The sequence below is a fragment of the Arthrobacter sp. KUASC02 genome, from assembly GCF_059739395.1.
Genome location: NZ_AP046053.1, coordinates 2,159,316 through 2,216,327, shown reverse-complemented (window position 1 = coordinate 2,216,327; position 57,012 = coordinate 2,159,316). Strand labels below are relative to the sequence as shown.

General features: G+C 65.7%; 50 protein-coding genes, 2 tRNA genes and 1 riboswitch (2 of these 53 running past the window's edge). Of the genes, 7 read left to right on the top strand and 45 right to left on the bottom strand.

Features of this window, described 5'->3' with window-relative positions; translation table 11 throughout:
• The 9 genes from AC6JAC_RS10160 to AC6JAC_RS10120 form a co-directional block, all read right to left on the bottom strand.
• Positions 1-185, bottom strand: the 5' end (the start) of a protein-coding gene (locus tag AC6JAC_RS10160) for a VOC family protein (protein ID WP_028269035.1). 643 nt of this gene lie to the left of the window's left edge; the window shows 185 of its 828 coding nt (coding positions 1-185); it begins with the start codon at positions 183-185; its stop codon lies off the left edge, out of view.
• A 126-nt stretch (positions 186-311) separates the two neighbouring features.
• A complete protein-coding gene (locus AC6JAC_RS10155) occupies positions 312-1,778 on the bottom strand; it encodes a DUF2252 domain-containing protein (protein WP_497964532.1) in 1,467 nt (488 codons plus the stop codon).
• A 209-nt stretch (positions 1,779-1,987) separates the two neighbouring features.
• Positions 1,988-2,962 (bottom strand): class 1b ribonucleoside-diphosphate reductase subunit beta, encoded by a 975-nt coding sequence (gene nrdF / locus AC6JAC_RS10150; protein WP_028269034.1) that lies wholly within the window; start codon positions 2,960-2,962, stop codon positions 1,988-1,990.
• Between the two features lie 90 nt (positions 2,963-3,052).
• Entirely contained in the window at positions 3,053-5,209 is a 2,157-nt protein-coding gene (gene nrdE, locus AC6JAC_RS10145) for a class 1b ribonucleoside-diphosphate reductase subunit alpha (protein ID WP_197024877.1), read from the bottom strand.
• Positions 5,210-5,211: 2 nt separating this feature from the next.
• A complete protein-coding gene (nrdI, locus tag AC6JAC_RS10140) occupies positions 5,212-5,640 on the bottom strand; it encodes a class Ib ribonucleoside-diphosphate reductase assembly flavoprotein NrdI (protein WP_051628681.1) in 429 nt (142 codons plus the stop codon).
• Positions 5,641-5,755: 115 nt separating this feature from the next.
• Positions 5,756-6,001: a glutaredoxin-like protein NrdH gene (gene nrdH / locus AC6JAC_RS10135; protein WP_011692201.1), complete on the bottom strand. Its 246-nt coding sequence runs from the start codon at positions 5,999-6,001 to the stop codon at positions 5,756-5,758.
• A 405-nt stretch (positions 6,002-6,406) separates the two neighbouring features.
• Positions 6,407-7,816, bottom strand: coding sequence for a class I SAM-dependent methyltransferase (locus AC6JAC_RS10130; RefSeq protein ID WP_028269031.1), 1,410 nt, complete (start codon positions 7,814-7,816; stop codon positions 6,407-6,409).
• The gene (locus tag AC6JAC_RS10125) at positions 7,813-8,544 is read right to left on the bottom strand and encodes a DUF1365 domain-containing protein (RefSeq protein WP_028269030.1); all 732 of its coding nucleotides are present in this window, start codon (positions 8,542-8,544) and stop codon (positions 7,813-7,815) included. Before AC6JAC_RS10125 ends, AC6JAC_RS10130 begins: the two co-directional genes overlap by 4 nt.
• A complete protein-coding gene (locus tag AC6JAC_RS10120; protein ID WP_043437312.1) occupies positions 8,544-9,923 on the bottom strand; it encodes an NAD(P)/FAD-dependent oxidoreductase in 1,380 nt (459 codons plus the stop codon). Before AC6JAC_RS10120 ends, AC6JAC_RS10125 begins: the two co-directional genes overlap by 1 nt.
• A gap of 209 nt (positions 9,924-10,132) precedes the next feature.
• On the opposite strand from AC6JAC_RS10120, the gene AC6JAC_RS10115 reads away from it, so the two are divergent.
• Entirely contained in the window at positions 10,133-11,047 is a 915-nt protein-coding gene (locus tag AC6JAC_RS10115; RefSeq protein WP_028269029.1) for a LysR family transcriptional regulator, read from the top strand.
• Here AC6JAC_RS10115 and AC6JAC_RS10110 read toward each other — a convergent pair.
• On the bottom strand, positions 11,044-12,483 hold the full coding sequence (locus tag AC6JAC_RS10110; RefSeq protein ID WP_051628654.1) for an aldehyde dehydrogenase family protein: 1,440 nt from the start codon (positions 12,481-12,483) through the stop codon (positions 11,044-11,046). The genes AC6JAC_RS10115 and AC6JAC_RS10110 overlap by 4 nt on opposite strands.
• 110 nt (positions 12,484-12,593) lie before the next feature.
• Here AC6JAC_RS10110 and AC6JAC_RS10105 point away from each other — a divergent pair, with 110 nt between their 5' ends.
• Positions 12,594-13,100 (top strand): DUF2004 domain-containing protein, encoded by a 507-nt coding sequence (locus AC6JAC_RS10105; RefSeq protein WP_028269028.1) that lies wholly within the window; start codon positions 12,594-12,596, stop codon positions 13,098-13,100.
• 148 nt (positions 13,101-13,248) lie between these two features.
• On the opposite strand, the gene metE is transcribed toward AC6JAC_RS10105, so the two are convergent.
• Both metE and AC6JAC_RS10095 read right to left on the bottom strand, forming a co-directional pair.
• Positions 13,249-15,609 carry a 5-methyltetrahydropteroyltriglutamate--homocysteine S-methyltransferase gene (metE, locus tag AC6JAC_RS10100; protein WP_347896130.1) on the bottom strand — a complete coding sequence of 787 codons (2,361 nt, stop codon included), beginning with the start codon at positions 15,607-15,609 and terminating at the stop codon, positions 13,249-13,251.
• Positions 15,610-15,715: 106 nt separating this feature from the next.
• Complete coding sequence (locus AC6JAC_RS10095; protein ID WP_028269026.1) at positions 15,716-16,687, bottom strand: methylenetetrahydrofolate reductase; 972 nt, start codon at positions 16,685-16,687, stop codon at positions 15,716-15,718.
• Between the two features lie 419 nt (positions 16,688-17,106).
• On the opposite strand from AC6JAC_RS10095, the gene AC6JAC_RS10090 reads away from it, so the two are divergent.
• On the top strand, positions 17,107-17,766 hold the full coding sequence (locus AC6JAC_RS10090; protein ID WP_497964527.1) for an SRPBCC family protein: 660 nt from the start codon (positions 17,107-17,109) through the stop codon (positions 17,764-17,766).
• A gap of 3 nt (positions 17,767-17,769) precedes the next feature.
• Here the strand turns inward: AC6JAC_RS10090 and AC6JAC_RS10085 are convergent, their stop codons facing one another.
• Genes AC6JAC_RS10085 through AC6JAC_RS10060 form a run of 6 tightly spaced genes read right to left on the bottom strand, consistent with a single transcriptional unit; the run spans position 17,770 to position 23,096 of the window.
• Positions 17,770-18,579, bottom strand: coding sequence for a hypothetical protein (locus AC6JAC_RS10085; RefSeq protein WP_497964525.1), 810 nt, complete (start codon positions 18,577-18,579; stop codon positions 17,770-17,772).
• Positions 18,576-19,586, bottom strand: a complete 1,011-nt coding sequence (locus AC6JAC_RS10080; RefSeq protein ID WP_497964523.1) for a vWA domain-containing protein — start codon at positions 19,584-19,586, stop codon at positions 18,576-18,578. Before AC6JAC_RS10080 ends, AC6JAC_RS10085 begins: the two co-directional genes overlap by 4 nt.
• Positions 19,583-20,596 (bottom strand): vWA domain-containing protein, encoded by a 1,014-nt coding sequence (locus AC6JAC_RS10075; RefSeq protein ID WP_028269023.1) that lies wholly within the window; start codon positions 20,594-20,596, stop codon positions 19,583-19,585. The genes AC6JAC_RS10080 and AC6JAC_RS10075 overlap by 4 nt, the downstream gene beginning before the upstream one ends.
• Positions 20,587-21,156 (bottom strand): hypothetical protein, encoded by a 570-nt coding sequence (locus tag AC6JAC_RS10070; protein ID WP_028269022.1) that lies wholly within the window; start codon positions 21,154-21,156, stop codon positions 20,587-20,589. The genes AC6JAC_RS10075 and AC6JAC_RS10070 overlap by 10 nt, the downstream gene beginning before the upstream one ends.
• The gene (locus AC6JAC_RS10065) at positions 21,146-22,081 is read right to left on the bottom strand and encodes a DUF58 domain-containing protein (RefSeq protein ID WP_028269021.1); all 936 of its coding nucleotides are present in this window, start codon (positions 22,079-22,081) and stop codon (positions 21,146-21,148) included. Before AC6JAC_RS10065 ends, AC6JAC_RS10070 begins: the two co-directional genes overlap by 11 nt.
• A 10-nt stretch (positions 22,082-22,091) precedes the next feature.
• Positions 22,092-23,096, bottom strand: coding sequence for an AAA family ATPase (locus AC6JAC_RS10060; protein WP_497964520.1), 1,005 nt, complete (start codon positions 23,094-23,096; stop codon positions 22,092-22,094).
• 162 nt (positions 23,097-23,258) lie between these two features.
• On the opposite strand from AC6JAC_RS10060, the gene AC6JAC_RS10055 reads away from it, so the two are divergent.
• Complete coding sequence (locus AC6JAC_RS10055; RefSeq protein ID WP_231510972.1) at positions 23,259-23,462, top strand: hypothetical protein; 204 nt, start codon at positions 23,259-23,261, stop codon at positions 23,460-23,462.
• Between the two features lie 8 nt (positions 23,463-23,470).
• On the opposite strand, the gene AC6JAC_RS10050 is transcribed toward AC6JAC_RS10055, so the two are convergent.
• The 20 genes from AC6JAC_RS10050 to AC6JAC_RS09955 all read right to left on the bottom strand — a co-directional run bounded on the left by AC6JAC_RS10050 (position 23,471) and on the right by AC6JAC_RS09955 (position 44,620).
• Complete coding sequence (locus AC6JAC_RS10050) at positions 23,471-24,361, bottom strand: carbohydrate ABC transporter permease (protein WP_028269018.1); 891 nt, start codon at positions 24,359-24,361, stop codon at positions 23,471-23,473.
• Positions 24,358-25,239, bottom strand: coding sequence for a carbohydrate ABC transporter permease (locus AC6JAC_RS10045; protein ID WP_028269017.1), 882 nt, complete (start codon positions 25,237-25,239; stop codon positions 24,358-24,360). The genes AC6JAC_RS10050 and AC6JAC_RS10045 overlap by 4 nt, the downstream gene beginning before the upstream one ends.
• Before the next feature lie 3 nt (positions 25,240-25,242).
• Entirely contained in the window at positions 25,243-26,598 is a 1,356-nt protein-coding gene (locus AC6JAC_RS10040; RefSeq protein WP_028269016.1) for an extracellular solute-binding protein, read from the bottom strand.
• 114 nt (positions 26,599-26,712) lie between these two features.
• On the bottom strand, positions 26,713-27,915 hold the full coding sequence (locus AC6JAC_RS10035) for an ROK family transcriptional regulator (protein ID WP_043437307.1): 1,203 nt from the start codon (positions 27,913-27,915) through the stop codon (positions 26,713-26,715).
• A gap of 212 nt (positions 27,916-28,127) precedes the next feature.
• Positions 28,128-29,264, bottom strand: coding sequence for a class I SAM-dependent methyltransferase (locus tag AC6JAC_RS10030; RefSeq protein WP_043437401.1), 1,137 nt, complete (start codon positions 29,262-29,264; stop codon positions 28,128-28,130).
• Positions 29,265-29,382: 118 nt separating this feature from the next.
• Positions 29,383-30,495, bottom strand: a complete 1,113-nt coding sequence (locus tag AC6JAC_RS10025; RefSeq protein ID WP_043437304.1) for an NAD(P)-binding domain-containing protein — start codon at positions 30,493-30,495, stop codon at positions 29,383-29,385.
• A gap of 54 nt (positions 30,496-30,549) precedes the next feature.
• Positions 30,550-30,900, bottom strand: coding sequence for a zinc ribbon domain-containing protein YjdM (locus AC6JAC_RS10020; protein ID WP_028269013.1), 351 nt, complete (start codon positions 30,898-30,900; stop codon positions 30,550-30,552).
• Positions 30,901-30,971: 71 nt separating this feature from the next.
• Positions 30,972-31,044 (bottom strand) — tRNA-Ala (locus AC6JAC_RS10015).
• 210 nt (positions 31,045-31,254) lie between these two features.
• Positions 31,255-31,327: transfer RNA gene (locus tag AC6JAC_RS10010), tRNA-Ala, on the bottom strand.
• Positions 31,328-31,466: 139 nt separating this feature from the next.
• On the bottom strand, positions 31,467-31,868 hold the full coding sequence (gene rsfS, locus AC6JAC_RS10005; protein WP_011692226.1) for a ribosome silencing factor: 402 nt from the start codon (positions 31,866-31,868) through the stop codon (positions 31,467-31,469).
• 105 nt (positions 31,869-31,973) lie between these two features.
• Positions 31,974-33,263, bottom strand: coding sequence for a hypothetical protein (locus AC6JAC_RS10000; RefSeq protein ID WP_028269012.1), 1,290 nt, complete (start codon positions 33,261-33,263; stop codon positions 31,974-31,976).
• An 8-nt stretch (positions 33,264-33,271) separates the two neighbouring features.
• Positions 33,272-33,889: a nicotinate-nucleotide adenylyltransferase gene (gene nadD / locus AC6JAC_RS09995; RefSeq protein WP_028269011.1), complete on the bottom strand. Its 618-nt coding sequence runs from the start codon at positions 33,887-33,889 to the stop codon at positions 33,272-33,274.
• Between the two features lie 55 nt (positions 33,890-33,944).
• A complete protein-coding gene (locus AC6JAC_RS09990) occupies positions 33,945-34,169 on the bottom strand; it encodes a hypothetical protein (protein WP_011692229.1) in 225 nt (74 codons plus the stop codon).
• Positions 34,170-34,249: 80 nt separating this feature from the next.
• Complete coding sequence (locus tag AC6JAC_RS09985; RefSeq protein WP_028269010.1) at positions 34,250-35,599, bottom strand: glutamate-5-semialdehyde dehydrogenase; 1,350 nt, start codon at positions 35,597-35,599, stop codon at positions 34,250-34,252.
• 26 nt (positions 35,600-35,625) lie between these two features.
• The gene (proB, locus tag AC6JAC_RS09980) at positions 35,626-36,723 is read right to left on the bottom strand and encodes a glutamate 5-kinase (protein WP_051628678.1); all 1,098 of its coding nucleotides are present in this window, start codon (positions 36,721-36,723) and stop codon (positions 35,626-35,628) included.
• A 64-nt stretch (positions 36,724-36,787) separates the two neighbouring features.
• Positions 36,788-38,377, bottom strand: coding sequence for a GTPase ObgE (gene obgE, locus AC6JAC_RS09975; RefSeq protein ID WP_028269008.1), 1,590 nt, complete (start codon positions 38,375-38,377; stop codon positions 36,788-36,790).
• 116 nt (positions 38,378-38,493) lie between these two features.
• Positions 38,494-38,757 (bottom strand): 50S ribosomal protein L27, encoded by a 264-nt coding sequence (gene rpmA, locus AC6JAC_RS09970; RefSeq protein ID WP_009372867.1) that lies wholly within the window; start codon positions 38,755-38,757, stop codon positions 38,494-38,496.
• Between the two features lie 61 nt (positions 38,758-38,818).
• Complete coding sequence (rplU, locus tag AC6JAC_RS09965) at positions 38,819-39,127, bottom strand: 50S ribosomal protein L21 (RefSeq protein ID WP_011692233.1); 309 nt, start codon at positions 39,125-39,127, stop codon at positions 38,819-38,821.
• Between the two features lie 323 nt (positions 39,128-39,450).
• Positions 39,451-41,040, bottom strand: a complete 1,590-nt coding sequence (locus AC6JAC_RS09960) for a bifunctional hydroxymethylpyrimidine kinase/phosphomethylpyrimidine kinase (protein ID WP_028269007.1) — start codon at positions 41,038-41,040, stop codon at positions 39,451-39,453.
• Positions 41,023-41,120, bottom strand: a riboswitch (TPP riboswitch). It overlaps the preceding gene by 18 nt.
• Before the next feature lie 131 nt (positions 41,121-41,251).
• Positions 41,252-44,620, bottom strand: coding sequence for an Rne/Rng family ribonuclease (locus AC6JAC_RS09955; RefSeq protein WP_497964514.1), 3,369 nt, complete (start codon positions 44,618-44,620; stop codon positions 41,252-41,254).
• Positions 44,621-45,089: 469 nt separating this feature from the next.
• On the opposite strand from AC6JAC_RS09955, the gene AC6JAC_RS09950 reads away from it, so the two are divergent.
• On the top strand, positions 45,090-45,761 hold the full coding sequence (locus tag AC6JAC_RS09950) for a vitamin K epoxide reductase family protein (RefSeq protein WP_497964512.1): 672 nt from the start codon (positions 45,090-45,092) through the stop codon (positions 45,759-45,761).
• Between the two features lie 88 nt (positions 45,762-45,849).
• Here the strand turns inward: AC6JAC_RS09950 and ndk are convergent, their stop codons facing one another.
• From ndk to ileS, 4 genes are read right to left on the bottom strand one after another with little or no spacing between them, the layout of a single operon-like run.
• Positions 45,850-46,269 (bottom strand): nucleoside-diphosphate kinase, encoded by a 420-nt coding sequence (ndk, locus tag AC6JAC_RS09945; protein WP_028269004.1) that lies wholly within the window; start codon positions 46,267-46,269, stop codon positions 45,850-45,852.
• A 38-nt stretch (positions 46,270-46,307) separates the two neighbouring features.
• Positions 46,308-46,751 carry a DUF4233 domain-containing protein gene (locus AC6JAC_RS09940; protein WP_497964510.1) on the bottom strand — a complete coding sequence of 148 codons (444 nt, stop codon included), beginning with the start codon at positions 46,749-46,751 and terminating at the stop codon, positions 46,308-46,310.
• A gap of 2 nt (positions 46,752-46,753) precedes the next feature.
• Positions 46,754-48,112, bottom strand: coding sequence for a bifunctional folylpolyglutamate synthase/dihydrofolate synthase (locus AC6JAC_RS09935; protein WP_497964508.1), 1,359 nt, complete (start codon positions 48,110-48,112; stop codon positions 46,754-46,756).
• 4 nt (positions 48,113-48,116) lie between these two features.
• Positions 48,117-51,479 (bottom strand): isoleucine--tRNA ligase, encoded by a 3,363-nt coding sequence (gene ileS / locus AC6JAC_RS09930; protein ID WP_028269001.1) that lies wholly within the window; start codon positions 51,477-51,479, stop codon positions 48,117-48,119.
• A 360-nt stretch (positions 51,480-51,839) separates the two neighbouring features.
• On the opposite strand from ileS, the gene AC6JAC_RS09925 reads away from it, so the two are divergent.
• Entirely contained in the window at positions 51,840-52,868 is a 1,029-nt protein-coding gene (locus tag AC6JAC_RS09925; protein WP_497964506.1) for an endonuclease/exonuclease/phosphatase family protein, read from the top strand.
• Here the strand turns inward: AC6JAC_RS09925 and AC6JAC_RS09920 are convergent.
• The 3 genes from AC6JAC_RS09920 to AC6JAC_RS09910 form a co-directional block, all read right to left on the bottom strand.
• The gene (locus AC6JAC_RS09920; RefSeq protein ID WP_497964504.1) at positions 52,865-53,938 is read right to left on the bottom strand and encodes a glycerophosphodiester phosphodiesterase; all 1,074 of its coding nucleotides are present in this window, start codon (positions 53,936-53,938) and stop codon (positions 52,865-52,867) included. The two genes, AC6JAC_RS09925 and AC6JAC_RS09920, sit on opposite strands and share 4 nt — an antisense overlap.
• 160 nt (positions 53,939-54,098) lie before the next feature.
• On the bottom strand, positions 54,099-54,860 hold the full coding sequence (locus AC6JAC_RS09915) for an SDR family oxidoreductase (RefSeq protein WP_497964502.1): 762 nt from the start codon (positions 54,858-54,860) through the stop codon (positions 54,099-54,101).
• Between the two features lie 9 nt (positions 54,861-54,869).
• On the bottom strand, positions 54,870-55,229 hold the full coding sequence (locus AC6JAC_RS09910) for a DUF488 domain-containing protein (protein WP_497964500.1): 360 nt from the start codon (positions 55,227-55,229) through the stop codon (positions 54,870-54,872).
• A 62-nt stretch (positions 55,230-55,291) separates the two neighbouring features.
• Here AC6JAC_RS09910 and valS point away from each other — a divergent pair, with 62 nt between their 5' ends.
• Positions 55,292-57,012, top strand: the 5' portion of a protein-coding gene (valS, locus tag AC6JAC_RS09905; RefSeq protein WP_497964498.1) for a valine--tRNA ligase. It continues 901 nt past the right edge of the window; only the first 1,721 of its 2,622 coding nucleotides appear in the window; its start codon is at positions 55,292-55,294; the stop codon falls past the right edge of the window.

Sequence of the window (57,012 nt, the reverse complement as noted above, 5' to 3'; positions counted from 1 at the left end):
GCCATCCCGCCGACGTCCTGGCCGTCGAGCTTAGCTATCAAGTAGCGGCCAGGCGATCCCGGCGGCATGACATCCTCGAATGTCCAGCCGAAGAGTCCGGAGTAGAACCCGACGGCCGCCTCGACGTCGGGCTGCTCCGTATCGATCCAACTTGGGACGCCGTGGGGGTAGGTCCGATCGGTCATGTCTAGCTCCCGTCCATGGACAAAGCCTAGCGAGTCAGGGTCCGGCCGGGTAGCCTGCCCGGCGCGGATATCAGGCCACGATTTCAAGGTTCGGGTGGTCAGCCAAAGTGAAGCCCGCCGGCCCTGCTACACCCCTGTTTCAGCAGGCAGCCGTCCGGATTGAACGGCTCGCTGCAGCAGCGCGTGATCTGCTTCCGTCTTGTCTGCATATCTTTTGGCCCAATCTGAGATTGCGTGGTCAAAGACGGCACTCCTTCCCAGATAACCGAGGATGAAGGCACTCCCGGGACTTTGGGAGTGTGCTCGCGCCAGCAGGCCGCCGCACAGCCCGGCGTAGACCGCGGTTTCCTTCGCGTTCATCTCGGTCAGCGTGAAAGATCCTTTCATATCGCGGAACTGCCGGATGTAGTAATCCCGCGGCAGCCCGTCTTCCCCGGGCACGTCCTTTATCCAGCCAAGGAAGGGGTCCGACTGGGCCTGCAGGATTCGTTGGGCGCCCACCACCCGGTATCCCTGACCGCGTGCGGTCAGGTCTGTGACGACGTATTGTGGTGCCTGGTCCACACGCCCGTGGGTTTCCAGGACGGATTTGCCTGCCTCCTTGGCCTGCAGAAACAGCGGCTCTCCGGCGGGACCCTGAAACAGCAGTATCCAACTGCGCGTCCCGACGCTGCCCACGCCCACTAGCCGGCGGGCGTAGTCCACCAGACGATACTGGCTTAGCAACAATGACGTATCCGCCCGAAGGGTGCTCCGATACCGCCGGACAAGTTGCTCCATGGCTGCGAAATCCATGGTTGCCGGGTGGCGGACGATGGGCGGCTGATCGACGATCCTGGGCACGCCTCCGTCATCGCTCATGGTGAGTTTGGACAGCACTTGTTCGGACGTCCGCCGCCGGGCTCTTTGCTCTTCAGTCCTGATTCGTTTGTCCGCCAGCGTGTGCAGCGTCCCCAGGACCTCTGCATCAAGCTGAAAATAATACCGCTCAGTCGCTGTGTGGCTGTACAGGACCTTGAGCGCTTGTCGGTAATTTCGCACGCAGCCCTCGACTGCCGTGCGGCACTGCTCTTCAGTGAATGAACAGTTCCGGCCGTTCAACCAGACGCTCGCGGCCAGTCGTTTCACGTCCCATTCCCATGGCGCAGGATATGCCTCATCAAAATCATTGAGGTCAAGAATCAGGCGCCGTTCCGGGCTGGCGAAGAGCCCGAAGTTCGCCAGGTGTGCGTCGCCGCTCGCAATGAGGGTGTGGCCGGTGACGGGCGAGTCGGCGAGATCGTGGGCCATGACCGCCGCTGCCCCGCGGTAGAACGAGAATGGTGTCTCCAGCATCCGACCTACGCGCACCGGAATGAGCTCCGAGAGCCTGGTGATGTGCTGGCTTTCGAGGATTCCGATGGGGTCCCGTTCCGGGACGCCGTAAGCCGCCTGCTCTGTGCGGGGCAACGAGTTCCGCGCGTCCCGTCCAGCAACCCGGGCCAGGGCAATCGAGTCATGATGAGCCGAGCTTGGGATTTTCACGGCCGCAGGGTGCTGGTGAGCGGGAGCCGGCTGGCATCTGGCTTCTGGAATGCCACTGACTTCGACCATGTCCTGGCGAGCATGCCTGCATCATGCCACAACCCTTTTCGCCGGGACAGTGCCCTCGAAACCGTCCGGCTTTGTACCAGGCCCAATGCTTCCGCGAGCATGGTGGTTTGCCGCCCGGACGCGAGAGCGGAACGGCCCCGCACGCGTCAGCGTGCGGGGCCGTTCCAAATTCCTATATGGGAAAACAAGAGGACGCGAAGGAGAAGGACTTAGAAGTCCCAGTCCTCATCTTCGGTGTTGACGGCCTTGCCGATCACGTAGCTCGAACCCGAACCCGAGAAGAAGTCGTGGTTCTCGTCCGCGTTCGGGGACAGCGCCGAGAGGATGGCCGGATTCACGTCGGTGACGGACGCCGGGAACATGGCCTCGTAGCCCAGGTTCATCAGCGCCTTGTTGGCGTTGTAGTGCAGGAACTTCTTGACGTCCTCGGCCAGGCCGACGGAGTCGTAGAGGTCGTGTGTGTACTGGACTTCGTTCTCGTACAGCTCGAAGAGCAGCTCGAACGTGTAGTCCTTGATCTCCTGGCGCTTCTCCTCGGAGACCTTCTCCAGGCCCTTCTGGAACTTGTAGCCGATGTAGTAGCCGTGCACGGCCTCGTCGCGGATGATCAGGCGGATGAGGTCTGCCGTGTTCGTCAGCTTGGCCCGTGAGGACCAGTACATCGGCAGGTAGAAGCCCGAGTAGAACAGGAAGCTCTCCAGCAGCGTGGAAGCCACCTTTCGCTTCAGCGGATCGTCGCCCTGGTAGTAGTCCATGACGATCTGCGCCTTCTTCTGAAGGTTCGCGTTCTCGGTGGACCAGCGGAACGCCTCGTCGATCTCCTTCGTGGAGGCCAGCGTGGAGAAGATGGACGAGTAGCTCTTGGCGTGCACGGACTCCATGAAGGCAATGTTCGTGTACACGGCTTCTTCATGCGGGGTGATCGCATCCGGAATCAGCGAGACGGCGCCGACGGTGCCCTGGATGGTGTCCAGCAGGGTCAGTCCGGTGAACACGCGCATGGTGAGCTGCTGCTCGTCAGGGGTCAGTGTTGCCCAGGACTGGACGTCGTTGGACAGCGGGATCTTCTCCGGCAGCCAGAAGTTGTTGACGAGGCGGTTCCAGACATCCACGTCCTTGTCGTCCTGGATACGGTTCCAGTTAATCGCCTCGACGTGGCTAAGCAGCTTGACCTTTTCGGTCATGTCATCCCCTAAACGTTGGGTTGTTCTTGAAGTTAAGCGTACGACGGCGGGCGGGCGCCCGCCGTCGTACTGTCACGATTTAGTTGAAGATTAGAGCATGCAGCTGACGCAGCCGTCCACCTCGGTCCCTTCCAGCGCGAGCTGGCGGAGACGGATGTAGTAGATGGTCTTGATGCCCTTTTTCCAGGCGTAGATCTGCGCCTTGTTGATGTCGCGCGTCGTGGCGGTGTCCTTGAAGAACAACGTCAGGGACAGGCCCTGGTCCACGTGCTGCGTAGCAGCGGCGTAGGTGTCGATGACCTTCTCGTAGCCGATCTCGTACGCGTCCTGGTAGTACTCCAGGTTGTCGTTCGTCAGGTACGGCGCCGGATAGTACACGCGGCCCAGCTTGCCTTCCTTGCGGATCTCGATCTTGGACGCTACCGGGTGGATCGAGGAGGTGGAGTTGTTGATGTAGCTGATCGAGCCCGTCGGCGGGACGGCCTGCAGGTTCTGGTTGTAGATGCCGTGCTCCATGACGGAAGCCTTCAACTCGCGCCAGTCATCCTGCGTGGGGATGTGGATGTTCTTGAACAGCTCCGCGACCTTCTCGGTCTGCGGCACCCACTCCTGCTCCGTGTACTTGTCGAAGAACTCGCCCGAGGCATACTTGGACTTCTCGAAGCCGCCGAACGTCTGACCCGTCTGAATGGCCAGCTTATTGGAGGCGCGCACCGCGTGGTACACCACCGAGTAGAAGTAGATGTTGGTGAAGTCCAGGCCCTCTTCCGAACCGTAGTGGACCCGCTCACGTGCCAGGTAGCCGTGCAGGTTCATCTGGCCGAGGCCGATGGCGTGGCTCTGGTCGTTGCCGCGGGCGATGGACGGCACCGAGGTGATGTTGGACATGTCCGAAACAGCCGAAAGCGAGCGGATGGCCGTCTCGATGGTCAGGCCGAAGTCCGGCGAATCCATGGTCTTCGCGATGTTCAGCGAGCCCAGGTTGCAGGAGATGTCCTTGCCGGTCTGGTCGTAGGACAGGTCATCGTGGTACGTGGTGGGCTGCGAGACCTGGAGGATCTCGGAGCACAGGTTCGACATGATGATCTTGCCGTCGATCGGGTTTTCCCGGTTTACGGTGTCCTCGAACATGATGTACGGGTAACCGGATTCGAACTGGATCTCCGCGAGGGTCTGGAAGAACTCGCGCGCCTTGATCTTGGTCTTCTTGATCCGGGAATCGTCCACCATCTCGTAGTACTTCTCGGTGACCGAGACGTCGGAGAACGGCATGCCGTAGACCTTTTCGACGTCATACGGGGAGAACAGGTACATGTCCTCGTCCCGCTTGGCCAGCTCGAAGGTGATGTCCGGGATGACAACGCCGAGCGAGAGGGTCTTGATGCGGATCTTTTCGTCCGCGTTTTCCCGCTTCGTGTCCAGGAACCGGTAGATGTCCGGGTGGTGGGCGTGCAGGTACACGGCGCCGGCACCCTGGCGGGCACCGAGCTGGTTGGCGTAGGAGAAGCTGTCCTCGAGGAGCTTCATCACGGGGATGACGCCGGAGGACTGGTTCTCGATCTGCTTGATCGGCGCGCCGACTTCGCGGATGTTGGTCAGCGCGAACGCCACGCCGCCGCCGCGCTTGGACAGCTGCAGGGCGGAGTTGATGGACCGGCCGATCGACTCCATGTTGTCTTCGATGCGGAGCAGGAAGCAGGAGACCAGCTCGCCGCGCTGCTTCTTGCCGGCGTTCAGGAACGTGGGCGTGGCCGGCTGGAAGCGGCCCTCGATGATCTCGTCAACCATCTGCAGGGCAAGCTGCTCGTCGCCGCGGGCCAGGTGCAGGGCAACCATGCACACGCGGTCCTCGTAGCGCTCCAGGAAGCGCTTGCCGTCAAAGGTCTTCAGCGTGTAGGACGTGTAGAACTTGAAGGCGCCCAGGAAGGTCTCGAAGCGGAACTTCTTCTTGTACGCGCGGTTGAAGAGCTCGCGGATGAAGTTCATCGTGTACTGGTCGAGGGTCTCGCGCTCGTAGTACTGGTTCTTCACCAGGTAGTCGAGCTTCTCTTCCAGGTCGTGGAAGAACACGGTGTTGTTGTTCACGTGCTGCAGGAAGTACTGGTGTGCGGCCTCGCGGTCCGCCTCGAACTGGATTTCACCGTTCGGTCCGTACAGGTTCAGCATGGCGTTCAGCTCGTGATAGCCCAGGCCCTTGTAGGCGGCGGGCAGCGGCGGCTTCTCTGCGGTCTTCTCGACGGCGGGCATGGTTACTTCTGTGTCTGCGACAGTAGTGTCCAAAACTTGTCCAATCCTTGATTTACCAGGCGGACGTCTTCAGGCGTCCCCATGAGTTCGAAGCGGTAGAGGTGCGGTATCTGGCATTTGAAGGCGATGATGTCGCCCGCCATGCAGAAGTTGTCCCCGAAATTTGTGTTTCCTGCGCTGATCACTCCGCGGATCAGTGTCCTGTTCTGCGGGTTGTTGAGGAACCGGATGACCTGTTTTGGCACCGAGCCCTCACCGCCGGTCCCGCCGTAGGTGGGAACCACCAGCACGAAGGGCTCGGAGGCCACGAGTTCAGCTTCTCGCTGATGCAGGGGAATCCTGGCCGCATCCCGGCCGAGCTTCTCCACGAAGCGCCGGGTGTTCTCGGAGGCGGAGGAAAAGTAGATGAGGTGACTGGATGTCCGTGTCATCGGCGTCGTATTCGCAGCATCCGCTGCGAGCGGCGCATCGGCAAGTGCCGGCGCTGCCATGGGAGTCACCTCATCTACGTAAAGTTCTGTGCCGGAAGCGGCGGTGAAGCCTGGGCTAGGCCACGGATGCGGCAGCGCTCAGCGCCAGCTCTTCGATCTTGTCCGGGCGGAAGCCTGACCAGTGGTCCTGGTCCGTGACCACGACGGGGGCCTGCATGTAGCCGAGGGCCTTCAGCCGCTCAAGGGCGTCCGCGTCCTGGGAGATGTCGACGCTCTGGTAGGTGATGCCCTTCTTGTCCAGCGCGCGGTACGTTGCGTTGCACTGAACACAGGCCGGCTTCGTGTAAACCGTAACGGTCATGGTTCCTGTCCCCTTTGTTGAAGTCACTGCTTTTTGAAGTCTCTTGTCCATCGTTGCGGTAGACACTGCCCGGAACTGAAACCCCTCATCCGCGCCGGTCCTGCGTCCCGCTCAATCTGTATGTCGATACTACATGTAGTGCACGGCCCCGATGCGGACCCCAAGATGATGTATTACAAGTATGTCATTTAATGCACCGTTAATCCACAGGCAGCGTGGTCAAAAATGTCCGGAATTCAGCTGTTTTCGCGGACGAAATCCACACCCTGTGGAGTAGTTAGCCACAATTAAACGTCCCGCGTGTCGCCCGGTGGACGGCGTGTCGCGACGGTGCGGCGGGCGTGTCGGAAGGCACACAAAAGGGGCCCTGAATGAAGATTCAGGGCCCCGATGTGATGAACGGAACTAGATGTGGTGCTTTGTCGCTGCGTGGTCCAGGACGATCTGCTGGACGTCGAGGTAGCCCGTCTCGAAGCCCGCCCGGGAGTAGCAGAGGTAGAACAGCCACATCCGCTGGAAGATCGCGTCGAAGCCCATGGCCGCCACCTCGTCGGCGCGGGACATGAACCGTTCCTCCCAGAGGCGCAGGGTCTGCGCATAGTGCTCGCCCATGGCAAGGCGTTCCCGGACCCGGAGTCCGGTCTGCTTCTCGGTGATTTCCTCGATGGCCCGGACAGACGGGATGACGCCGCCGGGGAAGATGTACTTGTGCACCCACGTGTAGCTCGTCCGGGTGGCGATCAGCCGGTCGTGCGCGATGGTGATGGCCTGGATGGCCACCTTCCCGCCGGGGGCCAGGACGCGTTCGATCGTCTGGAAGTACGTAGCCCAGTACTCGTAGCCGACGGCTTCGATCATTTCCACCGAGACGACGGCGTCGTACTCGCCTTCCACCGCACGGTAGTCCTTGAGTTCAATGGTGACGGCGTCGGCGTAGCCGGCCTCGGCCACGCGCTGGCGGGCGAGCTCCTGCTGTTCGCTGGACAGCGTGACCGAGTAGACCGTCGCTCCGCGGGCTGCCGCACGAAGCGCGAGCTCGCCCCAGCCGGTGCCGATTTCCAGCACACGCGTCCCCTCGCGTACGCCGGCCTTGTCCAGCAGCCGGTCGATCTTGGCCTGCTGCGCCTCGGCGAAACCGTCCCAGGCAACGTGCCGAAGGGCGTCGCCGCTCTCCGGGAAAAGGGCGCTGGAGTAGGTCATGGTGCTGTCCAGGAAGGACGCAAAGAGCTCGTTGGAGAGGTCGTAGTGCCGCGAGATGTTGGACCGCGTGTTCTGCTCCGTGTTACGTTCCCTGCGCGGCTGGCGCGGCAGGTAGAGGGCCCGCAGTTTCTGCAGCGGCTCGGGCACCAGCGTGCCGACGCGGGCAGCGAAGACCTCCATCACTGCGGTGAGGTCATCGGCGTCCCAGTCGCCGGCCATATAGGACTCACCCAGGCCGATGAGTCCGCCGTCGCCGAGCCGGGCAGCGAACGCTTCGGGACGGTTCATGGTCATCACCGGGTAGGGGCGGCCGGACGCCTCTGCCGCGCCGGGGGCCGCCTTTCCCAGAACGGTCCCGTCGGGGTAGCGGACCTCGAGCGGAAGCCGCCGAACCGCTGCCTTGAAGATGGCGTCGGCAGCCCGGCCGGCAACCCTCGCCTTGAGCGACGAGGGCACCGTGGCAATGCTCGGCCAGATGTCGGCGTCAACCACTGCGGGCGGCTGGGGAACGGTGTAGGGCACTGCGGAGCCAGCGGCGAGGCCGGCGCGGGCGTGGGCGGAACGCTCGTTCGCAGGCTGTCCTGCTGCGGATCCGGTAGCTTCGGTAATGGTCACTGGACTGCCTCCTGTGAGGGGTGGTGTGGTCGTTTGATGATGGGCAGGCGACGTGCCCAGAGCTTGATGCCCTGCCAGCGGATCTGCGCTGCTACACGCAGCGGTGCCAGGGGCACGGCGAGCGCAGCGGAGAGAATGTTCGGCAGGGAGGCGTCGTGGCGTTCGCCGTCGACGGTCGCGATGAAGGGCTTCTGCCCTTCGCGCTCCAGAACGATGGACACCGCGAGCCGCTCCCCCGGTTCCGGGAGCTTCATCCGGTACTGGCCTTCGACGTCGTTGAAGGGGGAAACATAGAACGCCTTGGGCACGCTGGCCCTGCCGGCGTCGTCCGTTTCGAGCAGATAGCAGTGCCGTTCACCGTAGGTGTTGTGCACTTCGGCAACAACGCACCGCAGGTTCCCGACGGCGTCGTGGCACCAGAACAGGCTGAGCGGGTTGAACACGTGGCCGAACACCCGGGCGCTGGCAAGCATGGTGATCCGGCCGCCGTCGGGCTCTATCCCCCGGGTCCGCAGGAACCGCTCCACGTTGCCGCGGAGCGAGCCTTCCGCGTCGCCGAGGTGATCCGAGGCACGGAAATCGGCGAGCAGCCGGAGCGGCCACGGCAGTGACGGAAGCCGGTCGACGTCGACAAACCAGCTGTAGCTGCGGTACGTGAACGCATTGTGCAGCGGCGTGCGGCGCACGTGCGCGATGGAGGTGCGGTAGATGGCCGCCTGGGTGTTCATCAGGCGCCCTCCGCGGCGACGCCCGCCAGTGCGGGACCGGAAACGCCGGCCGGCTGTTCCCAGTCCCGGCCGAGCCGGGCGGCGGCCTTGACCCCGGAGAGCGCTCCGTCCTCGTGGAAACCCCAGCCATGGTACGCGCCGGCAAAGGCAAGGCGCCCGTCCCCCAGTGCGAGGACCTGCTGCTGGGCCCGGAGCGAACCGGGGGTGTACTGCGGGTGTTCGTAGACCATCCGGTCCAGGACGGTGCCGTCGGCGATGAGTTCGGACTCACCGAGGCTCACGATGTAGCGCCCGCCGTCAGCGGGCTCGAGGCGCTGCAGGCGCGTCATGTCGTAGCTGACCAGCACCTTGTCCGGACGTGCATCGCAGGACGGCAGCCGGTAGTTCCAGGACGCCTGCGCATTGGCGCTGGCAGGCAGCACGGCTTCGTCGCGGTGGAACAGCGTCTGGTTGACCGAGTAGGGCATTCCGCCGAGCGCCTCCTCCTCCGCCGGTGAAGCATCGGCGAGCATGCGCAGCGCCTGCGCGGGATGCGTGGCAATCACGACGGCGTCAAAGGTTTCCGTACCGTGCGGGGTGGTCAGTTCAACGCCCTCCCCGTCGCGTCGCACCGCCGTGACCGGACTGGACAGCCGGATGTCTGGCAGCGTGGCGGCCAGCTTGTCCACGTAGGTGCGCGAGCCGCCCTTGACCGTCCGCCACTGCGGGGAGCCGGAAACTCCGAGCAGGCCGTGGTGGGCCAGGAACGTAAACAGGTAGCGGGCCGGATAAGCCAGGGCAGTGGTGGGGTCGCAGGACCAGACGGCGCTCACCACGGGGGTCATGAAGTGCGAGATGAAGTAGCTGCTGAACTTCTCGCGGGCGAGGAACTCCCCCAGCGTCAGTTCCGGGTCCGTGTTGCCCGATGAGTCTCCTGACGCGGCGGTGCCGGACGCTGCCAGCAGGGCGCGGGCACGGCGGTGGAAACGCGTTACTTCCAGCAGCATCAGCAGGTACCTGCCGCGCAGCAGGGTGGAGGGCCGCGGGATAATGCCGCGCCCCTTGGCGCGGGCACCGGCATATTCGAGGCCGCAGCCGTCGCAGCGGACCGACATGCTCATCTCGGAGTCCTGCGTCTCCACCCCCAGCTCCGCGAAGAGCCGCAGGAGAGTCGGGTAAGTGCGTTCGTTATGCACGATGAAACCTGTGTCCACGCCCAGGACCGGGCCGCCGGCCTGCGGGACGTCGTGGGTGTGGGCATGGCCGCCCAGCCGGGAGTCGGCCTCGAACAGGGTCACGTTGTCCCGCCGGTTCAGGACATAGGCTGCGGTCAGCCCTGCCACGCCGCTGCCAATGACGGCTACCCGCCGGCCGTCCGGAATCGTTGCTGCTTGCGACACTGATCTACTCCTGTTGGCTTCGCCTGAATCGTCCTGATGAATCGTCTTATGGGCAATTCGTCACCGAAGGGCGCCCGGATGACTGCGAATTTCAGCCGGGCGCCTTGACGCGATTCTTCCCCATGGACACGGCCCGTCCGCGGCGACATTCCGGGGCCGCGGGGCGATATGCCACAATGAAGCGGGATTTCCGAGGCGAAGGACAACCATTGATCAACCCTGTTCACCTGCGGACCCTCGTGGAGGTCACCCGCCTGGGTTCGTTCGCGGCTGCCGCCAACCGGCTGGGCTATACGGCGTCGGCTGTTTCCCAGCAGATGTCCGCCCTGGAGCGGGACACCGGCGTGGACCTCTTCCAGCGTTCAGCCCGGAGCATCCAGCCCACCGAAGCCGCCCTGGTGATGACGCGGCATGCCGCCAAGGTCCTGACGGACATCGAGGCCCTGATGGCCGCTGCCTCCCGGACGCACGACGCCACCCACCAGGAACTGAGGCTCGGCATCTTCCCCAGCCTGGCAACCTATGTGCTTCCCCGGATCCTGCAGAACCCGAAGTGGAAGGACCTGGGCATCGACCTCAGGGTGTCCGTGGCGGAGCCGTCCCAGACCATCCAGGGGCTCCGCACCGGCGGCGAACTCGATGTTGCCCTGGTCTACCAGGTGGGCCAGTCCGGCCTGGCGTGGCCCCACACCGTGAACCGGCAGTGGATCGGCGACGACGAATTCCGCGTGGTGCTGCCCGCGGCCTGGGGTTTCCGCGCCGACGCCAAGGTGGCGGCGGACCACCTCTCGGACATGCCGTGGATTGTCCATCACCCGGGCACCAGCGACGCCACGGTTATTGAACGCCTGTTCGCCAGCTGCAACCTGCACCCGCGAGTGGTGGCTTATAGCGACGACTTCCACGCGAGCCTGGAAATGGCAGCCGCGGGCCTGGGTGCCGCGCTCGTGCCGGAGCTGGCCCTTCGGCACCGGCCGGCCGGGGTGGTGGTCCTCGATGTTCCGGAGATCAGGCTTGCCCGCAACGTGTTTGCCCTGCTGATCAACGACAAGCAGACGGCACGCGTCCAGCTCTTCGTCGAACTGTTGGCCGACACCCTGCACAGCCTGGGAGCCACGCGCTAGGATTCGCGGGCCCGGAAGCGGCGGGCCTTGGAACGCAGGATTTTCGGAAGCCCCGGCGCCCGCCCGGCGAACGACATCAGGGTGGTCACGAGTTTGTCCTTCGCCTTGCCGTAGGGCGGATAGGCAAGCCCGAAAGTGTCCGGCCATAGCGGCTTGTCCAGGCTGGCCCGCTCATGCGAGAACGTCCGCACGGAATGTTCGCCGTGATAAGCCCCCATGCCGCTGCCGCCGACCCCGCCGAACGGGAGTCCCGGGACCGAGACGTGCGCGGCCGGCGCCCCGTACGCAAGCGCACCCGATGAGGTTTCGGCAGCGAAGGAACTGCGGACTCTGTCATCGGCGCTGAATACATAAACCGCCAGCGGCTTGGGGTCGGCATTGATCATCCGGATGGCCTCGTCCTGTCCTGACACAGCCACCAGTGGCAGGAGCGGGCCGAAGATTTCCTCGCCCAGGATTGCGTCCCCGGGGGCTGGCCGCAGGAGGGTGGGCGCAAAGTAGCGGCTGCCGGGGTCCCGCTGGCCGCCGTGGACCACGGTGCTGCTGTCGGCCAGCTCAGCGAGCCGCTCGAAGTGCCGGTCATCAACGATCCGGCCGTAGGAAGCGCTGCCCGCAGGATCCTCGCCGAACATGGAGGTTATGGCGTCCACGATCAGCGGTTGGAGGGCGTCCAGTATTTCGGGTGCTGCCAGCACATAGTCCGGAGCCACACATGTCTGGCCGGCGTTCACGAACCGGCCCCAGGCAATGCGCCGTGCAGTGGTGGCCAGGTCGGCGGTTTCGTCCACGAAGGCCGGGCACCGGCCGCCCAGTTCCAGGGTCACGGGAGTCAGGTGCTCGGCTGCAGCCCGCATGACGACACGGGCCGCTGCCTGCCCGCCGGTGAAGAAGATGTGGTCGAAACGCTCCGCCAGCAGCGCGGTGGTTTCCGGGATACCGCCGGTCACCACCTCCGCGGCGCCGTCGAGGTATTCAGGCACCCAGCGGGCCAGGGCCGCCGACGTGGCGGGGGCATGCTCGCTGGGCTTGACCACCACGGTGTTGCCGGCCGCCAGTGCTCCGGCCATGGGTGCGAGGGTCAGCTGGACCGGGTAGTTCCAGGTCCCGATCACCAGCACCACACCAAGCGGAGTCAGCTCGGTCCACGCCCGCGCGGGTTGCAGGACAACAGGCACGGCCACCGGGCGGGGCCGGATCCACGCCGCCAGGTGCCGTTCCAGGTGGGCGGCTTCCGCGGTCACAAAGGCAATTTCGGTCATCACGGACTCGGTCCGGTGCTTCCCCAGGTCGCTGGACAGTGCAGCGATGAAATCCTCACGCCGTTCCGTGAGCATCCTGCGCAGGTTGCCGAGTTGTTCGAGGCGCCACGCCAGCGGGCGGGTCACCCCGCTGTCGAAGAGCTCGCGGGATCGGGCGACGGCGGCGGCAGTGTGCATCCGATCAATGTACCCGCGCCGGGATGCAGCCGGGTTGCAGCGCGGGGATACAGTCCCAGAAAAAATCCCGGATGCTGGAATGGACTGCCCGAGAGGGCTATGTTGAAGATATGAACAAGGTAGCGAGCCGGCACTTTGGTGAAATCGAGCTCAACCACGGCCGGGACCACAACATCGCAGCGAAGCATGAACTGGGCGGCCAGCCGGTAGAGCTGGACTTGAACATCAATGCCCACGACCACTTCGACGAGGCGGCCATGCACAAGGTTGACTACCGGCTGCGGTACCTGCCCGAGCTCGTGGACCAGGTCCGGGACATGATCGCCGAGGAACTGGAGCAGGAGGGCACCAGCCCCCAGGAGTACCGGCACTTCCACTGCAACGCCATCAAGGACGAGCACCTCAAGAAGGTGTTCGGCGTGGAGGACAAGAGCCAGCTGACCAATGCCGTGTTCCTGAAGGCGCTGAAACTTGGCCACGTGGGCATCTACCCCGGCCAGCCCGAACGCTACTTCGTCCTGGATTTCACCCTGGGCGAGCACTTCACCGACGAAGTCCTGGTGGCGTCCGCTGACGAGGACGGTGTGGTGGACGACGAGATCGTCTGGGAGTCGTAAAGCGCTGCATCGACTGCTCCGCAACGGCCCTTTTGAACCGTCAAAACGGCGGTTGCTCAGCAATCGATAGGTAAAGCACGACGGCGGCCGGTCACCTGAGGTGACCGGCCGCCGTCGTGCGTTGTGCGGTGGTTGAGCGGGCAAAGCCCTACTTGGCTGCCTGCAGCAGTTCCGCGCGGACCGTCTTGGTGGCCGTGACCAGGTTGCGCAGGGACTCTTCGGTCTCGGCGTAGCCGCGGGTCTTCAGGCCGCAGTCCGGGTTGACCCAGAGCTGGCGGGACGGAACGTGCTTCACGGCGGTGCTGAGCAGCTCGGTGACTTCCTGCTCACCCGGGACGCGCGGCGAGTGGATGTCGTAGACGCCCGGGCCAACGCCGCGGCCGAAGCCGTGGGACTCGAGGTCGTGGACAACCTCCATGCGTGAACGTGCGGCCTCGATCGAGGTGACGTCAGCATCCAGGCCGTCGATCGCGTCGATGATGGCGCCGAACTCGGAGTAGCACAGGTGGGTGTGGATCTGCGTGGCGTCGGCCGCACCGGCGGTGGCCAGGCGGAACGAGTTCACGGACCAGTCCAGGTAGGCAGCCTGGTCGGCCTTGCGCAGGGGCAGGAGTTCGCGCAGTGCGGGTTCGTCCACCTGGATGACCTTGATGCCGGCCGCTTCGAGGTCAGCGATCTCGTCGCGCAGCGCCAGTCCCACCTGGTTGGCGGTTTCACCCAGCGGCTGGTCGTCGCGGACGAAGGACCAGGCCAGGATGGTGACCGGACCGGTGAGCATGCCCTTCATCGGCTTGCTGGTCAGCGACTGGGCGTATTCGGCCCAGGCCACCGTGATGGGGGCGCTGCGGGTGACGTCGCCCCAGAGGATGGACGGACGCGTGCAGCGTGAGCCGTAGGACTGGACCCAGCCGTGGACCGTAACGTCGAAGCCTTCAAGGTTCTCGGCGAAGTACTGGACCATGTCGTTGCGCTCGGGCTCGCCGTGCACCAGGACGTCATAACCGAGCTCTTCCTGCAGCTCCACGACGCGCTTGATCTCGTCCTTCATGAGCTGCTCGTACTGCTCGTTGGTGAGGTCGCCCTTGTTGTTGCGGGCGCGGGCCGAACGGATTTCGGAGGTCTGCGGGAAGGAACCGATGGTGGTGGTCGGCAGCGGCGGCAGGTGCAGTGCCTCTTCCTGGGCGGCTTCGCGGACCGAGTACTCGGAGCGGTTGAAGTCGGCCGGGGTCAGGGCGGCGGTGCGCGCACGGACGTCGGCGCGCTGCACGCCCTCGGCGGCGGCGCGGGAGGCGATGATGCGGGTAGCCTCGTCGATGGCCCGCTGCACTGAGCTTGTTTCAACACCGGCAGCGTCGCTCAGCAGGCCGGCGAGGGTGGCAACCTCAACGGCCTTCTGGTCGGCGAACGCCAGCCAGCTGCGGAGCTGCGCGGACAGCTGGGCTTCTTCCTCGACGTCGTGCGGCACGTGCTGCGTGGAGGTGGAGGTGCTGATGGCGAGCTTGGCCACGGACTTCTTCAGTTCGGCGATCTTCTCCGCAGAGGCGGCGAGATCGTTGCGCCAGATGTTGTGGCCGTCCACGACGCCGGCAACCAGGGTCTTGTTGCCCAGTGCGGCGAGTGCCGCTGCGGACGGAACGGCGCCCTTGAAGACGTCGATGTGCAGCGCGTCGATGTTGGTGGCGGCCAGGGTGCCGAGCTGGCCGTTCAGTGCGCCGTACGGCGTGGAGACGAACAGCTGCGGGCGCTGGGCCACAGCGGACAGGACCTCGTAGGAGCGGGCGACGGCGGCCTGGATTTCCTCGGCGGAGGTGTCCTGGTCGACAACGAGGGCGGGCTCGTCGAGCTGGACCCAGCTGGCACCTGCGGCGGCCAGCTTCTCAAGTAGCGCGGTGTAGACCGGCAGGACGTCCTCAAGGCGGGACAGCGGGCTGAAGCCGGCCGGGGCGTCGTCGGAAGCCTTGCTCAGCAGCAGGAAGGTGACCGGACCCACGATGTACGGGCGGGTCTCCACACCGTTGGCGAGGGCGTATTCGAATTCCTCGACGATGCGGTTGGAGGTCAGCGCAAAGTTGGTCTCCGGGCCGATCTCCGGAACCAGGTAGTGGTAGTTGGTGTCGAACCACTTGGTCATTTCCAGCGGCTGTTCGTCCTTGTTACCGCGGGCCAGCGTGAAATAGCCGTCGATATCCAGCTGCCCCTCGGCGTTGAGGAGGTTGCCGAAACGGGCCGGGACAGCGCCGAGGTGGGCGACGGCGTCGAGCACCTGGTCATAGTAGGAGAAGGTGCCCGGAACAGCGGCGGCTTCGGTCAGGCCCAGGCCCTGCAGGCGCTTGGCGGTGCCCAGCTGGATTTCCTTGGCAGCGGCGTCCAGGGCGGCGGCGTCGATCTTGCCGGCCCAGTAGGCTTCGACGGCCTTCTTCAGTTCGCGGCGGCGGCCGATGCGCGGGTAGCCCAGGATCGAGGCGGCGGGGAAGGGAGTGGTCACGGCCGGGGTGTTCTGCTCAGTCATGTGAAAGTCCTTGGATGTGTTGGTGAAAGGCATGGGTGTATTACGGCTGGGAGTTTTGGTGCAGGGGCCAGTTTTGGCGGGCGGAGCTGACGGTTGGGACCGGCTTCTAGCTCGCCATTTCCTGGTGGCGGCGCGCAATGGCATTGAGCCTGCTCGCCGGACGGACGGGACGGGGCAGGGCCAGCTTGTCCAGGACCTCGAGCGCGCAGGCGTGCTCGTTGAAGGTGTACAAGTGGATTCCCGGCGCGCCGGCGTCCAGGGCGGCATTGGCCAGGTCCACTGTTGCCCGGACCCCGATCAGCCGTCGTTCGGCGTCGGTGTCCGCAGCGGCCAGCCGCGCCATGAGTTCCGGAGCGGGTTCGACGCCGGTCAGCTCGCCCAGGCGGTTGAGCCGGCGCACGCTGGTCAGGGGCATCACACCCGGAATGATGGGGATGGTGACCCCCGCACGGCGGGCCCTCGTGATGAGGTCGGCGTACTGCTCGGTGTGGAAGAACACCTGCGTGATGGCGAAGTCCGCACCGGAGCGCTGCTTGGCCAGCAGCACCTCGACGTCGTGGGCTTCCGTGGGTGACTCAGGGTGCCGGGTGGGGTACGCGGCAACGCCGACCGCCACCTTGCCGGCACAGAGCAGCGCTGAACGGCGCTGCTCCACGCGGCGGATCAGTTCGATCAGGTCCTGGGCGTACCGCAGCGAGCCGCTGGCAGGCGTTCCGCCATCCTTGGGCTGGTCACCACGGAGGGCCAGGATCCCGCGGACGCCGACGTCGAGCAGTTCACCGATGATCTCGGAGAGTTCCTCCGGTGTGTTGCCCACGCAGGTCAGGTGGGCCAGCGGCCGGAGGGTCGTTTCCAGCAGGAGCCGGTTGATGAGTTCGACGGCGGTGTCCCGGTTGGAGCCGCTGGCGCCGTACGTCACGGAAACGTAGTCCGGGTCCGTGGCTTCCAGTTCGCCAATGGTGGTCCAGAGCGACGCGGCGGCAGCCGCCGAACGCGGCGGGAACAGCTCATAGGAAAGAGCCACCGGAGCGGTGTCGGAGAGATTCGGATGTGTGTCAATAAGGCTAGGTGGAGACATTTGCGTCCTTGGCTTTGGGCCATTGCCGGCATGTGCACCTCGGTCCAGGGGACCTCGGAGACGCAGAACCGTCAATGAATTTGAGTTTGGGAACACGGAGTGAACTTCGGCAGGGCGCAGCCGCGACTGTTACGCCTGATAAGAAGTTGTCCGTGAGCAAATGTCAGGCCCACATGGGGGCACCCACACCCTCCTGGCGGAGGATCGCTGACACGTTACCTCGGTAACTTGTATAAGACTCTAGGGCCCGGCCCGGAGGCGTTCAAGCTGGCACCCGAATTAAGACGCACCTTTACGCTCTGTTGCGCCGCCGCGTAGAACATTGTTCGCCGAAAGGCCGGAAATTGACTACAGCCCCTGCCCTACCCGTCCAGCGTGCTCCTAGCATGGCTTAGAGAGCAGGTAAGGAGGCTTCGTCCATGACCGGCTTCGGACCCCCGCGGCACCTGACGGCCTTGATCCTCAAAGCGTTTACCGGATGGCTGGCCACTGCGGTTACCTATCACGCCGTCCTGCGCCCGCATCACCTCTGCTGGGGGGCCACACTGGCGGAAGCGGAGGCATCCATGCCGGGAGACGCCCTGGTACCTGACCCGTTCGTGGTTTCCACAAGGGCCGTTTCCATTCAGGCCGCTCCCGGCAGCATCTGGCCGTGGCTGGTGCAGATGGGAGACGGCCGCGGAGGCCTTTACAGCTACGATTTCCTGGATCGCACGTTCGGAATATTGAGCGGCCCCAGCGTCAACCGGATCCTTCCCGGGTTTCAACAGCTCAGGGCAGGCGACGTGATCCCGCTTGGCAGGGGTCCGGACTGGCCGGTCGCCGCCCTTGACCCCGAACACCACATGGTGCTGGAACCTGTGCCGGCACGCGTCAGCTGGTGTTTCGCCCTGGACCCGGACACGAACGGCACCCGGCTGGTAAGCCGCGTGCGGATCAGGATCTACACCCGGACCGTCCTGTGGGTTCTTGGACCGCTCATCGATCTGGCCTGGTTCATCATGGAGCGCAGAATGCTCCTGGGCATACGCCAGCGTGCAGAGCGGCTGGAAACTACCAAAGCCCGCGAACAACGGTGAAGATCACCAGGGCCTGTCCGTGCCGCTCCCGGCATCGTTGTTACCCAGGTATTCGTCCCGTTGCCTGCCGCCGTTTCGTTCCCGCTGCGCGGACTTGGCGGACTCCTCCAGCTTGTCCAGCCGGCTCTGCTGCGGTTCCGGATCGGGCTGCGGCTGCTTGTCTGCGCCGTTCCCGGTTTCAGCGTCGGGCCCCGCGGCGCCAAGCTCTTCCGCTTTGGACTGCAGCCGTTCTTCCGCTCCGCGGAGCCGGTCACCCTCACCGTCTGCGCCGTTGGCATTGTCCTGGCTTTCGTCCGGGTTGAAGCAACCCTGCGGAGCCGCCCTGATGACCTCCAGGCCTTCGTCATACAGGCGGGACGCATCAGCGGCCGACTGCCCGGACTTGGCGGCATCGGCGGGCCTGGCGGCGTCGGCTGCCGCCGTTTCCGCGTCCGCCAGCCGTTCAATGCTGAGGACCAGGTTGACACGCACCTTGCACTCATCGGCTGGCGGAGCGTCAGCAAGGGATGCTTCAAAGAGTCTGCGGGCACCGCTGAAATCCCCGCTGAGCACCAGGGCGTCGCCTGCGGCAAAGGGCGCCTTGTGCCGCTCCACCACGTTGGCAATGCCCAGGCCGGACGCCGCGGAAGCCGCGCCGGCCTGGTCACCGCGGCCGAATGACGCCGCCGCTTCGCTGCCCAGATAGCCGACGCTCAGAAGCTTGACAGCGAGCGCCACGGCAACCAGCACGGGCGCTGCGGATAGCAGCAGCAACCTGCGCCTCCGGTGCTTGTCGCGGCCCGGCACGGCTGACGGGCTCTTTTCGGGGTTCATCGGCCGAACTCCGTTCTTCCGGGCCGGAGTTGCTTCAACTGGCGGAGCACGCGGATGCTTTCCCACAGCGCAAGGATGAACGCAGCCAGTGCCGGGGCCCAGTAGAGCTCCGTCCTTCCCTCGAGTGACTCCGAGGTCTCGTGGAGCGCGCCGGGCCTGGCCGCCTGCATCATCGGGGCCGTCCCGTCCCCGGCCGCGCGGTGGAGGTAGGGCACGCCAAGCTGTGACGCCACTTCCCGGAGGGTGTCCTCGTCGATTCGGGACACGGCGTCCCCGGCGTTGCCGGCACTGCGGTCCTGGATGTAGGCGGCGGTACCCTCGGACGAATAGCTGGATTTTTCCTTCATCCGTCCGCCTTGCCCGGTGCCGTAACCAAGCACCGCGCCGCCGTTGACCAGCGAGCCTTCAACGCGCATCGGCTCCGGCGCCTTGCCGCTGGTCTGTTCGCCGTCGCCGAGGTAGTACACAATCCGCGCCCGCTCAGGGTGGCTGTCCCTGGCAGCCTTGAGCCGCTCGTTGAGGACAGTCCCGGCCACAGTGACGCTGCTGCCCGTCGAATACTGGGTGATCTGGGGTTCCAACACGCCGGTGAGGGTGTTGAGGGCTGACGTGTCCGTGGTCAGCGGCATCCGGACCACCGCCTGGGAGTCGAACGTTATCAGGGAAAACCTTGCACCGGCCAGCTCCCCTGCGATGGCCATGATGTCCTTCCGGACGCCGTCGAGCCTGGGGCTGCCGTTTCCGTAGTCTTCGGCCGCGATGCTGCTGGTGGTGTCGACGACGAAAAAGACATTCAGGTCGGCGGCTGCTGACCGGACGCTGCCGCCGGGCACGCCCGGCCGGAGCGCCGCCAGCAGCAGCAGTGCCATGAGGCCGGCGGGCAGCAGCAGGCCGTGGAGTACTGCTCCAGGCTGCCGGCTCCGGACGGCCGTCCACCCCAGGACAACGACGAGCCCGGCAAGAGCGGGAAGCATGATCCACCACGGCCAGATGGGTTGGAAGGTCAAGACCTCAGCCTCCAGGTGGCGCCTGCCAGGACCAGGCCGGAGACCAGGGCGATGCCCAGCGGGATCTCGGCGCGGTCCGAAACGACGGCCTTCGGGGCGGCGGTAAAGGCGGTGGCCTCCGTCGATTGAACCTTGCGGATGATATCCGCGACCGCGTCCGGACTGTCCAGGGGGTAGTAGGCCCCGCCTGTCCCCTCTGCGGCCGCACGCAGCTCGGCACCGGGTTGATCGGGGTCCGTTCCGTAGTCGAAGTCCCCCGGGTTGAGGGCGTAGACCCGCACGTCCTTCTTTCTGGCCAGCGCTGCCGCTTCGGTCAAGGTGAAGATGGGTTCGCCCGAGACGAAGTTGTCGGTGGCCAGGACGACGGAACGGGACCGCTCCTCCGAACCGCCGCTTCCGTCCGCGCCTCCCCCGTCAGTTGCCGGGAAGCCCTGCACGCATGAGGCCAGGCCGTCCCCGATCAGGGAGGATCCGGCACCGTTCCACGTGCCGTCCAGGAATCCGGCGCTGCCGGGCGCGCCGTCAAATGCCTCCCTGGCGGCCTGCAGTTGTTCCTGCACGAAGTCGTAGTCGTCCGTCAAGGGGAAGACCTGCACCGCGCTGCTGTCGAAGACGGTCAGGCCCAGCCGTTCGCCGTCGAATCCCTGGGCCAGGCGGGCGAAGACCTCCACGACCGCCGCGTCGGCGCTGCTCATGGATCCGGAGGCGTCAAGGCACAGGATGATGTCGCGGTTGCGTTGCTCGGGACTGATGGTGCTGCGCCCGGCCGGCCTGGCCGCGGCCACCAGGGCTGCAGCCATCAGGACTCCCCCGGCGATGGCAGCCACCGTGAGCCAGCGGCGATGGCGACGCACTGCCGCCTGGTACTCCGGCAGTTCGGTGAGCCGGTGGCCGTGGGCCACCGGCCGCAGGGCGGCTTGGCGGCCCTGTTCCCGTTTCCGGGCCAGCCAGTATGTCCCCGCACCAAGGAGCAGGGCGGCCGGAATCATCCACCAGAAGATCAGTTCCATGTCCGGACCACCTCCCGGGCTGTTTCCGCGGCAGCCGCGACAGGGTCCCGGGGTTCAGGGGCGCGGGGTTCCGGGTCCCGGGGTTCCGGGTCCCGGGGTTCCGGGTCCCGGGGTTCAGGGTCCCGGGGTTCAGGGGCGCGGGGTTCCGGGCCTTCAGGGCCGAATTCCGCGGGATAGAGGCTGCTGACGGCCAGGGCGGCCGCGGGAATGTTCTGTTCGCGGAGCTCTGCCAGGGTCATCCGCGGGGCGTCGATGCCGGCAATGTCGCGGACAAAGCTCCTGATGAGCAGGCTGAGCTCCTGGTGCGAGGCGCGGGCGGACAGCCTGCCTGTGGCGGCCGCGGCTGCCACCGCGTCAATCCGGCGCAGGTAGTCCCGTTTGAGTCCGGACGGATCCGACGGCGGCCCGGAGGCGGGAGCCGTTATTGAGCTGTCTTGTTGCCGGGTGCTCAGGAAGACGTATGCAAGCCAGGCGGCGGCGAGCACCAGCAGGACCAGACCGGCCCACGGCAGCCAGGGGCTGTAGCTCAAAGGAGCGTAGAAGCCTGCGTCATTTTCCACGGCGGTGCCGTTCCAGCAGGGTGAACACCGCGGGCATCACGTCATGGCTGCTGCCTGCCTGGACGTGGGCAATGCCCAGCCGCCGCAGCACGGATTCCCGGGCCGCATCCCGCTGCTCCTGTGCCGCCGCGTAGGCGCGGATCACAGTATCAGATGCCGCGAGGCGGCCGGGAAGGAGGCCGGCGTCCGCAACATCGTAGCGGTCGGCAGGCGGGCCGGCCGTTTGTGCCCCCGCCGCTTCCGTTCGGGCCGGCTGTAGCCCGGCAGGGCCGGCCCCCGCCAGCTGTGCGTCGCGTACCGTCAGCCAGAGGACCTCGTGCTGGGCGCGCAGACGGCGCAGCACCCGCTCCATCCCGGCGTCCGGCACCACTTCGTCGGCCACCACGAAGAGCAGCATGCGCTGGCCGAAGTTGCGTGCCACGTAGGAGAGCTGCTCGCCGATGCTGCTGCGGGGCGAGGTCAGTGCCGTGCTGTCGTTGACTGCGCGGAGGAGCCTTTCCAGGTGCGCTTCACCGGCTTTCGCGGGCAGGGACCGGGATTCGGCCTCGTCACCGCACACCAGCCCCACCACGTCGCCGTGACGGTGGGCCAGGTAGCCCACCACCCCCAGGGCCATCACGGCAACGTCCTTCTTCGCTTCGCCGCCGAGCGAGGAAGCAGCCATATTGCGTCCGGTATCCGTCACCAGCAGCACCGTCTGCCGCCGCACGGCAACATAGCGCTTGATGAGCGGGGATCCGTGCCGGGCGGAAGCTTTCCAGTCGATGTCGCGGACTTCGTCTCCGGGAAGGTAGGCCCGGAGGTCGTCAAAGTCGAGGCTGCGGCCTTTGAAGACGGAACCGTATTCGCCGTCGAGCATTCCCCGGGCTTTGCGGTGGGCGAAGATGGACATCTTCGATTTCACCCGGGTCAGGAGGCTGGACACAGGCGCGCGCTCAGGGAGTCTGGACGGATGCCACGATGGCGTCGATGACCGTCTCCACCGGAACCTGCTCCGCCACCGCCTCGAAGCCGAGGATGATCCTGTGCCGGAGCACACGGTGGGCCAGCGCCTTCACGTCCTCGGGGATCACGTGGTCCCGGCCGTTCAGGAGGGCGACTGCGCGGGCGGCCTGGCTGAAGGCGATGCTGGCACGCGGGCTGGCTCCGAATTCGATGAACCCCGCCAGCCGGGAGTCGATGTACTGGGCGGCGTTCCGGGTGACGAACACCAGGCCGACGATGTACCGGACGATCGCCGGGTCGATGTAAACGCGCTTGACCAGTCCCTGCACTTCCGAGACCGCGTCCAGCGACGCGGCGGCCGGACGCTGTTCGTCGGTGAAGACGCCCGAATCGATCCTGCGGATGATCTCGGCCTCTTCGGCCGGCGTGGGGTAGTCAAGGACGTCTTTGAGCATAAAACGGTCCATCTGTGCCTCGGGCAGCAGGTAGGTGCCCTCCTGTTCGATGGGGTTCTGCGTTGCCAGCACCAGGAACGGGCTGGGCAGCCGGTGCACCACTCCCCCGATGGACGTCTGCCGCTCCTGCATCGCCTCGAGCATGGCACTTTGTGTTTTTGCACTGGAGCGATTGATCTCGTCCAGGAGCACAATGTTGGCGTGCACCGGCCCCAACTGCGTGACGAACGTTCCCTTGGCCGCATCATAGATCTGGGTGCCTACGATGTCGCTGGGCAGGAGGTCAGGGGTGCACTGGATCCGCCGGAACTCGGCACTCACGGATTCCGCGACTGTCTGCGCAGCGGTGGTCTTCGCCAGCCCCGGGACGCTTTCCAGCAGGATGTGGCCGCCGGTCATGAGTCCTACCAGCAGCGATTCCCGGAGCCTCGCCTGCCCCACGACCTTCGCGTCGAAGCTGCGCGAGATGCTGGCCATGACCTGCTGCGCCCGGGCCAGTTCCGCCGCTTCGATCCGGACGGCGGCCGTTGACTGAAGCACTCGAAATCCCCCTGGTTGCTGTTCGTGGACGGCCGCTGGTGCTGCCGGACCCTCTGGCGGTCACAACGCGTCCGCCACGGGCCATCCTATCCAAGCCGTGGTCCGCGGATTCTGCAATGGGGAACCCTCCCCATGCGGGCCGCTCAGGACTATCCTGATGGCATGATTCAGCTTCCAGCCAGTTACCAGGAGTATCTCGCCGGCAAGAGCGAGAGTTTCATCAACACCGTCCGGCCGATCCTTATGCAGTCTGCGGCGGAGAAGTTGCATGGGGTCAGGGTCCTCTACAACCCGGGGCCCACCGGCCACCAGGCCCATCTGGATGACACGATCCCGTTCGGAACGGTTGTCGAAGACATCGACTGATAGCCGGCTCAGCCTTTCATCGCCCCGGACAGCGCAAACGATCCGCCGGCTCCGCGCGCCACGAGGACGTAGAGGACCAGGACCGGAACCGAGTAGAGGATCGAGAATGCGGCCAGCTGGCCGTAGGCAATCGCGCCGTGCTGTCCGAAGAAACTGAAGATCGAGACCGAAGCGGGCTGCTTGGACGGCGACAGCAGCAGGATGAAGGGCACGAAGAAATTGCCCCATGTCTGGATGAAAACAAAGATGAAGACCACACCCAGGCCTTGGCGCATGAGCGGCAGCACCACGGCGCGCAGGGCCGTGAGCCCGGACGCGCCATCCACCCAGGCGGCCTCCTCCAGCGAAACGGGAACCGCATCCATGAAGTTCTTGGTCATCCAGATGGCCATGGGAAGCGCGGTTGCAGCCATGAAGAGAACCGTGGCCGGCTGGGAATCCAGCAGCCGCAGCTGGACGAACAGGCCGTACACAGGCACCATGATTGCGGTTACCGGCAGGCAGGTACCGCACAGGATCGAGTACATGAACGGCCGGTTGAACCTGGACTCGAAGCGGGACAGGGGGTAGGCAGCCAGCACAGCGGCCACCAGGGTTACAGACGCTGTCCCGGCTGAGAGCAGCAGGCTGTTCCAGAGCGGCCTGAGCAGCAGCTCCGGCGTAAGGACCGCGGTGAAGTTCGCTAACGAGGCGCTGGCCGGCAGCCGCGTCTGGTAGCCGGCCTCGGCGTCCAGCGAGCCGAACACCAGCCACAGCAGCGGCAGGACGAAGCAGGCGCCGATCAGCAGCAAAGCGGCGTCCGCCGGACCCCGGCCCCGGCGGCGTCCCGGCCGTTCCCCTTGGCCGTGCCGGACGCGCCGTGACGTTTCGTCCAATTCCGGCCGGCCCGCCGTCGTCATCGTTTATCGCCCCTGAGGAGCCGGACGTAGGCAATCCCGAACACCAGGCCCAGAACAATGAGCACCGAGGCGATGGCGGTGCCGTAGCCAATGTCGCCGAACTTGAAGGCTTCCTGGTAGGCAAGGACCGGCAAGGTGGTGCTGGCGTTGGACGGACCGCCGGCCGTCATCACCCAGATCAGGGTAAAAACGGCCAGGGTCTGGAGCGTCACAAGCATCAGGTTGGTGGCGATGCTGGACCGGATCAGCGGCAGGGTGATGAACACCAGGCGCTGCCAGCCAGCCGCACCATCCATCAGGGCGGCCTCGGAGATGTCCTGCGGCACGTCGGCCAGGGCTGCCCGGTACACCAGCATCGAGAACGCGGTGCCGCGCCAGATGTTGGCCAGCACCACGGCCACCATCGGGTAGGCGTACAGCCAGTCGGCGCCGGCCATGCCCGCACCGCCAAGCACCTGGTTCAGGGTCCCGTCCTTGCTGAAGTAGGCGTACGCGGCAAAGGCCGCAACGATCTCGGGTAACACCCAGGCCGCAACGACGGCGGTTCCGACGACGGCGGCCACCGGCCTGCGTGCCCGCGTCATCAGGCCCGCGATCAGGAGTCCAAGCATGTTCTGGCCCACCACCGCCGACGCCGCGACAAAGACGACCGTCAGGACAACCGCGGCCGGAAATGCAGAGTCTCCCAGCAGCCGCACATAATTCTCGACGCCTGTCCAGGCCGGGTTCCTGGCATTGCGGCCGGTGAGGGCCGCGTTGGTGAAGGAGGCATGGAAGGACCAGAGGATGGGAGCGGCCAGGAAAAGGAGTATCAGGAGGACTGACGGCACAACCGGCAGCAACCGGAGCTGCTGCCGGACCGTTTTTCGTTCAACCATGCGTCATTTCTGCACGACCTTGGCGTCACCCACCAGGTCCTTGACTGTCTTGTCATACTGCGCGGCTGCCTCCTGCGGTGAGAGGGCACCGGTGATCACGGCTTCAGTGGCAACCTGGACTGCGGCGGAAATCCGCGGATAGTCCGCTGTGGCAGGCCGGTAGTGGGTGACGGAAACGAGCTCGGACACGTCCTTGACGAACGGATTTGCGGCCAGGTATTCGGGTTCGGCGGCGACGTCCGTCCGGACTGCGATCTGGGAACCGGACACCGTGAACGCCAGGGAGTTCTTCTTGCTCAAGGCCTCGGACAAGAACTTGAAAGCCAGGTCCGGGTTCTTGGAGTCCGCCCCGACGGCCAGCGTCCAGCCCCCCGACATGCTGACGCCGCCTGGTTCCTGGCCGCGCTGCGTGGGGAACTTCGCCACGCCCATGTCGTCGGCGTAGCCGGCCCACTCATAGTTGCCGCCCTTCTGCCAGAACGACGGCGTGTAGGAGCCTTCCACGGTGGCCCCCATTTTGCCCTTGGGCAGCCATTCGCCGAAGACCTTCTTCCAGACGTTGGCATCGAGCGCCTCGGCCGGCGTCACGGCCAGCCCTTCGTCATACAGGGTCTTCAGGAAAGTCAGGGAATCCTTGAAACCCTGGGACCCCACCACCCATTTCTTTTCCTGCTGGTCGTACAGTTCGCTGTCCGTGCCGTAGAGAAGCTCATAGAAACTCTGCATGACTGTGCCCTCACCGGTGGCCTTGCCGGCGTACATGTTGAACGGGACCAGCGACGGGTCCGCGGCTTTCATCTTGCGGGCCGCTTCCAGGATTTCGTCCCAGTTCCGGGGCTGCCACGGGACGGTTATTCCCGCCTTTTGCAGGACTGTCTTGTTGTACCAGATGGCGCGGGTGTCTGTACCGAGGGGCACCGCATAGATGCCGCCGTCGTCGCCGGTGCCGGCCGCTTTGGCGGCCTCGTTGTACAGCTTCCAGTCCGACCATTTCTCGAGGTAGCCGTCCAGTTTCAGGAGGTACCCGGCATCGACGTCCGACCGTACTTTGAAGGTGTCCTCATAGAAGACATCCGGGGCGGTCTCCGCCGACCTGAGGGCCAGCGACAGCTTGGTGCCGTAATCGTCATCGTTGGCCTCGATGGGCTGCAGGTCCACGGTTGTGCCCTGGTTTGCCGCTTCGAAGTCTTTCTTGGCGTCCTTGAACAGCGTGTCAAGGGCAGTAAACGAATCGGTCTTCTGGTAGACGATCTTCAGGGTCTTGTTTTCGGCGGCCGGCTGTTCCGCGGAGCAGGCTGATGTTGCCACCAGCGCTGTCGCACAAAACAGCGCCACAAGGAATTTGGCAGGGCGGTGCATGACGCTCCAATCTTCGAGCGGCTGCAGCCCCCAATGTCCTCCAGCTGGCCCCAGCCTTTAGCCGATTTGCAATTTCAGGTTAGTGCTTCCCTCTGTCAAGCAGGGACGCCGACCTCAGCCTTCCAGCAGCAGCCGCTGCGCGCGAGGGGCCAGCGTATGCTCAAGCACCAGGCAGGCGGCGCCGATGGCACCTACATCCTCTCCTACACCGGTTCCGACAACCTCAATGTCATGAATCTGGCGGGCCGCGCTGTTCTCCGCCAGCAACCCGGGGACCCGGTCCAGGTAACGACGGGAGAGACGAGTCCAGAACGGACCGCCGAAGACCACCCTCTCGACGTCGAGGGTATTGGTGACTACAGCCACGGCCCGGGCGACCAGGACAGCGGAGTGGTCGAGGATCTCAGCCGCCTTGCGGTTGCCGGCGTCCGCCTCGTCACAGAGCCTGGCAAAACTTTCTTGGATGTCCAGCGCACCGGACGGGTGGCGCACAACGTCAAGGACTCCGGCGCTTTCGGCCTGCGCCACGAGGACCTGCGGGATACTGCTGGACTTCACGCAGCCCCTGAGCCCGCAGTCGCACGGCGGGCCGTCCGGATCCACAATGATGTGCCCGATTTCACCGGCGTTACCCGAGGTTCCGCGGACCACTTCGTCGTTGAGGACGATGCCGCAGCCAATGCCGGTGCCCATGTACATGAAGACGAAACTGCCGGAGCCGCTGGGCCCGCCGGCCCAGGTTTCGGCGACGGCTGCGCTGGTGACGTCCTTGTCCACCAGGGTGGACAGGCCGGTGGCCTCCGCGAGGGCATCCCGGAGCGGCACCCGGTCCCAGCCGAGGAGGAGGGGCGGATCAACCACGGTTCCCTCGTCCAGGTTGATCGGACCCGGGGCGGCCACGCCAAGGCCGGCAATCTTGTCAGGATCAACGCCGGAGGCGGCCACCAGGTCCTTGATCTCCGAGGCAATGATGGCAATGATGCCGTCCGGATCGCTGGCGCCCGGAGTGTTGATCCTGGAGTGCCTGACAACGGACCCCACGAGGTCCAGCACCACGAAGGTGGTGACGGTGGGATCGAGGTGAACGCCCACCGCGTACATCCCGGCGGGGTTCAGCCGGAGGATGGTGCGCGGCTTCCCCGGCCCGCTGCCTTCCTTGCCGGCTTCGACGATGAGGTTCTGGTCAAGCAGGCGGCGTGAGATGTTGGAGATCGTCTGCGGCGACAGGCCCACGATCTGGGCGAGTTCCACCCGGCTGAGGCCTCCCGAGGAGCGGCGGATGGCGTCAAGGATCACCGTGAGATTGAAGTCCCCCATACGGGGCAAATTGGTTCCGCGCCTCGGCGATGGCGTGCGGATCTCAGTCACGGATTCCCCTAAACTTCTTCGGTTATGCACTGCTGATGCTTGAATCGTACGTTACCCGCGCGCGCTGCGGTACGCTCACACGCTGACTTTGGCCACGGTGGTTTCGCTGCCGCGGCGGGCGTGCACCCGGCTCCGGCATCCCGGCGTCGCGGCACTTGCCGCTACGCAGCGCGGGGGGTGCTGACCGCAACAGTGAATTTGGCGTTCCTGCCTGCCACGCGGGTGGGGCCGACAAACCGTTCCAGTGCGGGCAGATACTGCAGGTGGCTGTTGTAGACGGTCCAGAGTTCTCCGCCCGGCGCCAGCACCCTTCCAGCGGCACGGAACATTTTGATTCCCGCCCCGGCGTGGACGCTGGCACCCAGGTGAAAGGGCGGATTCAACAGGATGAGGCCGGCGCTTCCGTCCGGCAGGGAGTCCATGGCATCGTCCTGGAGGACGGTGATCCGCCCCGCCAGGCCGTTGGCTTCAGCTGTGGCCCGGGCAGAGTCGACGGCCGCGGCCGACTGGTCAGTCGCAGTGACGTTCGATTCCGGATGGCTCCTGGCGTACATGGCGGCCAATATGCCGGTCCCGCAGCCGAGGTCCACAACATGTGGTACCGACGGCATGTCGGGCACGTACCGCAGCAGGAACCTTGTTCCGATGTCGAGCTTGGTACCCGCGAATACCGCACCGCGTGCGCAGACTGTGAGGTCCAGCTCGCTGTTGCTGTCCGCGACGGGAAACGGCGGCGGTCCCGTTACCGGCTTGGCGTCCCTGGCTATCAGGACCCGGGATTTTTGCCGGGCCAATTGCGGCTGAACGTCGTTGAAGTACCGTTGCAGGACGCTGTTCATGCCCAGGCTCATGTGCTTGATCCGGCCGCCGGCCAGCAGCACCGTGTCCGGAGCCGCGTAGCGGGCCACAGCGTCCGCCGCTTCCTCGAGCTCCGCGAGCGTCCTGGGCAGCTGGAGCAGCACCACGTCGGCGTCGTCGAACAGTGCGGCGCCGAGCGGCAACTGCTCAAAACCGGCGTCGATGCCAAGCCCTGCGGCATTGTTACGGAGTGCCCGCTCCCCCGTGATCAGGTCCTGGTGGACCTTGACGTCCCGGACGCCGTAGCCGGCCAGCGCCCCCAGGGTGAGGGCCCCGTAGCGGTCACCAATCACTGCGATCCGGCTCTCCGGCGTCAGCAGTTCCGACGCTGTTTCGAGGAGTAGCTTGTCGGTAGCATCCCAAGCCTGCAGGTTCGGGGCTTCAACGTCGGGGAACCGGCGCAGACCGGCGAGTACTGATGCCACGGTGTTGTCCGCCACGTGCAAGCTGCCGCCTTCCCTGTCCATTGTCATTCCGCCGCCGGGAGGGAACCACGGGGCGAAAAGCTACCCAGTAAACCTACCGCGAAAACGGTGCTGTCCGCGGCGTGCACAACGGTCAGGTCCGCGCCTCTTCAGCCGCGCGGCGATCGAACATCCGCAGGATGCCGGCTACTGCCGCCCTGCCGGCCCGGTTTGCGCCAATGGTGGACGACGACGGCCCGTACCCCACCAGGTGGACCCTTTCCTCCGCTGCCACCTGGGTGCCGTCCATGGCGATGCCCCCGCCGGTGCCCCGCAGGTGCAGCGGCGACAGGTGTTCCAGCTCCGCCCGGAAGCCGGTGGCCCAGAGGATTACCGCGGCGGCCAGGAAGCTTCCATCGGCCAGCCTGACGCCGTCGGGCTCTATCGCCGTGAACATCTCCCGCCGGTTCAGGGCGCCGCGCGCGGCAGCCGCACGCAGCGAGGGCGTCCGGATAAGACCCGTGACAGACACCACGCTTTGAGGCGGGAGTCCCTGGCGGACCCGTTCTTCGACCAGGGCGACGGCATCATGGCCCGCCTGCCGGTCAAACTCGGCGTCCCGCCACACCGGCTCCCGGCGGGTAAACCAGCTGGTGGTGGTCACCTGGGATATTTCGTCCAGCAGCCCGACGGCGGAAATTCCGCCGCCCACCACGATGACGTGCTGCCCGCGGAATTCCTCGGCCGCCACGTAGTCGGCCACGTGCAGCTGCCTGCCCCGGAAGCTGGACTGTCCCGGGTAGATCGGCCAGAACGGCCTGGTCCACGTGCCGGTGGCGTTGATGACCGCCCGCGCGGACCAGCTGCCCACGGATGTTTCGATCCGAAGGCGCCCCGAAGGGCGGTCATCTTCACGGGACACCGAACGGACCTTCACGGGCCGCAGGATATTCAGCCCGAGCCCGCTCTCATAGTCACCGAAGTAGCGTGAAAGGAACGCGGAACTCGGCTCAGCCGGGTCGACGTCCGGCTTCGGAATGCCCGGCAGGTCGCTGATGCCGTTGACGGTGGCCATCCGGAGGCTTTGCCAGCGGTGCCGCCATGCGCCACCAGGCCCGGCTTCGGCGTCAACCACAACGTATGAACCTGGCGCATTTTCCGCCATGGCTGGAGCTGCGTTTTCGCCGGTTCCGCCCGCGGCCAGAAAGCCGCGACGCTGAAGGTGGTAGGCGGCGGATAAGCCGGCCTGGCCCGCGCCGATGACCACTACATCCGCGGCCTGAAGTCCGGCCGCCTGGGCGTTGAGGATCTCCGGTCCCGCCTAGACCTTCTTGACCACGCTGGATTTGAGCTGCATGGGTCCGACACCGTCCACTTTGCAGTCGATGTCGTGGTCGCCCACGCCGTCCATCAGCCGGATGCCGCGAACTTTGGTCCCGACCTTGATGACCGTGGAGCTTCCTTTGATCTTGAGGTCCTTGATGACCGTGACGGTGTCACCGTCAGCGAGGACATTTCCCACCGCATCCTTGATGACCGACTCCGTGGCTCCTGCGGCATCCGTCGCCTCGGCCGACCACTCGTGGGCGCACTCGGGGCACACCAGCAGCGCGCCCATCTCATAGGTGTACTCGCTGGAGCATTCAGGGCAGGGAGGGAGGGTTTCGTTCACGCTCCCATATTAGTCGAGCGTTAAACAGCGAAAGCCGCCCTGAAGGGCGGCTTTCGCTGGATGAACCTGGGTGGAGCTGAGGGGACTCGAACCCCTGACCCCCTGCATGCCATGCAGGTGCGCTACCAGCTGCGCCACAGCCCCAAACTCTTGTTTCTTCCGGACCGATCTCCGTAAGCAACTTGATTATCTTAAACCACAATTGTGTAAGACGCCAATTCGGGTCCGGAGCGCCTGATCCGCCGGCCGCCACTGCCCTGAACGGCGGACATGAGCACGGACAAACGCCACGAAAGGAAGGGCCGGAAAACAAAAAGGTCCGCCGGAATCTTGCGATTCCGCCGGACCATTCGGTGGAGCTGAGGGGACTCGAACCCCTGACCCCCTGCATGCCATGCAGGTGCGCTACCAGCTGCGCCACAGCCCCGAATTTTCATTGCTCCGGCACCTTCAGTCTTCACTGACGGGCCCGGTTCTTTGTCCGGATCTCTCCGAAGCAACTCAAATATCTTAGAACAGGCATTCCGAAAATTCCAAATCGGGCATATTCGGTGGCCTGCTCCGGATTACTCGCTGTCTGAGGAGACCGCCGCTTTGGCCGACGTGTCTTCCCCGAGCTGAAGGTCAACCACGGGGCAGTCCTTCCACAGGCGCTCGAGGGCGTAGAAAACGCGGTCTTCCTCGTGCTGGACGTGGATGACGACGTCGGAGTAGTCCAGCAGGACCCAGCGTCCGCCGGAACGGCCCTCGCGGCGGACAGGACGGAGATCCTGCTTGCCCAGTTCCTCTTCAATGCCGTCCACGATGGCGTTGACCTGGCGCTCACTGGGCGCCGAGGCGATCAGGAAGACGTCCGCCAGGGCCAGCCGTTCGCTGACGTCCAGGCCCACGATGTCCTGGGCTATTTTGTCCGCAGCAGCACGCGCGGCTACGCGGGCTATGGCGATGGATGAATCGGTTGCAGTCACGGGACTCCTTGTTGTGGTTTAAAGCTATGTCGTTCGGACGCGATGGGTATCAGCGCCAGGGTGTCGGAGAGGGCTGCGGGGCGGATGATGCCCCGGTGCGTTGAATCAGGGTGCCAGGCCGCTGATGATCATGGTGACGCCGGCAATCAGCGCAACAATCCCCAAAGCAAGGACGGCCAGCTGGAGCAGCCTGATACGGTGCGCCCGGCCCAGGCCAGCGGTGACGGCGTCCAGCGGTTCCAGGCCGTAGGCGCTGTTGGCCGCTACACGCGGCTTGTCCACGAAATTCTCACCGGCTTCAGCAGCCCAGGGCTCTACGGCCGGGGACGGCGCCGCTGCTGCCGCTGGATCGGCGGCAGCCTGAGCGGCAGCCTCCGCGCGGGCAAGTACGCCCGCCCGGCCGGTGGCCGGCGCCGGGTTCCGCCTCGGCAGGCCGGTTTTGCGGGGCCCCTTGGTGCCTGGCGGCTGCAAGCGGGGGCCGGGATTGGTGACCACGGGGACATATGACGTAGCAGGCTTTTTCATCACCGGCCGGTCGATGCCGGGGACCTTCTCGAACTCCAGCGGAGTCACCATCGCGAGGTTGCTGACAGCCGAGGGCTCGGTCTTGGGGTGTGCAGGCTGGCTGGCCTGCTCGGCCAGCTTCTGCTTGGCCATGGCCCGCTTGTTCAGGATGGCGGCGCGCTCGGCCAGGGCAATCTGCTCCGCAAGGATTTCAGGATCCACTGCTTCGGGATCGTTCGCCGCGATGTGCTCCATCTTGGCGATCTGGTTCCTGGCCTGTTCGGCGATGAGGGAACGCGCTGCAAGGGCCTGCTCGACGGTCATTCCATCGGGAAGCCTGCTGTCCGCGCTGGCCTCCGGCGACTCCGTCCGCGGAGCCTCGGCGGGCTGGGTGCCGGCCTGTGGCGCCGGCTGTCCTGGACGCGCCTGCGGGGCGGCCTGCCCGGGACGTGCAGGAGGAACGGTGCGCTGGGCGGACGTGCGGGCCGGCGGAACGACCATGTTCGCGGCGGTGGCAGGCGCCGCCTCCGCCTGGAGCTGCTGGAGCCGGAGCTGGCGGCGCGTGGGCGGACCGCCGCCGGACAGCCGCTCCTCCTTCTGCGCCAGTTCCTTGATGGTGCGCAGGGCAGCGCGGTCCCGTGCCCGGCTCTGCGAGGAGCGCTCGGGGCCGGCCGGAGTCCGGACCGAGTCCACGGGCCCCGGAGCCACACGACGGATGCGGCCTGTGCCGTCTTCGCGGTCCGGCGCCGGTGTTGCGTTCCCGGGCGTTTTTGAGGCAGGGGGAACCGGACCCGGTGCCGGGGGCACCGCGTCCTGAACTGATTCCGCGCGCTCATCTCTGGCCTGTCGCAATTCGCGGCGGCTACGGAGGGGAGGCTGTTCCTGGCTCATCTAACAACTCACTCGGTACTGGCTGGTTCGTGTAACTCGGTAAGTGCGGCACTGTCGTCCGGGTCCGGCTGCCCGGCATACAAGCCGTATTTCGCAATGTATTGGACCACCCCGTCCGGCACGAGGTACCAGACAGGGTTCCCGGCCGCGACGCGCGTCCTGCAGTCAGTCGAGGAAATGGCCATGGCCGGGACTTCGAGGAGGCTGACGTCTTTCCTGCCCATTCCGTCGAGGACGTGCCCGGGCCGGGTCACGCCAACGAAATGCGCCAGCGACCACAGTTCATCGATGTTCTTCCATGACAGGATCTGCGCCATGGCGTCCGCTCCGGTGATGAAGAAAAGGTCCGCATCGGGACGCAGCGTACGGAGGTCGCGCAGGGTGTCGATGGTGTAGGTGGGGCCGGGGCGGTCCACATCAACCCTGCTGACGGTGAACCTGGGGTTGGACGCCGTGGCGATGACGGTCATGAGATACCGGTGCTCCGGTTCGCTGACCTTCTTGCTCATCTTCTGCCAAGGCTGGCCGGTGGGGACAAACACCACTTCGTCGAGGCCGAACTTGGCCGCAACTTCGCTGGCGGCGACAAGGTGACCGTGATGGATGGGATCAAAGGTGCCACCCATCACACCCAAACGCAGGCGGCGCTTGGCGCCGCGCCGCTTCAGGACCGCAGTGATGTTAGTGGCCTTGGCCGTGATCGTGCTTGTTCGGGTGCTGGCGGTGGGGATCCGAGTGCTCCTCGACGGCCTCATGCCGGTTGCCCAGGTTGCTGTAGGACAGCGTCACGAACATCAGAACGAGCATGATCGCAAAAATGGACACACCAAAGACCCACGGTTCGGCCCACAGCGGAGCCAGTTCTTCATGTTCGGCGACCGACGCGCCTACCTGCTGCAGCAGCATTTTCTCCCCTAAAGAGTTCACAAAATGACGACGGCGGTCATTCCCGCCGTTCCGGACTTCTGTTCCATGTTACAGCGTTGCTAGCTGCGGATCTGGCCCTCGCCCTGCACGATCCACTTGGTGGTAGTGAGTTCCGTCAGGCCCATGGGGCCGCGGGCGTGGAGCTTCTGGGTGGAAATTCCCACCTCGGCGCCCAGGCCAAGTTCACCGCCGTCGGTAAACCTGGTGGAGGCGTTGACGATAACCGCTGCTGAGTCGATTTCGGATATAAACCGTTCAGCGTTCGCGAGGTCGTTGGTGATGATGGCCTCGGTGTGGCCGGTGGACCATTTACGGATGTGCTTCACGGCCTCATCCAGGTTGTCCACCATGCCCACCGCGAGGTCGAGGTCCATGTATTCGGTGGCCCAGTCCTCGTCCGTGGCCGGAACGGATTCCACGGAGGCGGGCAGCGCGGCGCGGATCCTCTCATCGGCATGCAGTGTGACTCCGGCTTTCCGGAGGGCGGCGGCGACGGCGGGCAGGACGGTGGATCCGGAATGCACCAGGAGGGTCTCCACGGTGTTGCAGACGCTGGGGCGCTGGGTCTTGGCGTTGAGGAGGATTTCCACGGCCATGTCTTCACTGGCGGATTCGTCAATGAAGATATGGACGTTGCCTTCGCCGGTCTCGATGACGGGTACGGACGAATTGTTGACCACGGTCTGGATCAGGTCCCTGCCGCCGCGGGGAATCAGGACGTCCACCCGGCCGCGGGCCCGCATCAGGACATTGGCGCCTTCACGGCCGAACTGGTCCACGCTCTGGACGGCGTCCGCGGGCAGGCCCACTGAATCAAGAGCGTCGCGGAGGACCCGGATGAGGGCCTCATTGGTGGCCGCGGCGGCTGTGCCGCCCCGAAGGATCACCGCGTTGCCGCTTTTCAGCGCCAGCCCGGCAATGTCCACGGTCACGTTGGGGCGGGCCTCATAGATGGCGGCAACGACGCCCATGGGAACGTTGATCTGGCGCAGGCGCAGGCCGTTGGGCAGCGTCTGGCCGCGGACCACATTCCCCACGGGGTCCGGCAGGCCCGCAAGGTTCTCCAGCGCAGCGGCGAGGGCCTCGATGCGCGTGTCGTTAAGCGTCAGGCGGTCCAGGAGGGCGGCCGATGTTCCGTTGGCACGGCCGGCTTCCACATCCTTGGCATTGGCGGCCAGGATCTGGGCCTTGCTGGCGATCAGGGCCGCACCGATGGCGCGAAGGCCCTTGTCCTTCCAGGCACGGTTTGCGCGCGCCATCCGGCGGGCAGCGTGACGGGATCGGTCAGCGATGGCGTGCACGGCGGCCTCGACTTCAGCCGGGGACAGCTGGGCATCTTCCGGCGCGGAAGATACCTCCGCGGCCTCGTGGGATTTCTCGGCGGCTTGGTGGATCAGTGCCTCAGTCATCATTCAAGTCTAGGCGAATCAGCCCGCTAGACCAGAACCAGGTCATCAACGTGAACAACCTCACGGTCGAAGCCACGGCCGAGGGACTCCCCCAGTTCCACCGTGGAACGTCCCAGCATTTGGGGCAGTTCGTCCGAGGAATAGTTGACCAGACCGCGGGCGATGACCGTACCGTCCGGGGAAACCATTTCGACGGCGTCGCCTGATTCAAAGGTGCCTTCAACGGCTGTGATCCCGGCCGGGAGCAGCGAGAAGCGGTGGTCACGGACAGCCTTGACGGCGCCGTCGTCGAGTAACAGCCGGCCCTGCACGTGCGCAAGGTGGGCGAGCCACATCATCCGCACCGATTTGCGGCCGCTGTTGACGGAGAACCAGGTTCCCACGTCCTCGCCGTTCAAGGCTGCTGCGGCGTTGGCGGTGGACGTGACGAGCGCGGGGATTCCCGAATCGGCTGCCATCGTGGCGGCCTCGACCTTGGTCTGCATGCCGCCGGTTCCCACGCCTGCCTTGCCGGGCTTGCCGATATTGACGCCCTCAAGGTCCTGGGGGCCGTCCACCTGGGCGATTCGCTTGGCACCTTTTGAGGGCGGCCCGTCATAGAGCGAGTCGACATCGGAGAGCAGCACCAGGGCATCGGCCCGGACCAGGTGCGCCACGAGGGCGGACAGCCGGTCGTTGTCACCGAAACGGATCTTGTGCGTGGCCACGGTGTCGTTCTCGTTGACCACGGGCACAACGCCCAGGTTGAGGAGCCGGTTCAGGGCGCGGAAAGCATTCATGTGGTGGCTGCGCCGCATCAGGTCATCCGCGGTCAGCAGGACCTGGCTCACGGTCACGCCGTGTGCTGCGAAGGCATGCGTGTAGCGGGCCATGAGGAGCCCCTGGCCCACGCTGGCGGCTGCCTGCTGGGTGGCGAGGTCCCGGGGACGCTTCACCAGGCCCAGCGGGGCCAGGCCGGCCGAGATGGCGCCGGAGGACACGAGGATGATCTCCGTGCCGGCGTTGCACTTGGCGGCCAGCGCGTCCGAAAGCCTGATCAGCGCCTCTTCTGAAATTCCACCCTGGATGCTGGTGAGCGACGACGATCCGACCTTGACCACGATGCGGCGCGCCCTGGCGAGCATGCTGCGGTCGTCGGTCCTGGGTTCCTCGATGACAATTGCGGAATTATCGGTCACGTGTGGGGGTTCACTCCTCATTCTCGGTGGTCAGTCCGCTTTCCTTGAGCGGCTGTGCGGCACGGCGGCCGCTCACTGATTCAGTCCAGATGCCGGCTTTACGTTCGGCTTCCAGCTCGGCCCGGGCCGCAGCCTTGGCGTCGCGGCGCTCCTGCTGCTCGTCACGCTTCTGACCGCGGGTGGGGCGGTCGCCGATGTCGGCGAAGCGGACGTCCGTGCCACGCGGCGAGGCAAGCAGCTCGGCGCCGGCCATCATGGTGGGCTCCCAGTCGAAGACCACGCCGTCGTCTTCACCGATCACAACGGTGTCGCCGGGCTTCGCGCCCTGCTTGAACAGCTCGTTTTCGACGCCCAGCTTGGCCAGGCGGTCCGCGAGGTAGCCGATGGCTTCCTCGTTGGTGAAGTCGGTCTGCTTGACCCAGCGCACGGGCTTGTCGCCCAAAACGCGGAACAGCGGCTCGAGGTTCTTTTCCTCGCGGCGGATCTTGAAGCCGGACTCGTTGACTGCGCGGGGGCGCAGCACCGGGGCGTGGACCTTGGGCGGCGTGGCGGCCACAGCGTCCCGGGCGGCCTTGACGATCTCCGCCATGGCGAAGCCAAGCTGGCGCAGGCCTTCATGGCTCGTGGCGGAGATTTCGAACACGCGGTAGCCGCGGGACTCAAGCTCGGGCCGGACGAATTCGGCCATGTCCTTGCCGTCCGGCAGGTCCACCTTGTTCAGGGCCACAAGGCGCGGCCGGTGGTTGAGCGGGACAACTTCGCCGTCGCTGCCGGCGTAGCTCATGTCAACCGCGTACTTTTCGAGCTCGGCTTCGATGATGGCGAGGTCGGACAGCGGATCGCGGTCAGCCTCGAGCGTTCCGCAGTCCAGGACGTGAACCAGCGCGGCGCAGCGTTCCACGTGCCGCAGGAAGTGGTGGCCCAGGCCCTTGCCCTCGCTGGCTCCCTCGATGAGGCCGGGGACGTCTGCAATGGTGAAGCGCACGTCGCCGGCCTGGACGACGCCCAGGTTGGGGATCAGCGTGGTGAAGGGGTAGTCGGCAATTTTCGGGCGTGCCGCGGACATGGCGGCAATCAGGCTGGACTTGCCGGCGGACGGGAAGCCCACCAGGGCGATGTCCGCAATGGACTTCAGTTCCAGGACGATGTCGCTGGATTCGCCTTCGATGCCGAGCAGCGCGAAGCCCGGGGCGCGGCGCTTCTGCGAGGAAAGTGCGGCGTTGCCGAGCCCGCCGGGGCCGCCGGCGGCAGCGATGAACTCGGTGCCTTCGCCGACGAGGTCGGCCAGCACGCGACCGTCCTTGGTCTTGACGACGGTGCCTTCCGGAACGGGAAGGATCAGGGTTTCGCCGTTCTTGCCGCCGCGCCAGTCGCCCATGCCGGGTCCGCCGTTGGTGGCGTGGCGGTGCGGCGCGTGGTGGTAGTCCAGCAGCGTGGTGGTCTGGGGGTCAACGCGCAGGATGACATCGCCGCCGTCGCCGCCGTTGCCGCCGTCCGGACCGCCCAGGGGCTTGAACTTCTCGCGGTGGACGGAGACACAGCCGTGACCGCCGGTACCGCCGGATACGTGCAGTACTACCCGGTCTACAAAGCTCGCCACGTGAATCTCCTCTGTGCTTAACCTGACCGTCTTGGACGCCCAAATTGATTGTAATGCGGTTAAAAGAACAGTGGAGCGGGCCATCATGGCCCGCTCCACCGGTTTAGATCTTGTTGTTACTCTGCAGCTGCAGCAGCAACGATGTTCACGACTCGACGGCCGCGGCGGGTGCCGAATTCGACAGCGCCGGGGGTCAGGGCGAACAGGGTGTCGTCGCCGCCACGGCCAACGCCGGCGCCCGGGTGGAAGTGGGTGCCACGCTGGCGGACGATGATCTCGCCTGCGGAAACTACCTGGCCGCCGAAGCGCTTGACGCCGAGGTACTGGGCGTTGGAGTCACGACCGTTGCGAGTGGAGCTCGCGCCTTTTTTATGTGCCATTTGAAATGCCTGCCTTAAAAATTCTGGGGAATCTGCTGAAAACCTGAAAAGTAACGGAAGGTTACTTGATACCGGTGATCTTGACCTTGGTCAGTTCCTGACGGTGACCCTGGCGCTTCTTGTACCCGGTCTTGTTCTTGAACTTCTGGATGACGATCTTCGGACCACGAAGGTCCTGGAGGATCTCAGCCGTAACCGTTACCTTGGCCAGGTCCGCAGCGGCAGACGTGACTTTGTCACCGTCTACCAGGAGCAGTGCGGGCAACTCAATGGTGCTGCCGGCTCCACCGGGGACGCGGTTCAGGGTAACGAAGTCTCCAACGGAAACCTTCTCTTGGCGGCCGCCTGCGCGGACAATCGCGTACACCACTGGGGAACTCACTTCTCTCGACGTTTATTACTAGATTTGCGTGCGGAACCTGGGTCCAATTGTTTGGCCTGGCTCACGCTGTGCCTCAACGCCGGTGGATTCCCCGGGGGAACCCATGAGTTATCCCACGAACCATTCCGCTTGTCATTCCAAACAGACTGTTCCGGGGTCATAACCCAAGTGTTGGCGTAAGCACCGAAGATCTAGACTACGCTAATTTTGCCTTCGGCCGCAAATGAGGCTGGCTCCGACGGTAGTACGTGATAGGCGCCACTCTGTGCAATACAGACTGCCGCTGCAACGACTTCCGGAACCGTGCCCCATTACCTTACCGGCTCCGGAACACTTTGCGGTGCAGCATGCACGCGCGGCGCGTCGAAAAAGTCCACCTCGTAGCGGCACGACTGCCGGAAGGCCAGGCGCATGGCCTGCCGTTCTGCTGCAGAGGCAGCCTGTGCGGCGTCGTCGGTGATACGCACTGCCTCCCTGGTGGCGGCGGCGAATTCCTCGTCGGCGTACGTGCGGAGCCAGTCGGCGTAGGGATGGCCCGACGGCGACCCGGCCGCCTCGAACTGACCGTGCAAGGTGGCACCCACCTCGGCGTAAAGCCAGAAGCACGGCAGCACCGCGGCCACGAGCACTCCATAGCTTCCGGAAACAGATGAGGCCAGCAGGTGGTCCACGTAGGACTTGGTGACCGGTCCCAGGGCGGCGTCCACGTTCCGGGTGCTGAGCCACGTCCTGTGCAGTTCGGACTCCACTTCCAGGCATTGTTGCGCCGAGCGGGCCCAGAAGAGCTGTTCGGCCTCGGTGGGGGCAATGGCGGCGGCACGGGACAGAACCCTGGAATAGCCGTTCAGGTAGATGGCATCCTGGGCAAGGTAATACGCAAAGTGCTGCTCGGTAAGGGAGCCGTCGGCGAGGCCGCGGATGAAGTCCAGCCCGTAGATGTCATCCAGGTCCGCTCCGGCGTCCTGCCGGAGCGCCGCGGCGAACTCCCCTGCGGCCAGCGCATCCTGGCCCTTCGGCGCCAGATGGTGGAAATGGTGCACCGGGCCGTTGCCCGTTCCCACCTCCAGCGCTCCGGCTTCCCTGAGCGCTCCCTGCAGCCATGGCTTCACTGCCCGCAGGGATGCCTCCCAATCCCCCAGCCTTGCCTGCGCGGTGGCCATGGCCGAGGACAGGGAACAGCCGGTGCCGTGGCTGTTCCTGGTGTCGATCCGCGCGCCGGGGACCACCACAACGTCCTGGGCGAGCAGTCCTTCAGTGTTGACGAGGGCGTCGGGGCATTCGCCGCCCTCGAGGTGTCCGCCCTTGACCAGCACCGTGGTGCCCGCCTGCGCGGCGAGGCGCTTGCCCTGGCCGAGTGCCGCTTCCCAGTTGTCCGCCAGTGGCTCGTTGAGCAGCATCGCCAGTTCTGCCAGGTTCGGCGTGATGAGGTCGGCCAGCGGCAGCAGTTCGCGCAGCTCGGCCTCGGCAGCCTCCTGCAGGAGCCGGTCCCCGCTGGTGGCGACCATCACGGGGTCAAGAACCACGACGGCGGGACGGGCTTTCTCCAGCCAGCTACGGACGGCGGCAATCACCGCAGAGTCGCCCAGCATGCCGATTTTCACGGCGTCGATGCTGATGTCGTCGCTAATGGCCTCTAGCTGCGCAGTCAGGAAGCCGGCCGGCGGAACGTGGACCGCCCGGACACCGTGGGTGTTCTGTGCCGTCAGGGCGGTGATGGCAGCCATGCCGTATCCCCCGTTGGCGGCAATGCTTTTGAGGTCCGCCTGGATTCCCGCCCCGCCGGACGGATCGGAACCGGCGATGGCCAGCACCCGCGGCGTGCTGCGCAGCGGGCCGCCTCCCGGTGCAGGCGCTACGGGCGTGGCAGGAGTGGGCAGGAATGATGAAGCCAAAGGAGACATCCCTTCGCCGGTGCTAACCGGACAGGTTCAACGGGTCTGGATCTCAGCCGGCCCTGTGCGCGGCACCCCGTGTCAGTCCCCTAGCCTAGCTTTTCCCCGCAACGAACTCGCGGGCACGGCCCGAAACACGCGTATTGCTACGCCTGTCCCGGGCCGCACCCGCGGTGTCAGCTGGCTGAACGAAAGCCTGGCCTGATCAAAGCTCGTTGGCTCAGAGTTCCGAGGCCGGGACCCCCACGCCAAGGATGATCGGCTCGTTGGCCGGCGCCTTGGCGGGCGCATCCTTCTTCGCCGGCTCAGGTGCCTTGGCTTCGTGCGTGTGCCCTGATGCGGCAACCGGGGCAGTCTCGTGGTGTTCCACGGACGTCTCGTTCGCTGCGCCCTGGGCACGGCTCGCGCTTCGGTTGCGGCGGGGACGGCGGGCCCGGCCCTGCACCGCGGTGTGGTCGGTGTAGTCGGCTTCAACAGCCTGGGCCGCCGGCGCCTGCGCTGCCGGTGCCTGCGGTTCAACCGGTGATGCCGGAGCCTCTGCCGCGGCAGGCTCACCAAGGTGGGCGAAAGCTTCGGCCAGGCGGTCAAGGGTCAGTGCCGGTCCGGAGGCAGGGGCTTCTCCGGCGTGCTCTACGAACGGCAGTGCCACCTTTTCGCCGCCAAAGGTCAGGACCGCTGCCGGCCGCCCTGCAGCAGCCACTTCGGTTTCCGACACCTTCGCGGGCCGGGCCGCAGCGGGTGCAGACGGGGTGGCCTGCGTCGGAGCCGGCCGCGCCGGCGCTCCTGCCTGCCCGGCCGGGGACTGGGCGCCCTGTGCCTGGGCTGCCAGTGCCTGGCCTACTGCCTGTGCTGCGGCGGCCGCGGCCGCGGGGGCTGCATGGCCGGCCTCGGCATCGTGGAGGTGGGCAGCATGCGCTGCCGCTGCGATGTTGGCCAGCGCCACGCGGGTCGCTTCAGCCTTGGCATGGCGCTCGGCGTCGGTGGGCTCGTGGTGCACAGGAGCCGGCGTCAGCGGAGCAGCCTCGGAAGACGGCTGGCCGCCCTTGCCGCGTCGGCGGCTCTTGCGCTCCGTACGGGGTGGCTGCTGGGTTTCCGTCCGCGGCACGTGGTGTTCGGCGGCCACAACGTTGGCGCGGCGGTGTTCCACGGGCTCGTCGTGGGTGACGATGCCGCGGCCGGCGCATGCCTCGCACTGCTCGCCGAAGACTTCCAGGAGACCGGTGCCCATGCGCTTGCGGGTCATCTGCACGAGGCCCAGCGAGGTGACTTCGGCAACCTGGTGCTTGGTCCGGTCGCGTCCGAGGCACTCGACCATGCGGCGAAGCACAAGGTCGCGGTTGGATTCGAGCACCATGTCGATGAAGTCAATGACGATAATGCCGCCGATGTCGCGGAGCCGCAGCTGGCGCACCACTTCCTCGGCCGCTTCCAGGTTGTTCTTGGTGACGGTTTCCTCAAGGTTGCCGCCGCTGCCGGTGAACTTGCCGGTGTTGACGTCAACCACGGTCATGGCTTCGGTGCGGTCGATCACCAGGGAGCCGCCGGAAGGCAGGAAGACCTTGCGGTCCAAGGCCTTGTGGATCTGCTCGTCGATCCGCCAGGCCGCGAAGATGTCCGTGTCCTTGGTCCACTTTTCGAGCCGGCCCACCAGGTCCGGCGCCACGTACGTGACGTACGCCTCGATGGTGTCCCAGGCTTCCTCGCCGGAAACGATCAGCTTGGAGAAGTCCTCGTTGAAGACGTCGCGGACCACCTTGATGGTGAGGTCCGGTTCGCCGTAGAGCAGCTCCGGCGCAAGGATCTTGGTGGACGTGGCCTGGCCTTCGATGCCTTCCCACTGGGCGCGCAGGCGGTTGATGTCGTGCGTCAGCTCTTCCTCGGACGCCCCCTCGGCGGCCGTGCGGACAATAACGCCGGCATCTTCGGGGAGGCGGTCCTTCAGGATCCGCTTGAGCCGGTTGCGCTCGACGTCGGGCAGCTTGCGGGAGATCCCGGTCATGGAACCGCCGGGAACGTAGACGAGGTAGCGGCCGGGCAGGGAGATCTGGCTCGTCAGGCGGGCGCCCTTGTGGCCGACCGGGTCCTTGGTGACCTGGACCAATACGGAGTCCCCGGACTTCAGCGCGTTCTCGATCCGGCGCTGCTTGCCCTCAAGGTTGACGGCGTCCCAGTTGACCTCGCCGGCGTACAGCACGGCGTTGCGGCCGCGTCCGATATCCACGAATGCGGCTTCCATGGAGGGCAGGACGTTCTGGACCTTGCCCAGGTACACGTTGCCGATCAGGGAGTCCTGCTGGGTCTTGGAAACGAAGTGCTCGGCCAGGACGCCGTCTTCCAGGACGCCGATCTGGATTCTGTCGTCGCGCTGGCGGACGATCATCTGGCGGTCCACGGATTCGCGGCGGGCCAGGAACTCCGCCTCGGTAATCACGGTGCGGCGGCGGCCGGTGTCGCGGGATTCGCGGCGGCGCTGCTTCTTGGCCTCAAGCCGGGTGGAGCCCTTGACAGACGTGACGCGGTTGTTGACGGGCGCCTCGCTGATGGCCCGGGGCGCCCGGACGCGCGTCACGGTGTTGGGCGGGTCATCGTCTCCCCCGCCAGTGAGCTCAAGGTCCTGGTCGCCGCGGCGGCGGCGGCGACGGCGGCGGGACGTGACGCCGTCGTCCGCGGTAACGATGGACTCCTCATCGGCGTCCTCGTCGCCGGCGCCTTCGCCAGCCTCGGATTCGCCGGCAGCTTCCCGGTCGGTTACGCGGCTGCGGCCACGGCGTCCGCGGCTTCGACGGCGGCGCGAGCCACCGGCGTCGACATCCTCGCCCTCGCCCTCGTCCTCCGTCTCCTCGTCGCTTTCCTTGGCCGCGGCAGGCGCGGCTGCCGGGCGGACCACGGCGCTCAGGTCCGGTGCCTGGAAAATCATGGAGGTGACAGCGCCGGGTTCGAGGAAGAGCGCACCGACGGGGCTGGCGGCTTCAGCCGCTGCAGGCTGCGCCGGCTCGGCAGGTACGGGAGCGGCGGGTTCCTGGCCGGCGGCGGCCACGTTTTGTTCGGTCGGTTCAGTTGTTGCTGCCGGTTCAGTTGTTGCTGCGGATTCTGCTGCTACGGATTCGGCAGCGGGCGCGGCTTCCGTGGCGGCGGCAGGCTCAGCGGCCGGCTGGACGTCGGCGGCTTTGGCCGGGGCTTTGGCGCGTGAGGCACGGCGGCGGACAGGCTTTTCGACGACGGCGGCTTCTGCCGGCGCCTCAAGTGCCTGCCCGGTTTCACCCTGCCCGGTTTCAACCTGCTCTGCAGTAACCGTCACCGACGCGTCATCGGCGAATACCGGAAGCGGCTCGGCGGGCTCCACCTTTTTCCGTGAACGGCTGCGGCGCGCCGGCGGCTTTTCCACTGCAGCGGCTTCTTCCGCCGGGGTGTCTGCTGCCGGGGCTTCTGCTTCCGGGGTCTCCGCCCGGGCTGGCTCCGATTCGACGGCTTCAGTCTTGGGGACAACTTTGCGCCGTGTCCGGACGGCCCGCTTGGGCGCTGGGGGCGCTACTGCCTCTTCGCTAGCAGCGGTTTCTTCATTAATGGCTTGAACCTGGTCATTATCCATATGTGGCGACACTCCTGCCCCTGACGCACCGCCACATCCGGCACCCATTGGGGCACATATTGTCAAAACCCGCAGGCGTTGACAGAAGTCAATTGGATACCCTCAGGTTCGCACCGGCAGTGGGGTGCGGCAGCCCTGGAGGGCCGGTAGCGTTGTTCTGAAACCCGTTGTTCTCAAAGCCACAACCAGGTGCCGTCCAATGGCATTGCAGGTAGTCCGGGATCTATCGTGGATCCGGAGCATGCCCTGCTCATCATTGGCGGTCTTACAAACAAGCCACCGGACTGAAATTCGAATGTGGATCGTATTCCAGCCAGCTTCATTCTCTCATACGCTCAGTCAATCAACGCGGAAGCGGCGCGATCCGACCCACGATCAACGAGCGGCGGGGAGGAGTCTGTGGGGCCAGTCCAGCCTCCGGCGTTACAATCAGGGCGAGGAGCCCTCTAGAAAAAGGACGCGACATCCCATGCCCAGCATCTCCAATTCCATGCAGAACGACTTGGTGGACGGTGACCTCCGCGAACGTTCAGCGGCCCGGGAAGGCTTGCCTCCCATGACCCGGGACAAACCGTTTGGCTGGCTGCTGGTCATCACCGGCGTCATTGGCTGGCTCGCCTCCGGCGCCCTGGTCCTGGAGAAGCTCGCAGTCCTCATGGATCCCAACCATGTCACGGCCTGCGACATCAGTCCGTGGGTCTCCTGCGGAGCCGTCATGCAGACGTGGCAGAGTTCCCTCTTCGGCTTTCCCAACATGTTTATCGGCATCGTGGCGTTCGCCATCGTGATCACCACCGGCATGGCGGTTCTCTCCGGCGCCAAGTTTGCCCGCTGGTACTGGCTAGGCCTGCAGGCCGGCGTGACGCTTGGCTTTGCCTTCGTGGTGTGGCTGTGGTCGCAGGCGCTGTATTCCATCCACATCCTGTGCCCGTTCTGCATGGTGGTCTGGGCCGCGATGATTCCGCTCTTTGTGTGGACCACGGTCCGGAACATCGCACACGGCGTGATCAAGCTGCCGGCAGGCCCCGCGAAGATCGCCGGCGACTCCGGCTGGATTGTCACGGCCCTGCTGTACGTGGCCGTGATCGCCACGATCTTCTTCGCCTTCATCCAGGTTTTCGTCGGGACATCCGGCTACTAATCCGGCTACTAACAAGTGCGAGCGTACAGATAAGGCCCCCGTTTCTTCGGAAACGGGGGCCTTATCTGTACGCTCGCGCTGGTGGCTGTTAGTCCTGGAACCAGATCTTGATCTCGCGTTCGGCGGAATCGACCGAGTCGGAACCGTGGACCAGGTTCTGCTGGACCTTCAGGCCCCAGTCGCGGCCGAAGTCGCCGCGGATGGTGCCGGGCGCCGCCGTCGTCGGGTCGGTGGTGCCGGCGAGGGAACGGAAGCCCTCAATGACGCGGTGGCCTTCGAAGATGGCGGCGACAACGGGTCCGCTGAGCATGAACTCCACGAGCGGCTCGTAGAACGGCTTGCCCACGTGCTCTTCGTAGTGCTGCTCCAGCAGTTCGCGGCTGGCGTCGACCTTCTTGAGCTCGGTCAGGGTGTAGCCCTTGGCTTCAATCCGGCCAAGGATGGCGCCGGTCAGGTTGCGGGTCACGCCGTCGGGCTTGATCAGGACGAGGGTGCGCTCAATGCTCACAGCTGCTCCAATGTGGTTGGTGGGGGTTCGAAATTAGTCTAGTTGGTTTCGCCGTCGGGGTGGGCGGCTTCCCATTCGGCCTGTTCACGTTCGCGCTGCGCGGCCTCGCGGTCGATCCGAATGCCGGTCCGGATGCCGTACCACCAGGCCACGGCGAAGAGGATCCCCACAACGAACATCATGGGTTCGATGAATCCGGCGAAGATCAGGACGAGCTGCAGGATCCAGCCCAGGGCAACACCCCACGGCTTGGACAGCACGGCACAGGTGAACACCAACACCAGGCTCAGGCCGATGCCCACGGAGAGGATTACAGCGGGCGGGAACTCGTCGCGGCGGAGGCCGAAGACTGCCAGCGTGGCGAAGAACGCAACGAACCCTTCCAGAACCAGGACCGTGGAGGCGAACATGACCTTGGTGGAGCGCCGCTTCTTGGGCATCCCCGGACGCCACTCCCGCTGCGCTTTTGTAAGTCGGGCCATGGTCAGGCATCCGCCTTTCCGAGCAGGATCCGGGCTTCCGCCACGAGCGTGATGGAGCCGGTCACCAGGACGCCGCCGGCCAGGTCGTCATTGGACTCGGCGTGCTCAACGGCCCATTCCAGGGCGTCGTCGAGCTTTTCGGCAACGTGGATGTTGTCCTCGCCGAAGCCCAGGTCCAGCGCGATTTCAGCGAGGTCCTCGGCCGGTACGGCGCGGGGCGAGTTGGACTGCGTGAAGCAGTATTCGGCCGCGAGGTCGCCCAGGGACTCCTTGAGCTGGCGGAGAATCTCCTCGGCGTCCTTCTCCTTCAGGACGCCCACCACCACCACGAGCTTGGTGAAGCTGAAGGCCTCGTGGATCGCCTCGGCCGAAACGCGGATCCCCTCGGGGTTGTGGGCGGCGTCCACGATGATGGTCGGGGCAGTCCGAAGCACCTCCAGGCGGCCCGGTGAGGTGACCGTAGCAAACGCCTCCTGGAGGATTTCGGCGTCGAGCGGCTTTTCACCGCCAAAGAAGGCCTCCAGCGCGGCAATGGCGACGGCAGCGTTCTCCGCCTGGTGCGCGCCGTGCAGCGGAACCAGGAGTTCCTCATACCGGCCGGCCAGGCCCTGGATGGTCACCATCTGGCCGCCGACGGCAACCGTCCGGGACTCGACGCCGAACTCCACGCCTTCGAAGCGGTACGGTGCCTGGACTTCGCGGGCCTTCTCGAGCAGCACCTGGGCGGCACCCACGGGCTGTGCGGCGCTGACCAGGAAGCCTCCCGGCTTGATGATGCCGGCCTTTTCGTAGGCAATCTCTTCAGTGGTCTCGCCGAGGAGGTCGGTGTGGTCCAGTGAGATGGGCGTCACGACGGCCACCTGGCCGTCGCCGACATTGGTGGCATCGGTGATCCCGCCCAGTCCCACCTCCATGACGGCCACGTTGACCGGCTGGTCGGCAAAAACGGCGAAGGCCAGGATGGTGAGGCACTCGAAGTAGGTCAGCCGGGGCTGGCCCTCGGCTTCGAGTTCGCTGTCCACGATCTGCAGGTAGGGCCTGATCTCGTCCCAGATCCGGACGAAGGTCTCGTCCGACACGGGGGCGCCGTCAACGCTGATCCGCTCGGTGACCTTGGACAGGTGCGGGCTGGTGTAGCGCCCGGTGCTCAGCCCGTGGGCCCGGAGCCCGGCTTCGATCATCCGGGCCGTGGACGTCTTGCCGTTGGTGCCGGTGACGTGGATGATCGGGAACGCCTTGTTGGGCTCCCCCAGCACATCCATGGCCCGGAACAGCGGCGCAAGGCGCGGCTCCATTTTGTTTTCCGGCGCCCGGCCCAGCAGCTCGGCGTAGACGCTTTCCACGGAGAATTCGTCGGTCATTTGTTTAGGCCTCTACTTTTTCTGCCGCGGTCCTGGCAACAGTGACCTGCGGTTCGTTGACGTCGGCCGCGACGGTGTCCAGCCGGACTGTCAGCGTCTCGGTCTTGACGAGTTCAGCGTTCGCCAGCAGGGCATCAACGACGTCCTGCTTCGCGGTGACGGTGGTGTGGATCCGGTCGCTGACGTTGAGTCCGGCGTCCTTGCGGGCCTGCTGGATGGCGCGGACCATGTCGCGGGCGGCACCTTCGGCTTCCAGTTCCGGGGTGACCTCGGTGTTGAGCACCACGAACCCGCCGCCCGGCAGCACCGCAGCCGCGCGCGAGCCTTCACCCTCCGCGGCTTCCGCCACGACGGTTTCCAGCGTGTATTCCTGCGGCTCCAGGGCCAGGCCGCCGGCGGTGACCACGCCTTCTTCGCTAACAGACCAGTCCCCGGACTTGGACCCCTTGATGGCTTGCTGGACGTTCTTCCCCAGGCGCGGGCCGGCGGCCCGGGCGTTCACCACGAGCTTCTGCTCGATGCCGAACTCCTCCGGGGAGGCGCTTTCGGCGTCGAGCAGGCGGACGGAGCGAAGGTTCAGTTCATCGGCGACGACGGCGGCGAAGCCTTCCAGCGCGTCCGCGCCGGGTGCCACCACGGTGAGTTCCTGCAGCGGCAGGCGGACCCGGAGGTTCGCGGCTTTGCGCAGCGAGGATCCGGTGGAGCAGATCTGCTGCACGCGGTCCATGGCTTCCACCAGCGAGGGGTTGGCCGGGAACAGTTCCGCGTCCGGCCAGTCGGCCAGGTGCACGGAACGTCCGCCGGTGAGGCCCCGCCAGATCTCCTCGGAGACCAGCGGCAGCAGGGAAGCGGCCACCCGGGAGACTGTTTCCAGCGCGGTGTAGAGCGCATCGAAGGCATCAACGCTCTCGTCGAAGAAGCGCTGGCGGCTCCGGCGCACGTACCAGTTGGTGAGCATGTCCAGGTAGCTGCGCAGTTCGTCGCAGGCACCGGAGATGTCGTAGCCGTCCAGCTGGGCGGTCACATTGCGGACCAGGTCGCCGGTGTTGGCCATCAGGTACTGGTCCAGGGTGTCGGCATAGCCGTCGTACCGCAGCTTCGCGTCATAACCGCGCCCGCCGTCCGCGGCGTTCGTGTACAGCGTGAAGAAGCTGTACACGTTCCACAGCGGCAGGATGACCTGGCGGACGCCGTCGCGGATTCCCTGTTCGGTGACCACCAGGTTGCCGCCGCGCAGGATCGGGCTGGACATCAGGAACCAGCGCATGGCGTCCGAGCCGTCGCGGTCCAGGACCTCGGAGACGTCCGGGTAGTTGCGCAGGCTCTTGGACATCTTCTGCCCGTCTGAACCCAGCACGATGCCGTGGCTGATGACGTTGCGGAAGGCGGGCCGGTCGAACAGCGCGGTGGAGAGGATGTGCAGCATGTAGAACCAGCCGCGGGTCTGGCCGATGTACTCGACGATGAAGTCCGCCGGGTTGTGGGTGTCGAACCATTCCTCGTTCTGGAACGGGTAGTGCACCTGGCCGTACGGCATGGAGCCGGAGTCGAACCAGACGTCCAGGACGTCCTCGACGCGGCGCATCACGGACTGGCCTTCTTCGGGGGTCCGCGGGTCATCCGGGTTCGGGCGTGTCAGCTCGTCGATGAACGGCCGGTGGAGGTCCACCTGGCCGGCTTTGTTCAGCGGCAGACGGCCGAAATCGGCTTCGATCTCGGCGAGCGAGCCGTAGACGTCGGTGCGCGGGTATTCGGGGTCGCTGGACTGCCACACCGGGATGGGGCTGCCCCAGTAGCGGTTGCGGCTGATGGACCAGTCGCGGGCGTTGGCCAGCCACTTGCCGAACTGGCCGTCCTTGACGTTGCCCGGGATCCAGTTGATCTCCTGGTTCAGCTCGGACATGCGGTCCTTGAACTTGGTGACTTCCACGTACCAGGAGGACACCGCGCGGTAGATCAGCGGGTTGCGGCAGCGCCAGCAGTGCGGGTAGCTGTGCTCGTAGCTGGCCTGGCGCACCAGGCGGCCCTGCGCGCGGAGCACCTGCGTGATGGGCTTGTTGGCCTCGAACACCTGCAGGCCTACGATGTCGTGCAGGTCGCCGTGCGAGAAGAGCGGCAGGAACTTGGCGCCCTCGTCCACGGAGAGGACCACCGGGATGCCGGCCTCTTCACAGACCTTCTGGTCATCCTCACCGTAGGCGGGCGCCTGGTGGACAATGCCGGTGCCGTCGGTGGTGGTGACGTAGTCGGCCACGAGGAAGCGCCAGGCATTCTCGGTGCCGTACTTCTCAGCGTCGCTGAAGTCGCTCCACAGCGGCCGGTACTGCAGGCCGGCCAGCTCGGCGCCGGTGTAGGTGGCGGTAACCGCGGCCTCGGCGGCTTCCACGCCGGCGGTGCCGTCCCCGTAGCCAAGGTCCTTGGCGTAGGCGCCCAGCAGGTCCGCCGCGAGCAGGAAGCTGCCCGTGACGGGGGCCTCGGGGGACGCGGCCTTGATGCCGTTGGGACCGGCAGGCAGCACGGCGTAGGTGATGGACGGGCCGACGGCGAGCGCCAGGTTGGTCGGCAGCGTCCAGGGCGTGGTGGTCCAGGCGAGGGCCTGAACACCGGCGAGCTTCTGTGACAGTTCGGATTCCCCGGCGGTGATGGGGAAGGTGACCGTGACGGTCTGGTCCTGGCGGTTCTTGTAGACGTCGTCGTCCATGCGCAGTTCATGGTTGGACAGCGGCGTCTCGTCCTTCCAGCAGTACGGCAGGACGCGGTATCCGTTGTAGGTCAGGCCCTTTTCGTGCAGCTGCTTGAAGGCCCAGAGCACGGACTCCATGTATTCGACGTTGAGCGTCTTGTAGTCGTTCTCGAAGTCCACCCAGCGGGCCTGGCGGGTGACGTAGCTCTTCCACTCGTCGGCGTACTTCATCACGGAGGCGCGGCAGGCGTCGTTGAACTTGTCGATGCCCATGGCCTCGATCTGGGTCTTGTCCGTCATGCCCAGCTGCTTCATGGCTTCCAGCTCGGCGGGGAGGCCGTGGGTGTCCCAGCCGAAGCGGCGCTCGACGCGGCGTCCGCGCTGGGTCTGGTAGCGGCCCACCAGGTCCTTGGCGTAGCCGGTCAGCAAGTGGCCGTAGTGGGGCAGGCCGTTGGCGAAGGGAGGGCCGTCGTAGAAAACGAACTCGTTGCTGCCGGGCTGCCCGCCGGGGGCGTCAGCGCTGCGCTGGTCGATGCTCGCCTGGAAAGTGCCGTCCTCATCCCAGTACTTGAGGATGCGTTCTTCGATCTCCGGGAACTTCACGGAGGCCGATACACCGGAGGTGTTGGAAGCAGAGGCGGTGGAGCCGGCGCCTGCGGCGGAGGCCTTGGGGTAATAAGTCATCTCGACATCCTGGGTTGAGCTAGTGAACAAGTGGATCATTCAGGATGCGAGGACGGCCCGTGCGCTGTTTTCCAACTGCACCGGTACCGCGGTACCACCTCACTTACCGTCGCCGGGCCCCTGCGATAAGGACAGAGCACCGGCGTCGGCCGCTCATTGCTGCTGTGACGGGCTTACCCGTCCGGTTCTACTGCCCCGGGTTCCTGCACGGCAGGGGGTCCGGGGGTTCTTCCGGAAGCTCACCGGTGATGGCCGGGTCAACGCTGTTACCCGATTCTACCCAGAGTTGCCCTGGGTTGTGGTAGCCGGAAGGGTAATCCCGGGCACACGCGGACAGTTCGACTGCATAGACTCGGAGCCATGACCCTCCGTTCCACAGCCTCCCCGGCCACCGGACGGCCAGCGCGCCGCCGGTCCGCCGCCTGGCCGGTGCTCTGTGTGCTGGCCACCGTGCCGGTGGCCGGGCTGTCGGTGTTCCGCGCCATCCCGGCACAGTGGCCGACCGTCGTCGTGCAGCTCCTGTCCTTCACGCCGTGGCTGCTGATCCCAGCCGGAGCCGCAATTCTCCTGGCCGTTGTGGGCCGGCGCAGGTGGCTGGTCTGGCTGACGGCGGTCGCGGCAGCGGCCCAGCTCTTCTGGCTGTTCCCGCTGGATTACGGGCGGGGCGCCCCGGAGGCCGGCGCAGTAACAGTGCCCCTGACGGCAATGAACATCAATTCGGAATTCGGCCAGGCGGACGCGGCGGAAATCGTCCGCCTGGTTCGGGAGAAGGGCGTCGGGCTGCTGACGGTCCAGGAGCATTCGCAGGTACTCGAAGACCGGCTGGCCGCTGCCGGGCTGCCGGAGTTGCTGCCGAACCGGCTCAGCGATCCCACGGACGACGGCGCCGGCAGTGCCATCTATTCCGCGCACCGCCTGGAGGCGGTTGGCACCCTGCCCGATACCCCGTTCCAGATGCCGATTGTCCGGCTGACGCTGGACGGTGCGGGAACGCCGGCGGTCCTCGAGGTGGCCAACGTCCATGCGCTCCCGCCGGTGGACGTGCGCGTTGAGCAGTGGCGCAGCGACCTTGCGGCCCTTGCCCGCCTGGCGGCACGGCCCGGCAACCGGCTCCTGATCGGCGACTTCAACGCCACCTATGACCACGCGGAGTTCCGTGCGCTGCTGGACGACGGCCCGGACGGCCGGAAAATGGTGGATGCGGGGACGGCCGCCGGAATGCGGCTCGTCCCCACGTGGCCGATGGAGGGGCACCGGCTGCCCGGTATCGCCATCGACCACCTCGTCACCAGCCCGGGCATCACCAGTGCCGGCTACTCGGTCCACCGCATACCCGGAACCGACCACGCCGCCGTCGTGGCGACGCTGGCCGTCCCGTCGGCAGGTTAGCGCAAGGTTTTCGGCTGGTCGAAGCTCTGCGGCAGCTTCATGCCGGCCTCTGCCATAACGTCCCGGAGCCGGTCCGGGTAGTCGGTGATGATGCCGTCCACACCGGCGGCGATCAGCGAGCGCATGGTGGGTTTGTCGTCCACGGTCCACGGGATGACCTGCATGCCCGCATCATGGGCGCGCTGCACCATGTCGGCAGTGACGTAGGGGACATAGCCGGGATCCGTCACCGAGCCGTTTTGCGGGGAGCCGTGCACCGGCGAGATGGCGTCGAAGCCTAGAAAAGAGGCCGCGTTGACGAGGTCTCCGCCGAAGTCGTCCGAGTCAATGCCTCCGAGCCAAGGCGAGCTGCCCGGTTGCCCGGCCTGGAGGAAGTCCTTGTTCGTCAGCGCAACAGTGCGGATCTGCGGATCGCGCTGCTGTACCAGGCGCAGCGAACCCCAGTCGAAGCTCTGAATGGAGACACGGTGCTGCATGTTGGCTGCCTTGATTTCCCGCAGCGCTACATCCACGAACTGTTCCCGCGGTGCCGTTTGCTCCGGAGCGCCGGCTTCGACCTTGGTCTCGATGTTGAACTTCACCTGGCTGGCACGGTAGGACTCCGCCAGGGCGAACACCTCCGAAAGCGTAGGCATCTGCGCGCCCGGAGACGCGGCCTGCCCCGGGAACTGGGAAAGGGTGAGGCTGCCGCAGTCCAGGCTCCGGACCTGCGCAAACGTCAGATCCTTGACGTATTTGCCCACATACGGGAATTGCGGATCACCCGCCTCTACAGGCGCTGTGTCCCGGCACTTGGCGGGACTGATCTTGCGGTCGTGCGTAATGACCTCGCGGCCGTCCTTGGTGATCTGAAGGTCAAGCTCGAGCGTCGTGACGCCTGTCTCGATGCCCTTGGCGAAGGAGGCAAGGGTGGACTCGACCGTGAGTCCAATGCCGCCCCGATGGGCCTCGAGGTCGAAGTGGTTGTCGCCCCCTTGCGGGTTGGTGTCTGCGGCCAAGGCCGGGGACGGGAGGGCGATGAGCAGGGCTGCGCTGAGTATGGCGGCGCCAAGCGTCTTCGGGTGTTGCATGGTGTGGTCTCCACTCTGGTGGGTGTTCAGGTGAAGTGCCACAGTCGCCGTCGATCATCAACAGCTGGTCACAGGTCCGGAACGCCCAGACCAACCCGGGATGAACCTCCGGTGGCGGGAAGCCCCTGCGTACCAGGCTCCCCGGCCCTCCTCCCCCGGCTTAGGCCTGCTTACGGATGAGCTTGTGGGTGGCTGCCTGTGCAACGGGCCGGATCACGATCTGGTCCAGGTTGACGTGGTGCGGCGCAGTGACGGCGTAGCGGACCACATCGGCTACGTCGTCGGCAGTGAGCGGCTTCTCCACGCCCTGGTAGACCTTTCCGGCGGCCTCCTCGTCGCCCAGCCTGTTGAGGGCGAACTCCTCGGTGTGCACCAGGCCCGGAGCAACTTCGATGACACGGACATTGTTCTCCACCTCTTCCAGCCGGAGCGCTCCGGTCATGGCGTGCTGGGCGAACTTGGCCGCGTTGTAGCCGGCACCGCCCTCATAGGCGGAAAGTCCCGCCGTCGAGGTCAGGTTGAGGACTGTGCCCTCGCCGTTGGCCCGCAGCATGGGAAGGAAGGCGCGGGTTAGTTTCATGGTGCCCAGGACGTTCACGTCGAACATCCACTCCCAGTCCTCGGTCTTGGCATCGGCAATCCGGTCCGCGCCCCGTGCACCCCCGGCAATGTTGATCAGGGTGTCGATGCCGCCGGCCTTCGTCACCTCGGCCAGGAGCCTTTCCACGTCATCGTCGTCGGCGATATCTGCCGGCACAGCCGTGGCTCCGGTGGCCTCGGCCAGCGCCGCGAGCCGGTCCGCCCGGCGGGCAACGGCGAAGACCGTCCAACCCTCGGCCCGCAACGCGCGGACCGTCGCCTCGCCGATTCCCGTGCTTGCTCCCGTAACTACTGCTGCCTTTGTGCGCTTTTCCTCAGTCATGGCACCACCCTAACGTTGGAGGAAGTCCAGAAGCACACGGGCATGGTTGGTCTCAGGATCCCTGGCACCGTACAGGAGGGTGATCCGCCCGTGCTTCACCGCCAGCTCCTGCAGCGTGGCCACGGCCGGGTTGTTTTCGAGTTCCGCCTCGTACTGTTCACGGAAATCCGCGAAACGTTCCTGCATGTGGCCGAACTCGGTCCGCAGCGCTGTTGAGGGCGCCACCTCCTTCAGCCAGAGGTCCAGCATGGCCCGTTCCTTGCTGATGCCGCGCGGCCAGAGCCGGTCCACCAGGACGCGGAAACCGTCGTCGTCGGAGGGGTCATCGTAGATGCGTTTGGTCACGAGTCTGCGGTCATCACTGTCCATACCGGGATGCTACTGCAGGGGCCCGGCGCCAGCGAGGGAAGAGAACATGAAACAATTGCTCCATGGCTGAAGACACTCAGGGTACAGACACGCCCACTACCGCCCCTATCAACGTTCCGGACAAGCCCGCCCTTGAGGGGTTGGAAGCTGCCCTGACGCAGCGCTGGCTTGACGAAGGAACCTTCAAGTTTAATCGGGAGACCACCAGGGAGCAGGTCTACTCGATCGACACTCCCCCGCCCACGGCGTCGGGATCCCTGCATGTGGGCCACATGTTCTCCTACACCCAGACCGACGTCCTGGCGCGCTACCAGCGCATGACCGGAAAGAACGTCTTCTACCCGATGGGCTGGGACGACAATGGCCTGCCCACCGAGCGCCGCGTCCAGAACTACTACGGTGTGCGCTGCGATCCGGCCGTCCATTACAACGCCGCCTACCGTCCGCCGGCTGAACCGGCCAAGAACCAGCGCGATTTTGACGTCATCTCGCGCCGCAACTTCATCGAACTGTGCGAGGAACTCGCCGTCGAGGACGAGAAGGTCTTCGAGAACCTCTTCCAGACCCTTGGCCTGTCCGTCGACTGGGACCTGACCTACCGGACCATCGATGACAAGTCCCGGGCCATCTCCCAGCGCGCCTTCCTGGCGAACCTCGCCGCCGGCGACGCCTACATGGCTGAGGCCCCCACGCTGTGGGACGTCACCTTCCGCACCGCGGTGGCCCAGGCTGAACTCGAGGACCGCGAGGTCGCAGGCGCCTACTACCGCTACCCGTTCTTCACCGAGGACGGCGAGAAGCTCTACATCGAGACCACCCGCCCGGAACTGCTAGCCGCCTGTGCCGCCCTCGTGGCAAACCCCGACGACGAGCGGTACCAGCCGCTGTTCGGCAAGAAGGTCACCTCTCCCCTGTTCGGCGTCGAGGTTGAGGTGAAGGCCCACCACCTGGCCAAGGCGGACAAGGGCTCCGGCATCGCCATGGTCTGCACCTTCGGAGACCTCACCGACGTGACCTGGTGGCGCGAGCTCCAGCTGCCCACCCGCGCCATCGTGGGCCGTGACGGCCGCATCATCGGTGAGACGCCGGACTGGATCACCACCGAGCAGGGCCGGGCGGCCTTCGAATCGATCGCCGGCAAGACGGTCTTCAGCGCCAAGGAAGCAGTGGTCGAGCAGCTCGCCGCTGCCGAACTCCTCGACGGCGAGCCCAAGAAGATCATGCACCCGGTCAATTTCTTCGAGAAGGGCGACAAGCCCCTCGAAGTGGTGACCTCGCGCCAGTGGTACATCCGCAACGGCGGACGCGACGAGGACCGCCGCGAACGTCTGATCGGCCGCGGCAACGAGATCGAGTTCCACCCGGCATTCATGCGCTCCCGCTACGAGAACTGGATCTCAGGACTGAACGGCGACTGGCTGGTCTCCCGCCAGCGCTTCTTCGGTGTGCCGGTACCGGTCTGGTACCCGCTGGATGCCGACGGGAACCCGGAATACGACGCACCGATCGTCCCGACGGACCAGCAGCTCCCCGTCGATCCGGCTGCCGACGCGGCGCCCGGCTACGAGGAAGCCCAGCGCGACCAGCCGGGCGGCTTCACTGGTGACGCCGATGTCCTCGACACCTGGGCCACGTCCTCGCTGACACCGCAGATCGTGGGCGGCTGGAGCACCGACGAGGCACTCTTTGCCAAGGTCTACCCGTTCGACGTGCGCCCGCAGGCCCACGACATCATCCGGACCTGGCTGTTCTCCACGGCCGTGCGTGCCGATGCGCTGCAGGA

Excerpts from the sequence above, each read along its gene's own strand:
- AC6JAC_RS10155 (WP_497964532.1), bottom strand. The coding sequence starts at position 1,778 with ATGGTCGAAGTCAGTGGCATTCCAGAAGCCAGATGCCAGCCGGCTCCC.
- nrdF (WP_028269034.1), bottom strand. The coding sequence starts at position 2,962 with ATGACCGAAAAGGTCAAGCTGCTTAGCCACGTCGAGGCGATTAACTGG.
- nrdE (WP_197024877.1), bottom strand. The coding sequence starts at position 5,209 with ATGCCCGCCGTCGAGAAGACCGCAGAGAAGCCGCCGCTGCCCGCCGCC.
- nrdI (WP_051628681.1), bottom strand. The coding sequence starts at position 5,640 with ATGACACGGACATCCAGTCACCTCATCTACTTTTCCTCCGCCTCCGAG.
- nrdH (WP_011692201.1), bottom strand. The coding sequence starts at position 6,001 with ATGACCGTTACGGTTTACACGAAGCCGGCCTGTGTTCAGTGCAACGCA.
- AC6JAC_RS10125 (WP_028269030.1), bottom strand. The coding sequence starts at position 8,544 with ATGAACACCCAGGCGGCCATCTACCGCACCTCCATCGCGCACGTGCGC.
- AC6JAC_RS10110 (WP_051628654.1), bottom strand. The coding sequence starts at position 12,483 with ATGCACACTGCCGCCGCCGTCGCCCGATCCCGCGAGCTCTTCGACAGC.
- AC6JAC_RS10105 (WP_028269028.1), top strand. The coding sequence starts at position 12,594 with ATGAACAAGGTAGCGAGCCGGCACTTTGGTGAAATCGAGCTCAACCAC.
- metE (WP_347896130.1), bottom strand. The coding sequence starts at position 15,609 with ATGACTGAGCAGAACACCCCGGCCGTGACCACTCCCTTCCCCGCCGCC.
- AC6JAC_RS10095 (WP_028269026.1), bottom strand. The coding sequence starts at position 16,687 with ATGTCTCCACCTAGCCTTATTGACACACATCCGAATCTCTCCGACACC.
- AC6JAC_RS10090 (WP_497964527.1), top strand. The coding sequence starts at position 17,107 with ATGACCGGCTTCGGACCCCCGCGGCACCTGACGGCCTTGATCCTCAAA.
- AC6JAC_RS10085 (WP_497964525.1), bottom strand. The coding sequence starts at position 18,579 with ATGAACCCCGAAAAGAGCCCGTCAGCCGTGCCGGGCCGCGACAAGCAC.
- AC6JAC_RS10075 (WP_028269023.1), bottom strand. The coding sequence starts at position 20,596 with ATGGAACTGATCTTCTGGTGGATGATTCCGGCCGCCCTGCTCCTTGGT.
- AC6JAC_RS10055 (WP_231510972.1), top strand. The coding sequence starts at position 23,259 with ATGATTCAGCTTCCAGCCAGTTACCAGGAGTATCTCGCCGGCAAGAGC.
- AC6JAC_RS10050 (WP_028269018.1), bottom strand. The coding sequence starts at position 24,361 with ATGACGACGGCGGGCCGGCCGGAATTGGACGAAACGTCACGGCGCGTC.
- AC6JAC_RS10045 (WP_028269017.1), bottom strand. The coding sequence starts at position 25,239 with ATGGTTGAACGAAAAACGGTCCGGCAGCAGCTCCGGTTGCTGCCGGTT.
- AC6JAC_RS10040 (WP_028269016.1), bottom strand. The coding sequence starts at position 26,598 with ATGCACCGCCCTGCCAAATTCCTTGTGGCGCTGTTTTGTGCGACAGCG.
- AC6JAC_RS10035 (WP_043437307.1), bottom strand. The coding sequence starts at position 27,915 with ATGGGGGACTTCAATCTCACGGTGATCCTTGACGCCATCCGCCGCTCC.
- AC6JAC_RS10000 (WP_028269012.1), bottom strand. The coding sequence starts at position 33,263 with ATGAGCCAGGAACAGCCTCCCCTCCGTAGCCGCCGCGAATTGCGACAG.
- nadD (WP_028269011.1), bottom strand. The coding sequence starts at position 33,889 with ATGGGTGGCACCTTTGATCCCATCCATCACGGTCACCTTGTCGCCGCC.
- AC6JAC_RS09990 (WP_011692229.1), bottom strand. The coding sequence starts at position 34,169 with ATGCTGCTGCAGCAGGTAGGCGCGTCGGTCGCCGAACATGAAGAACTG.
- AC6JAC_RS09985 (WP_028269010.1), bottom strand. The coding sequence starts at position 35,599 with ATGACTGAGGCACTGATCCACCAAGCCGCCGAGAAATCCCACGAGGCC.
- proB (WP_051628678.1), bottom strand. The coding sequence starts at position 36,723 with ATGCTCGCCAGGGCGCGCCGCATCGTGGTCAAGGTCGGATCGTCGTCG.
- rpmA (WP_009372867.1), bottom strand. The coding sequence starts at position 38,757 with ATGGCACATAAAAAAGGCGCGAGCTCCACTCGCAACGGTCGTGACTCC.
- AC6JAC_RS09960 (WP_028269007.1), bottom strand. The coding sequence starts at position 41,040 with ATGTCTCCTTTGGCTTCATCATTCCTGCCCACTCCTGCCACGCCCGTA.
- AC6JAC_RS09955 (WP_497964514.1), bottom strand. The coding sequence starts at position 44,620 with ATGGATAATGACCAGGTTCAAGCCATTAATGAAGAAACCGCTGCTAGC.
- AC6JAC_RS09950 (WP_497964512.1), top strand. The coding sequence starts at position 45,090 with ATGCCCAGCATCTCCAATTCCATGCAGAACGACTTGGTGGACGGTGAC.
- AC6JAC_RS09940 (WP_497964510.1), bottom strand. The coding sequence starts at position 46,751 with ATGGCCCGACTTACAAAAGCGCAGCGGGAGTGGCGTCCGGGGATGCCC.
- AC6JAC_RS09935 (WP_497964508.1), bottom strand. The coding sequence starts at position 48,112 with ATGACCGACGAATTCTCCGTGGAAAGCGTCTACGCCGAGCTGCTGGGC.
- ileS (WP_028269001.1), bottom strand. The coding sequence starts at position 51,479 with ATGACTTATTACCCCAAGGCCTCCGCCGCAGGCGCCGGCTCCACCGCC.
- AC6JAC_RS09925 (WP_497964506.1), top strand. The coding sequence starts at position 51,840 with ATGACCCTCCGTTCCACAGCCTCCCCGGCCACCGGACGGCCAGCGCGC.
- AC6JAC_RS09920 (WP_497964504.1), bottom strand. The coding sequence starts at position 53,938 with ATGCAACACCCGAAGACGCTTGGCGCCGCCATACTCAGCGCAGCCCTG.
- AC6JAC_RS09915 (WP_497964502.1), bottom strand. The coding sequence starts at position 54,860 with ATGACTGAGGAAAAGCGCACAAAGGCAGCAGTAGTTACGGGAGCAAGC.
- AC6JAC_RS09910 (WP_497964500.1), bottom strand. The coding sequence starts at position 55,229 with ATGGACAGTGATGACCGCAGACTCGTGACCAAACGCATCTACGATGAC.